Annotated in this window: 47 protein-coding genes and 1 other RNA gene (2 of these 48 running past the window's edge); 32 read left to right on the plus strand and 16 right to left on the minus strand. The window is 36.6% G+C overall.

All coding sequences use genetic code 11. The annotated features are described in order from the left end of the window. The 4 genes from GWJ01_RS13630 to amtB form a co-directional block, all read left to right on the plus strand. A protein-coding gene (locus tag GWJ01_RS13630) for a SmdA family multidrug ABC transporter permease/ATP-binding protein (RefSeq protein ID WP_109401300.1) crosses the window boundary here: on the plus strand, positions 1 to 1,196 show its 3' portion. Its footprint begins 550 nt before the window's first position; 1,196 of the gene's 1,746 nt are visible here — the last part of the coding sequence; its start codon lies beyond the left edge, outside the window; it ends in the stop codon at positions 1,194 to 1,196. Then, a complete protein-coding gene (locus GWJ01_RS13635) occupies positions 1,183 to 2,970 on the plus strand; it encodes a SmdB family multidrug efflux ABC transporter permease/ATP-binding protein (protein ID WP_109401299.1) in 1,788 nt (595 codons plus the stop codon). Before GWJ01_RS13630 ends, GWJ01_RS13635 begins: the two co-directional genes overlap by 14 nt. A 242-nt stretch (positions 2,971 to 3,212) precedes the next feature. Next, positions 3,213 to 3,551, plus strand: a complete 339-nt coding sequence (gene glnK, locus GWJ01_RS13640; protein ID WP_098941103.1) for a P-II family nitrogen regulator — start codon at positions 3,213 to 3,215, stop codon at positions 3,549 to 3,551. A 12-nt stretch (positions 3,552 to 3,563) separates the two neighbouring features. Then, positions 3,564 to 4,856: an ammonium transporter AmtB gene (gene amtB / locus GWJ01_RS13645; protein WP_098941102.1), complete on the plus strand. Its 1,293-nt coding sequence runs from the start codon at positions 3,564 to 3,566 to the stop codon at positions 4,854 to 4,856. Between the two features lie 42 nt (positions 4,857 to 4,898). On the opposite strand, the gene tesB is transcribed toward amtB, so the two are convergent. Next, positions 4,899 to 5,774, minus strand: a complete 876-nt coding sequence (tesB, locus tag GWJ01_RS13650; protein ID WP_088493671.1) for an acyl-CoA thioesterase II — start codon at positions 5,772 to 5,774, stop codon at positions 4,899 to 4,901. Between the two features lie 324 nt (positions 5,775 to 6,098). Here tesB and ffs point away from each other — a divergent pair. Then, positions 6,099 to 6,195: signal recognition particle sRNA small type (ffs, locus tag GWJ01_RS13655), an RNA gene on the plus strand. 391 nt (positions 6,196 to 6,586) lie between these two features. Here ffs and GWJ01_RS13660 read toward each other — a convergent pair. From GWJ01_RS13660 to GWJ01_RS13675, 4 genes are all read right to left on the minus strand, one after another. Further along, positions 6,587 to 6,790, minus strand: coding sequence for an HHA domain-containing protein (locus tag GWJ01_RS13660; protein WP_006535062.1), 204 nt, complete (start codon positions 6,788 to 6,790; stop codon positions 6,587 to 6,589). Positions 6,791 to 6,835: 45 nt separating this feature from the next. Further along, positions 6,836 to 7,198: an Hha toxicity modulator TomB gene (gene tomB / locus GWJ01_RS13665; RefSeq protein ID WP_109393261.1), complete on the minus strand. Its 363-nt coding sequence runs from the start codon at positions 7,196 to 7,198 to the stop codon at positions 6,836 to 6,838. A gap of 642 nt (positions 7,199 to 7,840) precedes the next feature. Next, positions 7,841 to 10,990, minus strand: a complete 3,150-nt coding sequence (locus GWJ01_RS13670; protein WP_161711198.1) for an efflux RND transporter permease subunit — start codon at positions 10,988 to 10,990, stop codon at positions 7,841 to 7,843. A gap of 14 nt (positions 10,991 to 11,004) precedes the next feature. Continuing rightward, positions 11,005 to 12,198, minus strand: coding sequence for an efflux RND transporter periplasmic adaptor subunit (locus tag GWJ01_RS13675; protein WP_109401298.1), 1,194 nt, complete (start codon positions 12,196 to 12,198; stop codon positions 11,005 to 11,007). A gap of 124 nt (positions 12,199 to 12,322) precedes the next feature. Between GWJ01_RS13675 and acrR the strand changes: the two genes are divergently transcribed. The 3 genes from acrR to mscK all read left to right on the plus strand — a co-directional run bounded on the left by acrR (position 12,323) and on the right by mscK (position 16,898). After that, positions 12,323 to 12,967, plus strand: a complete 645-nt coding sequence (acrR, locus tag GWJ01_RS13680; RefSeq protein ID WP_109393263.1) for a multidrug efflux transporter transcriptional repressor AcrR — start codon at positions 12,323 to 12,325, stop codon at positions 12,965 to 12,967. Positions 12,968 to 12,995: 28 nt separating this feature from the next. Continuing rightward, on the plus strand, positions 12,996 to 13,349 hold the full coding sequence (locus GWJ01_RS13685; RefSeq protein WP_023580846.1) for a DsrE/DsrF/TusD sulfur relay family protein: 354 nt from the start codon (positions 12,996 to 12,998) through the stop codon (positions 13,347 to 13,349). 126 nt (positions 13,350 to 13,475) lie between these two features. Continuing rightward, positions 13,476 to 16,898, plus strand: coding sequence for a mechanosensitive channel MscK (mscK, locus tag GWJ01_RS13690; protein WP_109393264.1), 3,423 nt, complete (start codon positions 13,476 to 13,478; stop codon positions 16,896 to 16,898). On the opposite strand, the gene rsmS is transcribed toward mscK, so the two are convergent. Both rsmS and priC read right to left on the minus strand, forming a co-directional pair. After that, positions 16,899 to 17,063 (minus strand): pleiotropic regulatory protein RsmS, encoded by a 165-nt coding sequence (gene rsmS, locus GWJ01_RS13695; RefSeq protein WP_109393265.1) that lies wholly within the window; start codon positions 17,061 to 17,063, stop codon positions 16,899 to 16,901. 11 nt (positions 17,064 to 17,074) lie between these two features. Then, positions 17,075 to 17,617, minus strand: coding sequence for a primosomal replication protein PriC (gene priC / locus GWJ01_RS13700; RefSeq protein WP_098941091.1), 543 nt, complete (start codon positions 17,615 to 17,617; stop codon positions 17,075 to 17,077). Between the two features lie 137 nt (positions 17,618 to 17,754). Between priC and apt the strand changes: the two genes are divergently transcribed. The 11 genes from apt to yjiA all read left to right on the plus strand — a co-directional run bounded on the left by apt (position 17,755) and on the right by yjiA (position 30,940). After that, the gene (gene apt, locus GWJ01_RS13705; protein WP_036911661.1) at positions 17,755 to 18,306 is read left to right on the plus strand and encodes an adenine phosphoribosyltransferase; all 552 of its coding nucleotides are present in this window, start codon (positions 17,755 to 17,757) and stop codon (positions 18,304 to 18,306) included. 253 nt (positions 18,307 to 18,559) lie between these two features. Beyond that, positions 18,560 to 20,533: a DNA polymerase III subunit gamma/tau gene (gene dnaX / locus GWJ01_RS13710; RefSeq protein ID WP_109401296.1), complete on the plus strand. Its 1,974-nt coding sequence runs from the start codon at positions 18,560 to 18,562 to the stop codon at positions 20,531 to 20,533. 54 nt (positions 20,534 to 20,587) lie between these two features. Beyond that, positions 20,588 to 20,917, plus strand: a complete 330-nt coding sequence (locus GWJ01_RS13715; RefSeq protein ID WP_023580840.1) for a YbaB/EbfC family nucleoid-associated protein — start codon at positions 20,588 to 20,590, stop codon at positions 20,915 to 20,917. Next, positions 20,917 to 21,522, plus strand: coding sequence for a recombination mediator RecR (recR, locus tag GWJ01_RS13720; protein ID WP_069368552.1), 606 nt, complete (start codon positions 20,917 to 20,919; stop codon positions 21,520 to 21,522). The genes GWJ01_RS13715 and recR overlap by 1 nt, the downstream gene beginning before the upstream one ends. 244 nt (positions 21,523 to 21,766) lie before the next feature. Continuing rightward, positions 21,767 to 22,435, plus strand: a complete 669-nt coding sequence (locus GWJ01_RS13725) for a vWA domain-containing protein (RefSeq protein ID WP_227336451.1) — start codon at positions 21,767 to 21,769, stop codon at positions 22,433 to 22,435. After that, positions 22,435 to 23,190: a PP2C family serine/threonine-protein phosphatase gene (locus GWJ01_RS13730; protein ID WP_161711199.1), complete on the plus strand. Its 756-nt coding sequence runs from the start codon at positions 22,435 to 22,437 to the stop codon at positions 23,188 to 23,190. Before GWJ01_RS13725 ends, GWJ01_RS13730 begins: the two co-directional genes overlap by 1 nt. 17 nt (positions 23,191 to 23,207) lie before the next feature. Then, positions 23,208 to 24,659, plus strand: coding sequence for a DNA-binding protein (locus GWJ01_RS13735; RefSeq protein WP_161711200.1), 1,452 nt, complete (start codon positions 23,208 to 23,210; stop codon positions 24,657 to 24,659). Between the two features lie 15 nt (positions 24,660 to 24,674). After that, positions 24,675 to 27,182 carry a TonB family protein gene (locus tag GWJ01_RS13740; protein ID WP_109401292.1) on the plus strand — a complete coding sequence of 836 codons (2,508 nt, stop codon included), beginning with the start codon at positions 24,675 to 24,677 and terminating at the stop codon, positions 27,180 to 27,182. A gap of 336 nt (positions 27,183 to 27,518) precedes the next feature. Beyond that, positions 27,519 to 29,669 (plus strand): carbon starvation CstA family protein, encoded by a 2,151-nt coding sequence (locus tag GWJ01_RS13745; RefSeq protein WP_109393270.1) that lies wholly within the window; start codon positions 27,519 to 27,521, stop codon positions 29,667 to 29,669. Between the two features lie 61 nt (positions 29,670 to 29,730). Beyond that, positions 29,731 to 29,937 (plus strand): YbdD/YjiX family protein, encoded by a 207-nt coding sequence (locus GWJ01_RS13750; protein ID WP_004245057.1) that lies wholly within the window; start codon positions 29,731 to 29,733, stop codon positions 29,935 to 29,937. A gap of 22 nt (positions 29,938 to 29,959) precedes the next feature. Further along, positions 29,960 to 30,940 carry a GTPase gene (gene yjiA, locus GWJ01_RS13755; RefSeq protein ID WP_109393271.1) on the plus strand — a complete coding sequence of 327 codons (981 nt, stop codon included), beginning with the start codon at positions 29,960 to 29,962 and terminating at the stop codon, positions 30,938 to 30,940. A 178-nt stretch (positions 30,941 to 31,118) separates the two neighbouring features. Here yjiA and GWJ01_RS13760 read toward each other — a convergent pair whose 3' ends face one another. From GWJ01_RS13760 to pepT, 3 genes are all read right to left on the minus strand, one after another. Further along, positions 31,119 to 32,441, minus strand: a complete 1,323-nt coding sequence (locus GWJ01_RS13760) for an L-cysteine desulfidase family protein (RefSeq protein WP_161711201.1) — start codon at positions 32,439 to 32,441, stop codon at positions 31,119 to 31,121. 672 nt (positions 32,442 to 33,113) lie between these two features. Next, positions 33,114 to 34,481 (minus strand): C4-dicarboxylate transporter DcuC, encoded by a 1,368-nt coding sequence (gene dcuC / locus GWJ01_RS13765; protein WP_109393273.1) that lies wholly within the window; start codon positions 34,479 to 34,481, stop codon positions 33,114 to 33,116. Further along, positions 34,478 to 35,731: a peptidase T gene (gene pepT / locus GWJ01_RS13770; RefSeq protein WP_099659957.1), complete on the minus strand. Its 1,254-nt coding sequence runs from the start codon at positions 35,729 to 35,731 to the stop codon at positions 34,478 to 34,480. Before pepT ends, dcuC begins: the two co-directional genes overlap by 4 nt. A 460-nt stretch (positions 35,732 to 36,191) precedes the next feature. On the opposite strand from pepT, the gene GWJ01_RS13775 reads away from it, so the two are divergent. Together GWJ01_RS13775 and GWJ01_RS13780 are read left to right on the plus strand one after the other, a co-directional pair. Next, positions 36,192 to 36,809, plus strand: a complete 618-nt coding sequence (locus tag GWJ01_RS13775; protein WP_109401291.1) for a hypothetical protein — start codon at positions 36,192 to 36,194, stop codon at positions 36,807 to 36,809. A gap of 105 nt (positions 36,810 to 36,914) precedes the next feature. After that, positions 36,915 to 37,709: a hypothetical protein gene (locus tag GWJ01_RS13780; protein WP_109401290.1), complete on the plus strand. Its 795-nt coding sequence runs from the start codon at positions 36,915 to 36,917 to the stop codon at positions 37,707 to 37,709. 39 nt (positions 37,710 to 37,748) lie between these two features. Here GWJ01_RS13780 and GWJ01_RS13785 read toward each other — a convergent pair whose 3' ends face one another. Further along, entirely contained in the window at positions 37,749 to 39,089 is a 1,341-nt protein-coding gene (locus GWJ01_RS13785) for an MATE family efflux transporter (RefSeq protein WP_109393276.1), read from the minus strand. A gap of 199 nt (positions 39,090 to 39,288) precedes the next feature. Here GWJ01_RS13785 and GWJ01_RS13790 point away from each other — a divergent pair, with 199 nt between their 5' ends. Then, positions 39,289 to 40,188, plus strand: coding sequence for a diaminopimelate dehydrogenase (locus GWJ01_RS13790; RefSeq protein WP_109393277.1), 900 nt, complete (start codon positions 39,289 to 39,291; stop codon positions 40,186 to 40,188). An 86-nt stretch (positions 40,189 to 40,274) separates the two neighbouring features. Here the strand turns inward: GWJ01_RS13790 and GWJ01_RS13795 are convergent, their stop codons facing one another. Next, on the minus strand, positions 40,275 to 41,102 hold the full coding sequence (locus GWJ01_RS13795; RefSeq protein ID WP_109401289.1) for a phosphoenolpyruvate hydrolase family protein: 828 nt from the start codon (positions 41,100 to 41,102) through the stop codon (positions 40,275 to 40,277). Positions 41,103 to 41,118: 16 nt separating this feature from the next. Beyond that, positions 41,119 to 42,330, minus strand: a complete 1,212-nt coding sequence (locus GWJ01_RS13800) for a Tm-1-like ATP-binding domain-containing protein (RefSeq protein WP_109401288.1) — start codon at positions 42,328 to 42,330, stop codon at positions 41,119 to 41,121. Between the two features lie 231 nt (positions 42,331 to 42,561). Between GWJ01_RS13800 and GWJ01_RS13805 the strand changes: the two genes are divergently transcribed. The 4 genes from GWJ01_RS13805 (at position 42,562) to GWJ01_RS13820 (ending at position 48,528) form a co-directional block, all read left to right on the plus strand. Further along, entirely contained in the window at positions 42,562 to 43,194 is a 633-nt protein-coding gene (locus GWJ01_RS13805) for a TetR/AcrR family transcriptional regulator (RefSeq protein ID WP_109393279.1), read from the plus strand. 64 nt (positions 43,195 to 43,258) lie between these two features. Beyond that, positions 43,259 to 43,891, plus strand: a complete 633-nt coding sequence (locus tag GWJ01_RS13810; RefSeq protein ID WP_075674283.1) for a helix-turn-helix transcriptional regulator — start codon at positions 43,259 to 43,261, stop codon at positions 43,889 to 43,891. Between the two features lie 215 nt (positions 43,892 to 44,106). Continuing rightward, positions 44,107 to 45,669, plus strand: a complete 1,563-nt coding sequence (locus GWJ01_RS13815; RefSeq protein ID WP_161711202.1) for a hypothetical protein — start codon at positions 44,107 to 44,109, stop codon at positions 45,667 to 45,669. Between the two features lie 51 nt (positions 45,670 to 45,720). Next, entirely contained in the window at positions 45,721 to 48,528 is a 2,808-nt protein-coding gene (locus GWJ01_RS13820; protein ID WP_161711203.1) for a hypothetical protein, read from the plus strand. A 22-nt stretch (positions 48,529 to 48,550) separates the two neighbouring features. Here GWJ01_RS13820 and GWJ01_RS13825 read toward each other — a convergent pair whose 3' ends face one another. Beyond that, on the minus strand, positions 48,551 to 48,961 hold the full coding sequence (locus tag GWJ01_RS13825) for a GNAT family N-acetyltransferase (protein WP_161711204.1): 411 nt from the start codon (positions 48,959 to 48,961) through the stop codon (positions 48,551 to 48,553). A gap of 111 nt (positions 48,962 to 49,072) precedes the next feature. Between GWJ01_RS13825 and GWJ01_RS13830 the strand changes: the two genes are divergently transcribed. Continuing rightward, positions 49,073 to 50,128, plus strand: a complete 1,056-nt coding sequence (locus GWJ01_RS13830) for an AbrB family transcriptional regulator (protein WP_161711205.1) — start codon at positions 49,073 to 49,075, stop codon at positions 50,126 to 50,128. A gap of 122 nt (positions 50,129 to 50,250) precedes the next feature. Here the strand turns inward: GWJ01_RS13830 and GWJ01_RS13835 are convergent, their stop codons facing one another. After that, positions 50,251 to 50,601 carry a YacC family pilotin-like protein gene (locus GWJ01_RS13835; RefSeq protein ID WP_161711206.1) on the minus strand — a complete coding sequence of 117 codons (351 nt, stop codon included), beginning with the start codon at positions 50,599 to 50,601 and terminating at the stop codon, positions 50,251 to 50,253. Between the two features lie 213 nt (positions 50,602 to 50,814). On the opposite strand from GWJ01_RS13835, the gene cueO reads away from it, so the two are divergent. Continuing rightward, the gene (cueO, locus tag GWJ01_RS13840) at positions 50,815 to 52,395 is read left to right on the plus strand and encodes a multicopper oxidase CueO (protein WP_161711207.1); all 1,581 of its coding nucleotides are present in this window, start codon (positions 50,815 to 50,817) and stop codon (positions 52,393 to 52,395) included. A 159-nt stretch (positions 52,396 to 52,554) separates the two neighbouring features. Next, positions 52,555 to 53,097, plus strand: a complete 543-nt coding sequence (gene hpt / locus GWJ01_RS13845) for a hypoxanthine phosphoribosyltransferase (protein ID WP_098941060.1) — start codon at positions 52,555 to 52,557, stop codon at positions 53,095 to 53,097. A gap of 71 nt (positions 53,098 to 53,168) precedes the next feature. Here the strand turns inward: hpt and can are convergent, their stop codons facing one another. Then, on the minus strand, positions 53,169 to 53,822 hold the full coding sequence (gene can, locus GWJ01_RS13850) for a carbonate dehydratase (RefSeq protein ID WP_036932822.1): 654 nt from the start codon (positions 53,820 to 53,822) through the stop codon (positions 53,169 to 53,171). A gap of 784 nt (positions 53,823 to 54,606) precedes the next feature. Here can and GWJ01_RS13855 point away from each other — a divergent pair. The 3 genes from GWJ01_RS13855 to GWJ01_RS13865 form a co-directional block, all read left to right on the plus strand. Next, positions 54,607 to 55,542, plus strand: a complete 936-nt coding sequence (locus GWJ01_RS13855; protein WP_161711208.1) for an ABC transporter ATP-binding protein — start codon at positions 54,607 to 54,609, stop codon at positions 55,540 to 55,542. Next, positions 55,539 to 56,309, plus strand: coding sequence for an ABC transporter permease (locus GWJ01_RS13860; protein ID WP_075674124.1), 771 nt, complete (start codon positions 55,539 to 55,541; stop codon positions 56,307 to 56,309). Before GWJ01_RS13855 ends, GWJ01_RS13860 begins: the two co-directional genes overlap by 4 nt. A gap of 186 nt (positions 56,310 to 56,495) precedes the next feature. Further along, positions 56,496 to 57,671 carry the 5' portion of an MFS transporter gene (locus GWJ01_RS13865; RefSeq protein WP_109393286.1) on the plus strand. The gene runs 57 nt beyond the window's last position, so the window shows 1,176 of its 1,233 coding nt (coding positions 1-1,176); it begins with the start codon at positions 56,496 to 56,498; the stop codon falls past the right edge of the window.

Consider the following 57,671-nt stretch of genomic DNA (forward strand, 5'->3'; position numbering starts at 1 on the left):
GCCGCTTTAAAACTGCACAGGCACTTTTCTCTTCACTCAATAATCAAGCACAAGAAAGCCTGAGTAGTATTCGCATGATCAAATCATTCGGACTAGAGCAACAGCATGCCTCTCGTTTTGATGATGTTGCAAAAGAAACTGGACGCCAAAATATGCGTGTTGCACGAATTGATGCGCTATTTGATCCTACTATTTTCATCGCTATTGGTTTTGCTAATTTACTCGCTGTGGCTGGAGGTAGTTATTTTGTTATTAATGGCAAAATGACATTGGGTGAACTAACTAGCTTTGTAATGTATTTGGGGCAAATGATCTGGCCAATGCTGGCATTAGCATGGATGTTCAATATTGTTGAGCGTGGTAGTGCTGCTTATAGCCGGATTAATAGTTTATTGGATGAAAAACTCGATATGGTTGATGGTGAATTATCACCAAAGCAAGGTCGAGGTGTGTTATCTGTTGATATCAAACGTTTCCAATATCCCGAACAAACAACAGAAACACTGAAAAATGTTCATTTCACATTATCACCCGGTGAAATGTTGGGTGTTTGTGGAATGACTGGAAGTGGAAAAAGTACATTACTTTCTGTTATTCAACGACTTTATGATGTGACTGAAGGTGAGATTTGTTTTCAATCTATACCTATTTATCAATTGAAACTTGATGAATGGCGAGCACGATTGGCCGTTGTTAATCAAACACCTTTCCTATTTTCAGATACCATCGCGGGAAATATTGCCTTAGGGCGTCCTGATGCGACAAAAGAAGAAATAGAGTCTGTTGCGAAACTGGCAAATATTCATGAGGATATTTTACGCTTACCGGAAGGATATCAAACACAAGTCGGTGAAAAGGGCGTGATGTTATCTGGTGGACAAAAACAGCGTATTTCTATTGCTCGAGCACTATTATTGGATGCTGAAATTTTATTATTAGATGACGCTCTATCCGCTGTTGATGGACAGACTGAATATCAAATTTTGCAAAACTTGTCGCAATGGCGAAAAGACAGAACGTTAATTATTAGCGCTCATCGCTTATCTGCATTAGTTGGTGCTACTAATATTTTAGTTTTAAAACAGGGTGAGATTATAGAGCAAGGTACACATCAGCAATTAATTTCAATACCAGGTTGGTATCAAGATATGTACCATTATCAGCAATTAGAGGCCGCGCTGGATGACGATGAATAAAAATAAATCCGTTAAAGCGCTATTACCTGCATTAAAGCGTCTTTTGACTTATGGTAAAAACTATCGCAAGCCTATGGCATGGGGTGTCATTATGTTGTGGGCAGCTGCCATTGCAGAAGTGGGAGGCCCATTAATTGTTGGTTATTTTATTGATGCAAAAGTTGCCACAAATAATGTGGAGTTAATGTCATCATTAGGCCTGGCGTTAGCTTTCATCCTTTTACAGGTGATCGCTGCCACACTTCACTATTACCAAGCTATTGTGTTTAATCATGCGGCAGTTGGGGTTGTACAACAATTACGCACTGATGTAATGAGTGCGGCACTAAAACAGCCATTAAGTGCTTTTGATAATCAGCCTGTAGGGCAATTAATTTCTCGTGTAACAAATGACACTGAGACGATTAAAGATTTGTTTGTGAACGTGTTACCAACATTATTCCGAGCGGTTGCTTTAGTGGTTGTAATGCTGATCGCCATGTTCTTATTAGAATGGCAAATGGCATTAATCGCGATGACAATCTTCCCTGCAGTTATTGGTGTAATGATGCTTTATCAGCGACTTAGTACGCCGATAGTTCGTAATGTGCGTCATTTTCTCGCCAATATAAATGATGGTTTCCATGAAGTCATCAATGGCATGTCAGTTATTCAGCAATTTAGGCAACAAGCTCGATTTGGTGAAAGAATGTCAGATGACAGCTGGCAACATTACCAAGCACGTATGAAAGCGTTAAAACTTGATGGCCTGTTATTACGTCCTTTACTAAGTATGCTCTCTGCGTTGGTTCTGTGTGGTTTATTAATGCTGTTTGGGTATCAAGGCAGTGCTGTTATTGGTGTTGGGGTTATTTATGCATTTATTAGTTATTTAGGTCGATTAAATGAACCCTTGATCACCCTTACATCTCAGCAGTCGATTTTACAACAGGCAGTTGTCTCTGGTGAACGTGTTTTTGAACTAATGGATGCTCCTTTGCAGCGCTACGGTTCATCATCACACACCATCACCCAAGGTAATATTGACGTTAGCTCTCTTTGGTTTGCGTATCGTGATGAGCAATGGGTATTAAAAGATATCAATTTAACTATTCCTGCTCGTCATTTTGTCGCATTTGTTGGGCACACAGGAAGTGGAAAGAGTACTTTAGCTAGTTTATTAATGGGAAATTACCCTTGGCAAAAAGGGAGTATCTTTTTAGATAATCAACCGTTAGAAGCGTACTCTCACGCCGCATTGCGCAGTGGTATTGCGATGGTGCAGCAAGATCCTGTTTTATTGTCAGGTTCACTGCATGACAATATTACATTAGGGCGTGAATGTGATGAGTCACATTTATGGCATGTTCTAGAGACAGTACAACTTGATCAGTGGGCTAAAGCATTACCTGAAGGGCTACAAACAGAACTTGGTGAGCAAGGTAGCCGCTTATCTGCTGGGCAAAAGCAGTTACTTGCATTGGCTCGTGTACTATTAATACCTCCTCGTATTCTTATTCTGGATGAGGCAACAGCAAATATTGACTCAGGAACAGAACAAGCCATACAGAAAGCGTTAAAAGTGGTTAGAGAAAAAACGACACTGATTATTATTGCTCATCGACTCTCCACTATTATTGAAGCCAATGAAATTGTGGTGCTTCATCGTGGTGCAATTGTCGAGCAGGGCGATCATGCTAAGTTACTCTCACAAAAAGGCAGATACTATAATATGTATCAATTACAGCAAGTCAGAGAGTCTTTACAAGAACAAGATCCTATTGAAGTAGAATAATAACCTTAAATAAAAAATATAATTTTAAAGGGCACATCATTTTTATGTATGTGCCCTTTTTTATTTCCCGATTATCTTGCTTTGAGCAAAATAGCCGTCATCTTTTTGCACCAATTCGGTGAATCTTTTCACTTTAATTGTTTTAAATATTTATTTTTTTATAAATATCAATCAATTAAATAGTGGCATATCTTTTGCTTTGCTATATAGACTTTGCTCTTTCAAATATCGACGAGGTTTATATGAAATATATCATCGCCATTATTAAGCCATTTAAATTAGAAGAAGTACGAGAGTCACTTTCTGAGTTAGGCATAAAGGGAATGACAATCAGTGAAGTAAAGGGATATGGGCGACAGAAAGGACATGCAGAGCTATATAGAGGAGCAGAATACGAAGTTAATTTTCTGCCCAAAGTAAAAATAGAACTCGCTATTTGTGATGAACAACTTGAGCCTGTTATGCAAGTGATTATGCAAGCGACAGATACAGGAAAAGTAGGAGATGGAAAAATTTTTGTTTTGGAATTATTGCAGGCAGTCCGTATTCGTACCGGTGAATCTGGTGATGAAGCACTTTAAAGGAGATATTCGATGAAACGCTTACTTTCTTTGCTATTAATGTTAGTGCTTACACACTTTTCTTCATCTGTATTTGCGACTGAAACAGTGACTGTTGATAAAGCCGATAATGGTTTTATGTTGATATGTACTGCTTTGGTTTTCTTTATGACTATACCCGGTATCGCCTTGTTTTATGGAGGATTACTAAGAAGTAAAAACGTACTTTCTTTGATCACACAAGTGATGATGATCTTTAGTGTTGTGGTCATTCTTTGGATAACTTTTGGCTATAGTTTGGCTTTTACTGTGGGCAATAAAGTCTGGGGTGGGTGGTCACTTACTTTTTTGAATAACGTATCACTGGATTCACTCTCTGGTTCAATTAATCAGTATGTGCATGTTGCTTTTCAAGGATCGTTTGCTGTTATCACTGTTGCATTAATTGTTGGAGCATTAGGAGAGCGCATTCGTTTTTCTGCATTGCTTATTTTTACGATTATTTGGTTCACTTTTTCTTATATCCCTATTGCTCATATGGTATGGGGAGAAGGTGGCTGGTTAATCGATGATGGTGCATTAGATTTTGCTGGGGGAACCGTCGTACATATTAATGCTGCTATTGCAGCTCTTGTTGGTGCTTACTTACTTGGAAAACGACGTGATAGTCAGCATACAGCGCTTAAACCTCATAATTTGCCCATGGTTTTTACAGGTACGGCTGTACTTTATATCGGTTGGTTCGGTTTTAATGCAGGCTCTGCTGGCAGTGCAAATGCGATTGCAGCTTTAGCGTTTTTAAATACGGTAGTTGCAACAGCGGGAGCCGTACTTTCTTGGACTGCATCAGAATGGATAACCAGAGGTAAGCCCTCTATGTTAGGTGGTTGTTCAGGTTGTATTGCAGGGTTAGTGGCGATTACGCCTGCTGCTGGCACAGTTGGAGTGATGGGCGCTTTATTTATTGGTGTAATGGGAGGGATTATTGGGCTTTGGGGGGTTGTTGTTTTGAAGCGTTGGTTAAAAGCCGATGATGTTTGTGATGTTTTTGGTATTCATGGTACTTGCGGTATTGCAGGTTGCCTATTAACAGGGATATTTACAGCTTCATTTTTAGGTGGTGTAGGGTATAGCGATGGTATGACACTGAGTAAACAGGTTTTAATTCAATTAATGAGTGTTGTGATTACAGTAATTTGGTCTGGTGCTGTTGCTTATATCAGTTTTAAAATCGCAGATAAGCTGGTGGGGTTACGCGTTTCTGAAGAGGAAGAGCATGATGGATTAGATTTAACAACTCATGGTGAAAGAGCTTATCAGCAGTAATTGTCTATTCCCCCTCTTTTGAGGGGGGAATATGCCAAAATATTATTTTGAATGTTTAGTACGTTTTTGGCGAATAACTCCTTCCTGAACAGAAGATGCTACTAGCTGACCGTTTGTATTAAAGAATTTACCTCTCACAAATCCTCTACCACCTGATGCTGAAGGACTTTCAATCACATAAAGCAACCAATCATCCACACGGAATGGACGATGAAACCACATCGAATGGTCAATTGTAGCAACTTGCAGGCTTGTATCCATAAAGCCTAAACCATAAGGTTGGAGAGCGGTTGGTAAAAAGTCAAAATCAGAGACATAGCCAAGCAAGTATTGATGCAAGAAAGGATCAGATGGCATTTCACCACGACTACGATACCAAACATAACGTTCAGCAGGCGCTTTAGAGTAGCCAAAAGGGCTAAAATATTGCACTGGACGCGCCTCAAAAGGCGTTTCTCGTAGTGCTAAAGATTTAATCGGTTCAGGTAATTTAGGCGCTAATTTCTTTAAAATCTCATGTTGTGAAATAAGTTCATTTGGAAAAGGAACATCTGGCATTGCATCTTGATGTTCAAAACCTTCTTCAAATTCTTGAAAAGAAACCGTCATATAGAAAATAGGCTTACCGTGCTGGATCGCACTGACTCTACGAGTGCTAAATGAGCCACCATCACGGATAAATTCTACATCATAAACGATAGGCTTATGGCTATCACCAGGACGTAAAAAGTAGCTATGAAATGAGTTGATATAACGGTTATCAGCAATTGTCTGTTTTGCAGCGTATAGTGCTTGTCCTACTACTTGCCCACCAAAAACTTGAGGTAATCCTAAATCTTCGCTTTGACCTCTAAATAGACCTTCTTCTATTTTTTCAAGTGCCATCAAATTGATGAGATCTTTCAATGCTTGACTCATAGTGTACCTGTATCATTAGATCTGGTTATTTTTTATAAAGTTGATTATATACAATCCTAAGAAGATAAAAAATAATCTCCCTTTTTTCTCTTAGATCGCAACCTAATGATAAATGCACAGAGTTGATGGAGATTATTATTTATCAGCTTATTGAATACCCTCTGATGAATTTATGAGAGGAAAAAAGAGCGTTAAAGGCAATTGAATAATCAGTGAGTACATATTTGGATAATTAATCATCACTTAGGCTTGCTTTCCTTGCTATTTAAGTCAGTTTAAAACATAATGCGTGTCGTCTTAGCAATAAGACAATCTATGGGGTCTTGTTGGTTCTCCCGCAACGCTAACTTGTTAACTCGGTCAGGTCCGGAAGGAAGCAGCCATGGCAGGTGTCGCGTGTGCCGGGATGTCGCTGGCAAGGCCCCACCCAATTTCTAGTCCTTCATAATTTCTAATCTCTCATAATTATTATCTCCTAAGGTTATTTATTTCCCTTTATATTTTAACTTACTATACGTGTTTTTGAGCGCTGTTTTCTTTAGGTTTAAGAGTCAATATTATTGAATAGAAAATAGTATGCTCAATGTATCAATTTATTATTGGAAAATTTACGGTAGTGTTTATAAATGGAAGGAATATTCGGGTAAAGCAATGCAGTCATGCCGTAATAAGTCAACGGCATGATGGTGTGTAATCATTCTACTGATAAGAAAACGTGAATAAAACGATATCTAAATTAAGCAATAATAACCCTACTACTATAAAAAATAAAAATAGCAAAAATAAAGCTAAGGTAATTAAATAGAACTAGATTATCTTACAAATTTCCAAACAGACGCTGGGATTTTATCATATAGCTTATTCATTGTGAGTTCGGCTAAACGGTGGTCTGCGGCTGAATAAAACAGCTCCAGTTCATCATCAGATAATTCATATTTGTTTTTTTCAATCACACGCTCTAATGTTTCGATTGAAGTACATTTTCTTAAACGCATTAGATAGTCTGTCTTAGTCATGTTGTCTTTTCTCTATTATTAAAATAAAACTAAAGATAATTAAATTTACTTAATATAACTTTTTGGGTTTTTGGCAATGAGAGTTAAAAGTGACAAGTTTAACTCTTTCCAATTATTGATATCTGAGTAAGAAATTGATGTATTACCAAATAAACGATAAGTCTCTTCAAGGTACTCATCTATAAGCGTATTAATGGCATGTTTATCTGGGTATTTAATCTTAAATTTCCAACTAAAGTCCATAATGTGTTCAATTAGGACATTAAGGTCAACGCTTTTTGTGCTACTCAGATCGTTGTGCCAAACTGTGCTACCTTTATCTAATGAGCCTAAAGCTTGCTGCAATAGCTCTTCACATAAAAATGACAATTCAGCTAAATCTACTTTTTCTGGTGAATATTCGTCCATAACATATCGTAATTGAATTAATAGAAAATATTCATTAATAATGATAAATACTTAAAATTGAACTTATTAACGAGAGACATCACATAATTCATTAATGGATTAATAAAAAAACATAAACTTGAAAATGGGTGTTTATATTTACTCATATGCTAAAAGAGTTTAATAGTTATATTTATTATTTCTAACAAAGTAATAGCATATCAAAAGATAATACTAAGCACTCAATTGCACTCTAATGAGTTTAAAATTTATACAATAAGTATTTCTTTGCTTAATATAGCACTATTATTGCATAAGTCACTATCTGAACAACAGAATTTTGTCTATTTTCGTAAAAATCAATAAATCTCAATTAAAGAGTGTTTTTCTTAACGTAATGATTGTCTTTGTTTTTATTATGATTTGAATGTTTAAGCGTGCAATAGAGGCATAATTATCGCTGTTATTTATAAATAACAGAACTGTTTAATTTTGACAAAAAGTCACATATAAGAAAAAAAATAAAATAAATTTATTGATTAAAGAGATATTTCCTAAAAATAATATAATGAGATAAGTTTTCATTTAAAACAAGACATCAATAGATAAAGAAAAAGGTCGCTTTCGCGACCTTTTTGGCATTCTCACTCAAATTCATTCAAATTAGTGTGAATGATTTGGATGCTCTAAATCTTCATTTTTCTTCGCGAATCGTCTACGGATCACGACGAAGAAAATAGGAACGAAGTAGATAGCAAGGGAAGTTGCGGCAATCATACCACCAAATACACCTGTACCTACGGAGTTCTGAGCACCAGAACCTGCGCCGTTACTTAATACCAGAGGAATAACCCCTAACATAAAGGCCAATGAAGTCATTAGAATTGGACGTAGACGCATTCTTACGGAGTCTAACGTTGCTTCTATGAGTCCTTTGCCTTCTTTCTCCATCAGATCTTTGGCGAATTCAACAATTAATATTGCGTTTTTCGCCGATAACCCAATGGTTGTTAAGAGCCCAACCTTAAAGTAAACGTCGTTTTCAAGACCTCTGAGTGATGTTAATGCAAGCGCACCGATAACACCCAGTGGAACGACTAACATAACTGAGAACGGTACTGACCAGCTTTCATAAAGAGCAGCAAGGCAAAGGAATACGACTATCAAGGAAATGGTATACAGCGCTGGAGCCTGGTTACCTGATAAACGTTCTTGATATGACATTCCTGTCCATTCATAGCCGATACCGCTTGGTAATTTACTGGCGAGATCTTCCATCATCAGCATTGCGTCACCACTACTTTGACCTGGTGTTGCACTACCTTGAATTTGAACTGCTGGTAAACCGTTATAACGCTCTAAACGAGGAGAACCGTATAACCAAGGATCTTTACTTGTATCAATGAATGATGAGAATGGAACCATCTGACCGACATTGTTACGAACATAAAGATTACCAATATCTTGTGGCAACATGCGGAATTGTGATTCAGCTTGAACGTAAACTTTCTTAACACGACCACGGTCGATAAAGTCGTTAACGTAACTACCACCAAACATGGTACCTAATGTTGAATAGATATCGCTAATTGCAACACCTTGAGCTTGTGCTTTCTCTAGGTCAATATATAGACGATACTGTGATGTATCTTCCTGACCATTAGGACGCACACCCATTAACATTTCAGGCTGTTGCGCTGCCATTCCGAGTAATTGATTTCGAGCTTCCATGAGTTTATCGTGACCGAGGTTGGCTTTATCCACTAACTCGAATTCGAAACCACCCGCAGAACCTAACTCAACAATTGCTGGAATATTAAATGAGTAAACAAAGGCTTCCTTAATTTGGGATAATGCCATATTGGCACGCCCTACAATTGCCGGAACTTTGTCTTCATCTGCTTTACGCTCACTCCAATCATTCAATACAACGAAGACTAGGCCCATATTTTGCCCTTGACCACCGAAGCCGAAGCCACTTACGATAAAGACAGATTTAACGAGCTCTTTTTCATCGGTATTGAAGTAGTCATTTACTCTTTCCAGAACGTCTTGTGTTTGTTCTTGTGTTGAACCCGCAGGTAACTGAACCATTGTCAGTAATACCCCTTGGTCTTCTTCGGGTAAGAACGATGCAGGTAAGCGAATAAACATTAACGCCATACCAGCCACTAATAAAACGTAAATTAATAAGTAACGACCAGTACCACGAAGTGTACGGGATACGCTGTCAGTATAGTGATGACTACTCTTTTCAAAGGTACGGTTAAACCAACCAAAGAAACCAGTTTGCACACCATGACTACCTTTCGGTACAGGTTTTAACATCGTTGCACAAAGTGCAGGTGTTAAAATCAAGGCAACGAAAACAGACAGCACCATTGCTGATACGATAGTGATAGAGAACTGGCGATAAATCGCACCAGTTGAACCACCAAAGAATGCCATTGGAATAAATACCGCTGAAAGCACTAGGGCGATACCGACCAGAGCACTTTGGATTTGTCCCATAGATTTACGTGTTGCTTCTTTAGGTGATAAACCTTCTTCTTGCATAACACGTTCGACGTTTTCTACCACAACGATGGCGTCATCCACCAGAAGCCCGATGGCAAGCACCATCGCAAACATCGTCAAGGTATTTATCGAATAACCAAACGCCGAGAGTATGGCGAAAGTACCTAACAATACAACAGGTACTGCAATTGTTGGGATTAACGTAGCACGGAAGTTCTGTAAGAACAGATACATAACTACGAATACCAGCATGATGGCTTCAATAAGCGTTTTTACCACTTCGAAAATAGAGATCTTAACGAATGGCGTTGTATCATAAGGATAAACGACCTCTAATCCCGCAGGGAAGAACGGTTCCATTTCAGCTAATGCAGCACGTACAGCTGTCGCGGTATCTAATGCGTTAGCTCCTGTTGCTAACTTAATACCAATACCAGAAGCAGGTAGGCCATTAAAGCGAGCAATAGTGCTGTAGTTTTCAGCCCCCATTTCAACAATACCCAGATCTTTTAGCTTAACCTGCGAACCGTCAGTGTTGACTTTCATCAGGATGTCGCCAAATTGCTCTGCGGTATTAAGTCGAGTTTGAGCAATAATAGATACGTTTAAACGCTGACCAGGAACAGGAGGTGTGCCCCCTAATTGACCCGCAGCCACTTGGTTATTTTGCGCTCTAATTGCACCAATAACGTCAAGTGTTGTCATGTTATATTTCACCAATTTATCTGGATCTAACCAAATACGCATTGCGTATTGGGTACCAAATAACTGGGTTTCACCCACACCGGTTACACGGCTTAACGGGTCTTTAATCGTTGCACCCACATAGTCTGCAATATCATCTTGTGACATTGAACCGTCACTTGAGATGAATCCTGCAACCATCAAGAATGAACTTGAGGATTTATCAACACTAATCCCTTGTTGTTGCACTTCCTGAGGTAATAACGGCATGGCAAGTTGCAGTTTATTCTGCACCTGTACTTGCGCGATATCAGGGTCAGTACCTGCTTCAAAGGTCAGAGTGATATTCATCATACCTGCTGAGTCACTGGTCGCAGACATATACACCATGTTATCGATACCATTCATATTCTGTTCGATAACTTGGGTAACGGTGTTCTGCACGGTGGTGGCGTCAGCACCAGGATAAACCGCAGAGATAGAAATCGCTGGCGGCGCAATCGTTGGATACTGGGCAACAGGCAGTTTGATGAGTGCCAGAAGACCTGCGAGCATGGTAATTATCGCAATTACCCACGCAAATATCGGTCTATCTATAAAAAACTTAGGCATGGATCACCGACTCCTTATTGAGGATTCTTAGCTGGCTCAGTTTGTTCAGGTGATGGCTTTGCATCTAAATTCTCTTCTTGAGGCGTTACTGTCATTTTTGGTTTTGCTTTTTGCAATCCAGAAACGATAACGCGATCACCAGCCTGAACACCATTATTAACGAGCCATTTATTACCAACAGCTTGTGACACTTCGATGGTACGAACTTCAACAACGTTGTCTTTATTAACAATCATTGCTGTTGCATCACCACGGGCTGTACGAATCACAGCTTGTTGTGGGATCAAAACTGCATTTTGGCGAATACCATTTTCTAACTTAGTACGAACAAACATACCTGGTAATAATTCCCCATTTGGGTTAGGTACGATAGCACGCATAGTAATTGAGCCTGTTGTCTCATCAACAGTCACATCAGAAAATTCTAAATGACCTTTCTGTGCGTAAGCTTGCCCATTAGTCAGTGTTAAATGAACAACAGGTTTGCCTTGCTCTTGACGAATAACGCCACTTTCAATTTCATTTTTGAGTTTCAGGTAATCTTCACTCGACTGTGTCACATTGACGTAAATCGGATCGATTTGCTGAACAGTTGTCAGCGCGACTTGTTGACCTGGAGCGACAAGGGCGCCTTCAGTCACCGTTGATTTACCCGAACGACCTGAAATTGGAGCCGTTACTTTCGTATATTCAAGATTAATCTTTGCCGTTGTGACAGCTGCTTCGCCCGCTCTAACAGCAGCGACAGCTTGTGCATACTGAGAAGTTGCGGTATCAAAATCTTGTTTACTGACATAGTTTGTACCCAGCAGAGGCTTATAACGCTCCACAGTGAGACGAGCTATTTCAGCATTAGCTTTAGCTTTCGCTAGTTCAGCTTGCGCACTATTTAAAGTTGCTTCAAACATAGCTGGGTCGATTTGGTACAAAGATGTACCTGCTTCTACATAGCTACCTTCGGTGTAATTGCGTTTTAAAATAATGCCGCCAACTTGAGGACGAACTTCAGCAATACGGAAGGCTGATGTACGACCAGGTAAATCAGTTGTGATTGTCAGAGCTTGCGCCCCTAAAGTCACAACACCGACAGCCGGTGCAGGAGGTGGACCCCCAGCAGACTGTTTAGCTTTGTCGTCACATCCAGCAAGAACCAAGCTGCCTGATAGCACTAACAGAGCCAGAGGCAAAACCCCTCTGTTTTTTCGCATAAGAAAACCTCTATTCAAACGTTGTTTCCCGGGATAAAAATAATTAAGTTGATGATTGGTTGCGATGTATAGTACAAACATACATGAATGTATGTAAATTAACTTCAGTCAAAATCGAGGATTAATGGCACGAAAAACTAAACGGCAGGCACAAGAAACAAAACAGCAGATTATTGATGCTGCACTTAGGTTGTTTACTGTGCAAGGCGTTTCTGCCACATCACTTTCAGATATTGCATCCGCGGCAGGTGTTACCCGTGGCGCAATATATTGGCACTTTAAAAATAAAGTGGATTTATTTACTGAAGCGTGCGAACTCACCGACTTAAAAATAGAATCTTTAGAAATAGAGTATCAAACAAAATACCCAGATGATCCACTATTTGTATTAAGAGAATTGCTTATTTACATATTGACATCAATTGTAGAAGATCCCAAACATAATGCACTTTTAGAAATATATTTCCATAAATGCGAATTTGTCGGTGAAATGACACCAATTGTTGAAATTCGCAGAGAATTGTGTGCAGCCGATTACTCCAGAATAGAACAGTCTTTATCTCGTTGTATTGAAAAAAAACAACTTCCTGCCGACCTTAACTTAAGAAGATCCGCCATCATGTTAAGAGCAATGATGACAGGTCTTGCCGAAAACTGGTTATTTTCACCAGAAAGTTTTTCTATCAAAGATGAATGTCAATATTTGGTTGATAGCTTTATTGATATGATAAAGCACAGCGCAAATATGAGAATATCAGTGCCATCTTAATTTATTATTAAATTTGAGGAAGATGTTTATGAGTAAAGTATTAGTTATTGCTAACGGTGCAGCTTATGGTAATGAATCATTATTTAATGCACTGCGTTTATCAATAACATTAAAAGAACAGCATCCAGAAACTGAATTAAATATTTTTTTAATGTCAGACGCTGTGACTGGGGCTTTAGCTCGTCAACAACCTAAAGAAGGTTATAACTTACAGCAAATGTTGGAAATTCTAACTGCCCAGAACGTTCCAGTTAAACTCTGTAAAACATGTACAGATACTCGTGGTATCAGTGATTTACCACTTGTTGATGGTGCAGAATTAGGCACATTAGTAGATTTAGCTCAGTGGACATTAGACGCTGATAAAATACTGACTTTCTGATCACCATTTCGTTTTCTCAGGCGAGAAACAAATCAAGCAACTTGTGCTGTTTACACTGCCAATTTGAAGCAATTGGATTATAATAATAAACAGTTTTTCAATATTAATTGAACAAGTTGCTTAACCATGCGTACTCAAACTTTTTTTTCTCAGTTCAATAATCGAATAATGACGATTATCTTCGCCACGATTATTATGTTTATTTTTTTGAGTTTCTCAACCACCTCTGTTTTAGCTGCGACACCTAGTAATTTACCTACCCAAGAAAGTATTCAAAATCAGCTTAATTTATTAAACAAACGTAGTGAGTTAAGTGCTGAAGATAAATTAACGATTGCTGACTTTGAACAATCGCTCTTATTACTTGATAACATTCAACAGTTAGAAAAAAAATTAGCAAGTTATGATAAAAACGTAGAGCAATTACCTGAAAAACTGCGTAATGCACAATATCAACTTAATCAGTTAAAACAGAAAGTCGCTAATAAAGAAGCGGAAGACTATCAAAAATCACTAGAAGCATTACCGTTAGCAACGTTAGAGTCACAATTAGAGACTGTCTTACAATCATTACAAAAAGCGCAAGATGATTTAGCAAATTACAGCAATGAACTTATTGTGTTACAAACACAACCAGAAAGGGCGCAATCTGTTTTATTTAATAACTCAGAAAGACTGCAACAAATAAGAACATTATTGAATAAAAGCAGTGCAGATAAAGCGCAAATGCGACCTTCTGCAGTACAATTATTACAATTAGAACAATATTACCTTCAACAACAGAATAATTATCAAAAACGTACCTTACAATCTAATGTACAGTTGCAAAGTTTATTACAGCTTCAACGTGATTATAGTTCTGCTTACATTGATCTTTCCCAAGAACATGCTCAACTCATTCAAGATGAGATTAGTGATAAGCGTTTAGACAGTTCAGAAGAAACGGCGAAAGAAGCGCAAAGTACAGGACTTGAAAATCAAGCGATTAATAGTAATCCTTTTTATTTAGCGCAAACAGAAATTAATAAACGTCTTAGTGATAAGCTGATTGTTACAACGCAAAATAATAATGAGTTAAACAGCCATAGTCTAATGGTCAAAAATCGTTTAGACAGAGCTATTCAATCTGAACGAAATTTAAAAGAACAAATTGATGTGCTTAAAGGAAGCTTATTGCTTTCTCGTATTTTATTTGAAGAGCAGGTCGATTTACCTGATGGTATTTTCATTAATAATCTGCCGGATAAAATTGCAGACTTACGTTTAGAGCAGTTTGAAATAAACAAACAACGCGATCAGATAATACAGCCAAGTATTTATATTGACCAGTTGATGCATGAATACCAAGCTACTCATCCTGAAGTAACAGATCCCAATGCACAAAAAGAGCTGCGTAGTGCGTTAGAATTACTTGTTGATGCTCGACGTGAATTGCTTGATAAGCTCAATAATCAATTGGGTAATCAAATCTCGGGTTCGATTAACCTACAAATGGATCAACAGCAATTACGCAGTGTGGTGAGTTCTCTTGAAAATACATTGGCTCAGCAAATTTTCTGGGTAAGCAGTAATAAGCCAATTAATCTCAATTGGTTCTCAACATTTCCTGCTCAGGCAGTTGCTGAGTTTCAAGGTTTTAAACTTAATTGGTCAAATGAAAATCTGCTGATCGGGGCTAAGAAATCACTTCCTGTTCTTATCGCACTAATTTTGTTCGGTTCAATACTGATTTGGCAACGTAAGAAACTCGATACCCAGTTTGAAAAACTCAATGGGGATATTAATAAACTCAATAAAGATTCCCAGTTACATACCCCACTCGCGCTGGGAATTGTCTTTCTAAAAACATTACCGTTATCTTGTTTCGTCTTAGCAATAGGATATTGGCTAATCAATAGCTTTAATGTGCAACAAGAATTTATCTGGTCTTTCGCTTGGCAATTTGCGGTATTTTGGTTGATGTTTGAATGGTCTTATCGCTTAATGTCTGACGATGGTGTTGCTGTAAAACATTTCAAAATTCCTATGGAACGAGTCCAACAAAACCGTAAGCGTTTATTGCGACTCTCTCTTCCTATGTTGCCTATTATTTTGCTTTCTGCTTATGGGATTAATAATCCATTATTGCTGGTGGGCGATGTTATTGGGCAGTTGATTGCAATTATTTCACTATTTGGTATTAGCTTATGCGCACTGCCATTTTGCCGTGAAATGTGGCAAGAGAAAGGCAATCATGTTGTTAGAACCGTTGTGATTACCTTATTAACGTTTTCGCCTTTAATTTTAATGGGGCTGGTTATTTTTGGTTATTACTATACGGCGTTACGTTTGGCAAATCGTTGGATCGACAGTTTATATCTGCTTATGTTGTGGTTTATTGCTTACCACGCCAGTTTACGTGGATTAACCGTTGCCGCTAGAAGGCTTGCTTATCGCCGAGCTCTTGAACGTAGACAAGCTATGTTAAAAGAGAAAAAAGAAGGTGAAGATAATAGCCTTGAACCTATTCAAGAACCACCAATGGATATGGAGCAAATCAATCAGCAATCATTAAGACTAACAACGATGATCTTATTTATCATCTTTGCTTCTAGTTTCTATGGAATTTGGTCTGATTTTATTACTGTCTTTACCTATTTAGATGGAATAACGCTCTGGAGTTACAATTTACCAACAGAACTAGGTAATGTTGTTAAGGCAGTTACTGTTGCTGATCTATTATTGTCTGTTTCTATTATGGCAATTTCTTGGTTTATGACGAGAAACTTACCGGGGTTATTAGAAGTATTAATTTTATCTCGCATAAAACTGCAACAAGGTGCTTCTTACGCAATCACAACTATTTTGACCTACATTATTATTGCTATCGGAACCATCGTATCACTGGGAATATTAGGTGTAGCATGGGAAAAATTGCAATGGTTAGCCGCAGCTTTAACGGTTGGTTTAGGGTTCGGTTTACAAGAGATATTTGCAAACTTTGTGTCTGGCTTAATTATCTTATTCGAAAGGCCTGTCAGAATTGGTGATACTGTTACTATTGGTACTTATTCCGGTACAGTTAGCCGAATTCGTATTAGGGCAACGACAGTGACTGACTTTGATCGAAAAGAAGTGATTATTCCAAATAAAGCGTTTGTAACCGAGCGACTTATTAACTGGACATTATCTGATACGGTGACACGTATTATTATTCAAGTGGGCGTTGCTTATGGATCTGATCTTGATAAGGTCAAAGAGATCTTAATGAAAGCCGCTAAAGATAATGTCAGAGTGATGACTGAACCAGAACCTGTGGTGCTATTTACTGAATTTGGGGCAAGTACCCTAAATCATGATTTGCGTTTTTATGTCAGAACATTAGGTGATAGAAGTATTGCAATAGATGAGGTTAACCGTGCTATTGATAAGCTATGTAATGAAAATAATATCAATATCGCGTTTAACCAACTTGATGTCTATTTGCATAATAAACAAGGTGATGAAGTACAAGAGATAAAACGTCCTCTGGATGGCTCAACACCTGAAGCCAATACGCCTTTCGCTTAATTAAATAGATGAATGGGGAGATTGTGTCGCCAATTTTTTTTCATAATCTTGGCGCACAATCTCAAGCGCTTCCAGTGCTGTTTTAGGATCAATATGGTGGCTTTCAAGTAAATAGATAAGATCGACAGCCAATTGAACAGACTCAGGTGCTTCTTTTAAACTCATTGTCACTTCCCCTAAAATTTATCTTCTTGTTTCTCAATGCTCTTTTCGATAGAAAACAAGGCGTTTTTACAGCGTGCAAGGCGATTTTCAAGCGCAGCAATCTCTTTTTGTAACTCTTGTTGCTTTATAAAGCTTTGTGCTTGCGTTAATGAAAGTTCTCTATCTTGGATCATGGATTGTAATCGACGTTCATAATCCTGATGTTGGGCAAGCTTTTGGTATAAATCGACACTTTTTTTTCGTTGAGTAAGCTGGTTCTCTTGCTTTCTTAGTGTTTGTGTCGATAATTCACGAGTTAATGCTTCAATTTGTTGTAGGATTTGTGTGGCCAGAAATTTAACCTGCTGGCTTCGTTGTGCTTCAACACAAGCGATTAACTGGGTAAAATTATCGCGGATCTGTTGCATATAGCCACCAAGGGAATCACTTCGGCGGTGGAACAGTGCTGTGTCGAAGCAAGGTGCTGCAATTTTTTTGTTTGCAATAGGCGCCACTGTTTCGGCAAGATTGTCTATCTGTTTTTTAAACAAGCTTAAAGGATCGGGTTTATTCATCTGGTTCTTGTCCCTGTTTTGATAAAAACATGAATTGACTTAAAGCAACAAAAAAGAGTTGTTAACTGGCTTTCTGTTGCATTTTAACGGCATATTGCATAGATTCTATCGTTTCGTTTTTTATTATGGCACTGATTATGACTGCTAACGCGCAACAACTGCAATTTATTAAAGACAGTATTGAAACCATTCCTGATTATCCAAAAGAAGGGATATTATTCCGTGATATCACTACGTTATTGGATAATCCTGCTGCATATCAGGCAACCATTGATTTATTGGTAGAACACTATCAAGGTCAGGGTATCACTAAAGTTGTGGGTACCGAAGCGCGTGGCTTCTTATTTGGTGCTCCTGTTGCCTTACGCCTAGGTGTTGGTTTTGTTCCTGTTCGTAAAAAAGGTAAATTGCCTCGCGAAACGCTCAGTGAAACTTATGATCTGGAATACGGCACAGATACTTTAGAGATCCACAAAGATAGCATTACGGATCAAGACAAAGTGTTAATGGTTGATGATTTACTGGCAACGGGGGGCACTATTGAAGCAACTGCTCGTCTTATCCGCCGTTTAGGTGGTACTGTGACAGAAGCCGCTTTCATTATCTGCTTACCTGATTTAGGCGGTATCGAACGCTTAGAAAAACAAGGTGTTCACAGCTTTACACTGGTTGATTTTCCAGGACATTAATATCTTCACTGTTTAGAGAAGGGCTTATGAGCTCTTATCGTAAGCACAAGTAAAAGTGCGGGTGTTTATATATCGTTTATAAGTTTTTCTATTTTTATAAATGTATATTGCCCGCACAATTGTTACTTTTTATTTTATCTTCAATTTCTGCTGGTTCTTTCATCAATATCTCATTTGTTTCTTACAAATCTCGCTCAATAGGTCGTCCCTGTGTTAGCATAGAGATAAATCTTGTTCAAATTTAGCGGAATCAATGAGCTATCAGGTACTTGCCCGTAAGTGGCGCCCACAAACTTTTAACGATGTTGTTGGTCAACGTCATGTGTTGACGGCTTTAGCTAATGGTCTTGATCATCAGCGACTTCATCACGCCTATCTTTTTTCTGGCACAAGAGGTGTTGGAAAAACCACTATTGCCCGATTATTTGCCAAAGGGCTTAATTGTGAAACTGGCATTACGAGTAAACCTTGTGGTCAATGTGCAAATTGTCTTGAAATAGAACAAGGGCGTTTTGTCGATTTAATTGAAATCGATGCCGCATCTCGTACTAAGGTAGAAGACACCCGTGAATTGCTTGATAATGTTCAATATGCGCCTGCTCGTGGACGTTTTAAGGTCTACCTAATCGACGAAGTTCACATGCTTTCTCGTCACAGTTTTAATGCGCTATTAAAAACATTAGAAGAACCGCCAGAGCACGTTAAATTCTTATTAGCGACGACCGATCCACAAAAATTACCTGTCACGATTTTATCGCGTTGCTTACAATTTCATCTGCGTGCATTAGATATTGACCAGATTGCAACACAACTCGAAAAAGTGCTTGCAGCTGAGCATATTGAAAATGATGTAAGAGCGCGTCAACTTATTGCGCGTGCCGCTGATGGCAGTATGCGAGATGCATTAAGCTTAACAGACCAAGCTATTGCAAGTGGCGAAGGTGTTGTCAGTGCAGAAGTGGTTAGCCAAATGCTTGGCACGATTGATGATGCTCAGCCTTTAGCATTGATTGAAGCGCTGGCAAAAGCCGATGGTCAACAGGTTATGTCGCTGGTTAATGAAGTTGCTTCAAGAGGTACTGACTGGGAAAATCTCTTGGTTGAAACACTCTCATTACTACATCAAATTGCAATGTTGCAATTATTGCCAAGTGAAGAGGATCCTCAAGCACAATTTACTCAAGAGCGCTTACGTTTATTGGCTAAATCTGTTTCTCCACAAGATTTACAACTCTATTATCAAACCTTATTAGTAGGGCGAAAAGAGCTGGCTTATGCGCCAGATAGACGTATGGGCGTTGAAATGACGCTACTACGTGCGCTTGCTTTTCATCCTAAAACAGTGATTGACGAAATACCTTCTGCGCCATTAGCACAAACGTTACCTTCGGCATCACTGCCTGCGAATAGAATGTCTGAACATTACGCCCCGCAAGTGGCGCAAACGCATTCGTCTCAAATGGCTCACAAACCATCTTCACCAACAGAAAATAGTGCTTCATTAGGCAATAGCCCTGCAGCACAACTTTTAAGAGCAAGGCAGGCAATAAAGGGGACGGAACAACAAACCCCGCCAAAAAAGTCTGAACCGGCGACGCCTAATCGGGCTAAGCCGGCTGCTAGTGCATTAGAGCGGCTAGCAGCCGTGAGTGAAAAACGCCAGCAAGTTGCTAAGCGTCAGACTAATGCGCCTGAAAAAAAGAAAAAAGAAGAGTATCAGTGGCGTCCACAAAACCCTGAATTAATGTCAACGCAAGAGGTTGTTTCTTCACCAAAAGAGCTCAAAGAAGTTCTCGAATATGAAAAAACACCTGAATTAGCAGCAAAAATTGCTAAAGAGTCGCAAGAAAGAGATGCTTGGGCCGCTGAAATTGACAAAATGCCACTGCCTAAATTAGTACAACAACTGGCATTAAATGCGTATAAAGAGACAGTAAGTGAAGAAAACGTTATTTTGCATTTACGAACTAAACAGAAACATTTAAATTCAGCAAATGCGTTACGCACGCTCACTAATGCGTTAAGTGAATTGCATGGAAAAGCAATTTCACTCACAATTATAGAAGATGATGATCCAGCGGTAAAAACACCGTTGGAGTGGCGACAAGCCATTTATGATGAAAAATTGGCGTTATCGCGTCAATCGATTATTACGGATAAAACGATTCAAACATTACAGCAATATTTTGATGCTGAACTGGATGAAGAAAGTATCCGACCTGTTTAATCGCAACATGTTGTATGACTTCATACTGTGTGGCTTTTACAAAGAGAGACAATTATGTTCGGAAAAGGTGGTTTGGGTAATCTGATGAAGCAAGCCCAACAAATGCAAGAAAAAATGCAACAAATGCAAGAAGAGATCGCAAACTTAGAAGTGACCGGTGAATCTGGCGCTGGCTTAGTTAAGATTACTATCAATGGTGCTCATAATTGCCGTCGCGTTGAAATCGATCCTAGCCTGCTAGAAGATGACAAAGAGATGCTGGAAGATCTGATTGCTGCTGCCTTTAATGATGCTGCGCGTCGTATTGATGAAACACAAAAAGAAAGAATGGCCTCTGTTTCTAACGGTATGCAATTACCACCAGGCTTTAAGATGCCATTCTAATGCAAACCAGCCCACTTCTTGAATCATTAATGGAAGCGTTGCGTTGTTTACCCGGTGTCGGGCCTAAATCAGCGCAACGAATGGCTTTCCAACTGCTTCAACGTGATAGAAGCGGTGGTATGCGACTTGCACAAGCACTCACGCGTGCAATGTCTGAAATTGGTCATTGTTGTGATTGCCGAACCTTTACTGAAGAAGAGCGTTGCACCATCTGTGCCAATGTTCGCCGTCAGCAAAATGGGCAAATTTGTGTTGTCGAAAGTCCTGCGGATATTCATGCTATCGAGCAGACAGGGCAGTTTGCGGGGCGATACTTTGTTTTAATGGGGCATTTATCCCCTTTAGATGGTATTGGGCCTATGGATATTGGTTTAGATAGACTTGAAGAACGCTTAAGCCAAGAGACTATTTCAGAAGTGATCTTGGCTACAAACCCGACCGTTGAAGGTGAAGCTACAGCCAATTATATTGCTGAAATTTGTGCTCAGTATGATATTGCTGCTAGCCGAATTGCTCATGGAGTTCCCGTGGGCGGTGAGCTTGAAATGGTCGATGGTACAACGCTTTCGCACTCTATCGCTGGACGCCAAAAAATCCACTATTAACATCATAAATAGTTTATTAAAAAGCACCTTTTTACTTTATGTAATGAGGTGTTTTTTTTCATCTAAAAGCTCGAAAAGTATCTCAGATTTAGCCAAAAACTAGCTTAATGAGCTTTAAGGCAAGATTTTTATTAGATATATCTTTATCTTCAATTTATTGCTTTTTTCTTTCTGATGAATTTCTTGTCTTTATGTTACATTAATCATTATCATGAAAAATAATAACTGAATGATGGAGCATCTTATGATCCCTGACGTAGCCTTGGTTGATAATAGTGAACAAAGAACCCCACTGATCTTAGTATTAGATAGCTCTGGTAGTATGTATGGACAGCCTATTCAACAACTAAATGAAGGCCTTAAGCTACTAGAACAAGAACTAAAAAATGATGTTATTGCGGCAAAACGTGTGCGTATTTTAGTGATTGAATATGGCGGGTATGACCAATGTACAGTTCATGGTGATTGGAAAGATGCAATGGACTTTACGGCACCTGTTTTAGAAGCAAATGGTACAACGCCTATGGGGCAAGCCATTACGCTAGCGCTTGAAGAGATTGAAGCTGAAAAACAGCGCTTTAAACAAGCAGGTGTTGCTTATACTCGTCCTTGGCTGTTTTTAATGTCTGATGGTGTTCCGACAGACCAATGGGAGCAGGCTGCACAGCTTTGCCGCCAAGCCGAAGAAAGTCAAAAAACAGCGGTATTTCCTATAATGGTTGATGGTGCATCAGCGGAAGTCATGGGGAGCTTTAGCCGTAATGGTGTTAATGGTGTGAAAATGCTTAAAGGATTGCAATTTAAAGAATTGTTCTTATGGCTAAGTGCTAGTATGCAGGTGGTTTCTCAATCTACACCGGGTGGCACAGCACAATTACCTTCAACTGATTCTTGGGCGAGTGTACCTGTTTGATGAATGATTGGTTAGCTTATGGGGCATCAGTGACAGGCATAGCCCATCAAGAACGTCAAATTCCCTGTCAGGATGCTTATTTTATTCGTCGCAAAGGTGAATATCTTATTGCTGCGGTTTGTGATGGTGCGGGCTCTTCTCGCTATAGTGAACAAGGTGCTCAGCTTGTTGCTCGGTTATTTACGCTACGAATTACAGAGTGGCCAAATATTGATTTGTTAACTGAAAAACAGATAGCACAAGGGGCTAAGCAACTTATTGAAGATATTCGCCTCCAGCTTGCCGAATATGCAGAAATAAAACAGTGTGCGCTTAATGAATATGCATCAACACTGGTTGCATGTTGGGTTGGTGATGATAGTGGCTATTTGTTCCATCTGGGTGATGGTATTGCTGTGGTGGAATACTGCGATGGTACAAGTTATGTATCACAGCCAGAAAACGGAGAATATGCGAATCAAACTTGGTTTGTGACATCAGATAATTGGGAAGCACACTTACGCGTTATTCCCCTAAATAAACCAGTAAAACAAGTTATTCTGATGTCTGATGGTGTACAGCCTTTTGCTATGAATAAAGCGTGTGATGCCCTTTATGAACCGTTTATTACCCCCGTGATCCGTTATTTAAAAACAGTTTCAGAAGATAGCGGAAGTGAGGCGTTGGCAGGGACTTTAGCTGATCCTCGAACACATTCAATCACAGGTGATGATAAAACCTTAGTTATTTGCATCAGGGATGAAGAGTTGTGGTAAAAGCGAGAAAAAAAGGGATGGCTCAGCCAGTATCTACGCAACTACAAGATGAAAACGGCAAGATTTATCAAATAGGTAATTTGATAAAAAGCGGTGGTGCAGGTAGCGTTAGCCATATTAATAACGCACCTTTCCAAGTTTCAAAAGTTTATCATGACAAAATTGATAAAGCTTATTATCTGAAAAAGATCTCGGCGATGCAGAAATTAGAACCTGCATTAAAGCCTGTCTCTGTTAACAATACTCCTATTATCCAACTCGCATGGCCCCAAGCTCGTTTATACAATAGTCAAAAACAATTTGTTGGCTTTGTGATGCCTGAACTTGATGTCAAAAATACTATTGAATTGGAATACATTCTTCAAGAACGCCAAGCCAAAGCACATGGGTTACCTACGGGAATGGGGGCAAAAGTTAGTCTCGCATATAACCTTTGTTCATTGATTGATGCTTTACATCAACAAGGGCATCGCATTATTGATATGAAACCGCTGAATTTGCGGTTTTATAAATCAAGTTTGTATATGTCTCTTCTAGATTGTGATGGATTTAGTATTCAAGGTGAGAATACACGTTATCCCGCAGGACAATTTACCGTCGAATATTTAGCGCCAGAATTTCAAGCCAAGCAAACTATTCCTGAAGCAGAGGAAGAGTGGCAAGACCGATTTGCCTTAGCGGTAATTATTTTCCAGTTGCTTAATTTTGGTATTCATCCTTTTAGTGGTCGCCCTAAAAACGACACTGTACCTACGGATATTCCAAGGCGTATTGCTGGGCGTTTTTACGGTTATGGTATAAAAGCGCATAATTTAATTACACCTAGTGTGGCGAGTGGACATAAACAATTACCCGATACATTAAGAACACTCTTTGATAAAGCGTTTTCTGGTGCGCCTTCATTAAGACCAAGCGCCAAAACATGGTCTACAGCGCTTTATGAATATGCACAACCTGAAAAGCAGCAAATGTTGGTTTGTCAGAAAGATAAAAACCACCAGCATTTTGCGGGTAAAGCCTGTGCTGCATGTGCAAGACAAGCTCAATTACAACAAGTTGCAACGACTCAAAAACAAAATGAAACGCAACGAGAGCAGGTAGGTAAAACCAGAGTACAAAATGCTACAGTTAGACAAGCGACAAGACGCACAGCTCCGCCTAAACCGCGACAGCCTCCTGCGATTTTTATTGCTATAAAACAAGCAATAAGTAAAGTCCCTAGGGTTATTTTACATACCGCAATTGCCATGTTGGTTCCTGTGATATTTGGATTATTGCTGATGAATTTTATTCCGCAGGGTATAAGTAGTGGGTTAGGCCCCAATTGGGTCTCGGATTTAATCAAAGCGGATTATATTGAACAAATACTAATAACAATGTTGAGTGTGATGTTTTTAATGGTTTCAGCCATTATCTTGTTAGTTATTTTTGTTTTCCCTTCAATGCATATTTTGAAAAGAAAGCCATAGTTTAGGGAAAATAATATGAAAAAAAGAATAAAGCTGATCCTCATTATTATTGGCGTTATAACGTTACTGTTCCCTTTTTGGTTGCCAGCCTTCCTAGTTTCAACCTTTAGCTTGATTGATGGTTTTAATAGTAAAATTCTCCCCGCATCAGTTCGCTTTGATGAGCGTAATTTCTTACTGGGATTATGGCTAGGCTCTCTCATTATGACGATTGTTATGTTATTGCAATCGTGGAGAGCTAAAAATATTTACTATTTATTTGGCGGAGGGCTAGTGCTTTTAATGGCGCTAGGTGTGTCATTTTCGGTGATCCCAAAGAATGAATTAGAAGATCGTCGTCGTTTTGTTTTACAAAATATCGAACAATCTGAATGGCAAAATTTTCATTATTTTGTTGTTAATAGTGAAGATGATATTCGTAAAATTATTCGGTCTAATCAAGCTAAAGCATTGGCATCTATTAACGCTATTGAAAAAGCACGAATAGCTTTACCAGGATTAGATTATTTTAGTGATGATGTGACTGCTGCGACAAAAGCGAAAGAAGCTTATTTAATTCATACAAAAGGAACACCAGAACGTGCGGACGCTTTAAAAACACTCAATTTTTATGGCGACTGGCTATTAAATCAACCTGAGATTATGGTTGCTCAGGCATTAGCTTCCCTTTCAAATAGTCATGATGCTCAATTAACGCAATCAGGTATTAATGTTATTGCTGTTGCCCCCTTATCACCTGAGGCATGGCAAGTTTTAGCATTGACTTATATTGCTCATCGTTCCCCCGATGCTCAGATTGAAAAAGCGATGTTAGCTTTAATGGTAGCCGATACGTTGAAACAGGCTAAGCAAGGGCATAATGATATTTCAGCACAACAATTATTGAAAAAAGCAATTTCAGAGCTTACTGAAAATCAACGGCAGATTTATCAAATATTGCAAGCGCGTGTTATCGAAGATCGTTTTTATCGACAAAACAGTACACCACCAGAAGAAGTCACTAAGCTTGCTAATCAGCGATTACCAGTGAGTAATGCAATTAATAATGATTTAACCACTTATCTTGAAATGCAATCAATGATGGGAAAAGAGTATCCTGGAGAAGTGATTGTTGAATCACCTAATGAAGTGAAAAACTTAACTGAGATCCGTTATCCAACCATCAGAAGATATATCCCCCGCGCAGAGGTTATTTTATCCGTTGATGTTGATCCTCAAGGGCGTATTTCAGGGCTTTGGGTGCAAAACAGTAGTGGTGTTGATGCTTTCGATGATCAAGCTGTGAGTGCTGCTCGTTATTGGCGTTTTATGCCAAATAAAGACGGATATCGCCAACGTGTAACAGTGCGTTTTGAAAGCACTCTCCTTGGTTGGAAAGAGTATGCTGTTAAGCTGCAATCAACATTGATAAAACTGGTTAAAGCTTACGCAAGACAAGAAGCTAAAGGGATAACACTTACCGAAAATGTTTATTCAGAATTGAAAAAACAAGCGCCAGAATTAAACGATGAAAGAGAAGTAACTCGCTCTAGCTATGATCCTTATGCTTCTTATTACCCTAGACTATCGCAAAAACAGCAAGAAAAGCGTGCAACGTTACAAGCAATCTTAAAAGAGTTGCAGACATTGCCTAATGGCGAGAATAATCATGAAAATTGGGATAACAGTATTCGCTTTTTAAATGAAAAACTCGTTATGAATCAAGATAACGATGATGTTGTTAGAATGGTTGCGCGTTTTGAGTTGCAGTATTACAACGTGGGAACTAACAACTTAGCCAGATCACCTAATATTTATCCGCAAGATAAAGAATATTGGCAAACTTTATTATTGAAAGCGCGTACTCATTTTGAACAAGCTATTGCATTAGATCCTGAGCGTGAAGATGTCTGGTTAGGTTGGGGAATAACATGGCTTGATGAAGATCCAGAAATTGCCGCAGGTGCATTTGCGAAAGCTGCACAGCAAAAATCGAAAGAGAGTATTAGTTCTTTAATGCAAATGCTAGAAATGAGAATGGTGATAAATACACTTGAGGGTGCTCGTTTAGAGCGCTATCAAACCTTACGAGCAAGAATGGATATGCGTTATTTACCTGAAGGTGTTGAAGTTAAGCCTTCTGATGATTATCTCAGTGATGACTTAACACAAATTCAGTTAGCTCAACGTGCAATACCGGCATCAGATCCGAATAGCAAAGTTGTTCGTTCATTTTTGAATACCGATAAAATTGAGCAATCAAATCGGACATTTAGTGTTGATTTCTCATCAGCGAATATCAAAGGTAGTAATCAGCCACTACCAAAAGTGAATGCGCCTGACTCCGCACCTAAAACAGGAGATATGATCTTACAACTTGATGTTGATCCTCAAGGTGTTCCTACTGTGGTGTTATTGAAATCTAGTAGTGGAGATATGAGCATAGACGATGCTGTTATTGATGCTGCATATCAATGGCGTTTTAATGGTTCACCTACTCGAAAAGGTAATGTACTTTTGATATCAGTTCAATTTAGCCAATAATTACCATTTAATTAAATAATGTTATAAAAAACCTCCTTTTTTGTTAGAAAAAAGGAGGTTTTCTTCTATTTGGAGATTTTCTAACTTATTGAAAGTCATAAAATTGTTATCTAGATCACAAAAAAATCACCATTTAAAAATAACAGAACCACTTAACTGAGAAAACAGACCGCTTAATTCGTTATACAACCGCTAAGAGATTTAGTCACATCATTCCCGTGTAAGAATTCTTATTATGTATCTGCGGGCAGTTATTTCTCAGATTCGCTCAAATTATTCTCTGCTGTCCCGCATTACTCTTTGGCTGTTCGGTCTTGCCTGAAAAAAAGGTGTCTCATGAACAAAAATGCATTTTTAAAGCACATACCTTGGGTTATTCTCGGGATTATTGGTGCTTTTTGTCTTTCAGTAGTTGCACTTCGCCGTGGTGAACACGTTAGTGCATTATGGATAGTTGTTGCTTCTGTTGCTGTCTATTTAGTTGCTTATCGTTACTATAGTCTTTACATTGCTCAAAAAGTGATGAAATTAGATCCAACAAGAGCGACTCCTTCTGTTGTTAACAATGACGGTTTGAACTATGTTCCTACTAACCGTTATGTTTTATTTGGTCACCACTTTGCAGCGATTGCAGGTGCTGGTCCTTTAGTTGGCCCCGTTCTTGCCGCACAAATGGGGTACTTGCCAGGTACACTTTGGCTATTAGCTGGGGTTGTGCTTGCTGGTGCTGTACAAGACTTTATGGTGCTGTTTATTTCAACACGCCGTAATGGTAATTCACTTGGTGAGATGATAAAGAAAGAGATGGGTCCTATTCCGGGTACTATCGCTTTATTCGGCTGTTTCCTTATCATGATCATCATTCTTGCAGTGCTTGCACTTATCGTTGTTAAAGCATTAGCAGAAAGCCCATGGGGTGTGTTCACTGTTTGTTCAACAGTACCTATTGCCCTGTTTATGGGTATTTACATGCGTTATATTCGCCCAGGTCGTGTTGGCGAAGTGTCTGTTATCGGTATTGTATTACTGATTGCCGCGATTTGGTTTGGTGGTGTTATTGCTAGCGATCCGTACTGGGGACCTGCGTTAACCTTTAAAGATACGACAATTACATTTGGTCTTATTGGTTATGCCTTCATTTCCGCATTACTGCCTGTTTGGTTGATCCTTGCACCTCGTGACTATTTAGCCACTTTCTTAAAAATTGGGGTTATTGTCGGTTTAGCGGTTGGTATTGTTATTCTGAACCCTGAACTGAAAATGCCAGCGATGACTCAATATATCGATGGTACAGGTCCATTATGGAAAGGGGCTTTATTCCCATTCTTATTCATTACTATTGCTTGTGGTGCTGTATCTGGTTTCCACGCACTGATAGCATCGGGTACAACACCTAAACTTATTGCCAATGAGATGGACGCACGTTTCATCGGTTATGGTGCAATGTTAATGGAATCATTCGTTGCAATCATGGCGTTAGTTGCGGCTTCTATTATTGAACCAGGCCTCTATTTTGCAATGAATACTCCACCAGCAGGTTTAGGTATTACTATGCCAAACCTTCATGAGTTAGGTGGTGAGAATACAGCAGTTATAATGGAACAGCTAAAAGATGTTACCGTACATGCTGCTGCAACGGTTAGTTCATGGGGCTTTGTTATTTCGCCTGATGAAATCTTACAAACAGCAAAAGATATTGGTGAGCCTTCTGTATTAAACCGTGCTGGTGGTGCGCCTACCTTAGCTGTTGGTATTGCGATGGTATTCCATAAAATCATTCCTGCTGCGGATATGGGCTTTTGGTATCACTTTGGTATCTTGTTCGAAGCGCTCTTTATTTTAACGGCGTTAGATGCAGGTACACGTTCTGGTCGTTTTATGTTCCAAGACTTGTTAGGTAACTTTATCCCTTATCTGAAGAAAACAGACTCGTTCATTCCAGGTGTTATTGGTACAGCGGGTTGTGTAGGTTTATGGGGATATTTATTATACCAAGGTGTAGTTGACCCATTAGGCGGTGTTAAGAGCTTATGGCCACTGTTTGGGATCTCGAACCAAATGTTAGCAGCGGTTGCTCTGGTGTTAGGTACTGTTATCTTAATTAAGATGAAACGTACTAAGTATATCTGGGTAACGGTTATTCCAGCAGCATGGTTATTAATTTGTACAACATGGGCATTAGGTCTGAAATTACTGAGTGATGACCCACAAATGGAAGGTTTCTTCTATCTAGCAAATGAATACAAAGCGAAGATTTTAGCGGGTGGTGCTGACTTAACAGCTGCAGAAATTACCAATATGAATCATATTGTAATTAATAACTACACTAATGCGGGCTTAAGTATTCTATTCTTAGTGGTTGTTTACAGTATCATTTTCTACGGTTTCCGTACCGCAATGAAAGCACGTAAAAACCCAGAAGCAACTGCACAAGAAACACCTTATGTGCCTATGCCAAAAGATGTAAAAGTGTCCTCAGGTCACTAACTTCAGGTTGATAGGTTAAATCCCCGTACTGGTTTGCCAGTACGGGGCTTAGGAGAAACTTATGTTTGGTAATTTAGGACAAGCTGGAAAATATCTAGGACAAGCAGCACGTATGCTAATAGGTATTCCTGATTACGATAATTATGTGCAACACATGAAAGATAACCATCCAGATAAGCCTGTTATGACCTATAACGAGTTTTTCCGTGAGCGTCAGGAAGCCCGTTATGGCGGTGGTGATGGTAAAGGCGGTTTTCGCTGTTGCTAATGATCCGTAAAGGAGATAAATGATGGAACCTATTGCAGTGACAATACTGACCGGTTTTTTAGGATCAGGAAAGACAACACTTTTACGTCATATGCTTAATGAAGAGCACGGCTATAAAATTGCTGTTATTGAAAATGAATTTGGTGAAGTACCGATTGATGATGAAATCATTGGTGATAGAGCCACCCAAATAAAAACACTAACCAATGGTTGTATTTGTTGTAGCAAATCGAATGAATTAGAAGACACACTATTAGACTTATGTGACAGTTTGGATCGCGGTGAAATCGAGTTTGATAGATTAGTGATTGAATGTACAGGCATGGCTGACCCCGGCCCTATTAGCCAAACATTCTTTTCTCATGAAATTATCTGCCAGCGCTACTTGTTAGATGGCATTATCACGCTTGTTGATAATGTTCACGCTCAGCAACAACTGGATCAATTTACGATTGCACAATCACAAATTGGTTATGCAGATCGCATCTTATTAACGAAAACAGATGTTGCGCCAGCCTCTCCTGAACTAATGGCACGACTAAGACGTATTAATGCCAGAGCACCTGTGCATACCGTTATTCATGGACAAATTGATTTAGGATTACTGTTTAACGTAAAAGGTTTTATGTTGAACGATAATCTCGATGTAAAACAGCCTCTGTTCCGTTATCAGGCTGATAATCAAGATGACATCAATTCGATTGTACTAAAATTTGATTATCCCGTTGAACTGCAAGAAGTTTCAGATGTAATGGAAAAATTACTATTAAGTTTCGCTGATAATCTTTTGCGTTATAAAGGGATATTAAATATTAAAGACCAACCTAATCGTTTGTTATTTCAAGGCGTACAACGCCTTTATAGTGCTGATTGGGATAGACCGTGGCATGAAGATGAAACTCGTCAAAGCACATTGGTTTTTATTGGTATTCAATTACCAGAACAAGAGATAAGAGCCAGTTTTGATGCATTGATGCCTAGTACAAAAGAAAAGGCTTATTAACCGAATACCCTGTAGTGAGTGTTAGAAAGTAGTAAGAAGTAGAGTAGTAACCGTAGTAGTTGTAAATAGCAGTAACGAATATTGATAAGCTCCTGACTTGAGGAGGATCCTGTTCCTAGGATCTTATATTTCACCCCATAATGACTAACATTATGGGGTGCTTTTTTAAACGCTTAAATTAGCCATTGGCAACGGCTTTATATTCCATTATCTCAATAATTTGAACATCGGTATGTTGCATTGCACGGCTTGCTAATGCACACAGATTTTCAATTGTAGAATCAACGTCATGAGCGACAATACCGTCATTACCTGTCACATAAGTGTTATCTAGCGCCATTAATACAGCTTTATAAGCTGCACTTGCTCCAGTTGAGACTTTCATTGCACAGCTATTAGATGCGCCATCACAAATCACACCGCTGATATCACCAATCATGCTACTAATTGCCATAGCCATAGATTCATAACGTTCATCCATTAGCCATGCAATTGCGCCAGCAGCGCCCATTGATGCTGTTGTTGCTGCACATAACGCAGATAGTGCCGGAAACTTATGGTGAATATAGATTGCCAGTAAATGGGAAAGCATTAATGCTCTTGCCATTTTTTCTTCGCCAACTTGCAAATATTCAGCAACCACTACGACCGGCATCGTTGCGGCAATACCTTGGTTACCTGAGCCTGAGTTACTCATCGCCGGTAAAACGGCGCCACCCATACGTGCATCAGATGCCGCAGAAGTACGGATCATGATTTCTGATAATAAATCTTTTGCTAATAAGCCACGCTGTTGTTGGCGTTGTAAAGTTTGCCCAATATGTAAACCATAAGTATTGTTCAAACCTTCTTTTGATAATGCATCATTTAAGTGTGCTGACTCAAGGATAAAAGAAATTTCTTCTACTGGTGTTTGAGTCACAAATTGGTAAATTTCTTGGGTATTGGTTTGAGTTAACATTTCTTTAATTTCACAAGGTGATGCAGACTGTTCTGCGTCATAGCAAGTGTTATCAAGAACAACATGACCGTTATGAATAATTTTGACGATATTAGTGTGATTACCAGCAATAATCACTGTTGCGCTATTTTCACCATCTTCAACAGTCACTTCACTATAAAGAACTTCTTGGCACGCTTTTTTAATTGAAACGTTTACAATGCCAGCAGCTAATAGCGCTTTACTTTGCTCAACATGATCAGGAGTCGCATTCTTTAATACTTCAAGGCCAGCTTTACAATCACCACCAACGGCACCTAGGCTTGCGGCGATGGATAATCCCACCATGCCTGTACCCGGTACAGTTACACCCATACCGTTTTTCATTAAATTGGGAGAAACTTCTGCACTAATACGGGTAATAGCGTGTTGTAAGTAACTTGCTGCTGTTGCAGCCGCTAATGCAAGCGAGATAGGTTCTGTACAACCTAAAGCGGGTTTAACTTGTTGCTTAACTGCCGCTATCAATATTTTCCAACGAGAAGATAATTGTTCTTTCATTGCATACATCCAATAAACAGTATGAGAATTCAAAGGGTTATTCTATTTCTAATATCATCATCATACTGAATTTATTGGAGAAAGTTTTTTCTGAATTTACTAACATTGTTCAAATTTTGAGAAAATATTACCCTTTATAGCTTCTGTATTAGTAATTTTTTCCACATAAAATAAAAAAATGTTTTGACTCTTTAATGTAATTTATGAGTGCTAAAGAAGGGAGGCTTTGTATCTAATGTATAAATTAAGGAGGATAAAAATGAAGGTAAATAAGATAATTTAAAAAATAACGATGAGATTAAATAAAAAGGCAATAGAACGAATACACAATTCTATTGCTAGTATAATTATCATACTTAATGTGGGCTAACTCAGAATCGTTAAAATAAAAATAATGAATGAATATTTTCAATATCACATTTTTATTTTAACAAAGCAGATAATAGGCTCATTGTTTTTCAGTGTATAAGAATAATGCTTTATTCTTTTGTTAATATTTTCATAATGATAGCTTTGATGTTTGTTTTAGAATAAGTAATTAAATAAATTTTTAAAAAAATAAACAATTAGTTATTGTTTATAAAAATAACAATAAAATATCTTTGACTATTTTTAATATGTTTATTATTTGAAAATAACCTGAAGCAACAAATATTGCTTCAGGTATATTTATCAATAATAGAAGATAGCAATAATAGCGCTGTGGAATACAAAACCTACCATAAGCGGTATTGCAGTCCTTTTTACAACATCAAATGGTTGTAATTTCGCGCCACTAGATACTGCAATGATAACCCCAGCCACAGGAGACATACCTCGTCCCATATGTGATGCTTGTTGCATTGGTAAAATCATCGCAATTGGGTTTACACCCATGCTATGGGCAATTTGTGGAATAAGTTCAACGAACGCAAGGAAAGGCGCATTACCTGAACCCATAATAATTGCTGCTGCTAATGTTACGATAGCGAAGACCAATGCCATTGCAAATGGTGGTAAACCAACAGATTCCGCCATCACGATCAGGCTATCAATTGCACCACTGACTTTAATACCATGAGCAAAAACACCTGCTGCGACTAATAATCCCACAACGTTACTAAATGCAGAACCCATACCTTTTAAGAAATGCTGGAAGCCTGCACACACTGATTTAAAATCACGCAAGCGTAATGTTTCAATCAGCATACAAATTGCCATTGAAATTAATACGATCGTGACTACATCAAGGTGAATACCTTCAACAAAGAGGCTTGATGAACCGACTGCCATTATGATTGGTAACATTGGCAGTAAGGCATAAAAGCCGGGTACGTTTTTATCACTCTTTGCTTCTTCAGACACTTTACCTAACTGAGGTACAAATCCGGCTTTACGGTCACAATGGCGCTGCCAGAAGATATGTGTAATACCAACAGCTAATACGGTTGCAATCGCCGCAGGGCCTTGGTAATAAAGCACATATTCAACAACCCCTAAATCAACCGCTTTTGCACCACGAATGGCATCAATGGCAGTTGGGGTATAAGCAACACCCAATGAAGTTGCAATTACACCCGCAGCTGAAGCTGGAGATAAGCCAAGTCCTATCATAATCGGGAACATCGTACCCATTAATAGAACGGCCAATCCAGTTGCTGAAGGAATAGCAAGTTGCAAAATACTAGCGAGTAAAAACGAGAAAAATAGCAATACATAAGGTGAGCGCATATTTTTCAATGGGCGAGTTGCAACACGAACAACGGCCTCATTGGCGCCAATATGATCCATATAATGTGCAAATCCCATCAGTGCCATGATCATTAAACCAAGATCAGCCGCACGACTACTAAAGAGATCACGCATTACTTCAAAAGGATCTAACCAACCGATACCTGTTGTTTTGACATTTTTAGGAAGAATATCTCCCCAACCAAACATCATTGTTAGCGCCATTAAGGCTAAACCAGCAACTAACAAAACAGGTTCTGCTTTATATCCTTTCAAGATCATTCTAGCGACAATAACAACGACAATTAAGACCGCAAGAATTTGGATCATGCTTTAGCTCCAGGTGCAAAACGCTCTGCTGTGATCTTAACGACAGATTTTAAGACATCACTGGCAGCATAAAGCGATTTAACGGGTAGATATTCATAAATAGAGTGGAAGTTATGAGCGCCAGTAAAGATATTAGGACAAGGTAGGCCATTTTGAGAGAGTGCTGCGCCATCATAACCACCACGCATTGGAATTGGGCGAGGTGTAATACCATTCGCTTCATAAGCAGCCACAGCAATATCGATAGGATAACGATTATCACCTTGCAGGCTATTAAAGACGTTGGCATAACGGTCAGCAAGTTTACAAGCTACTGAACCTTCACCCCATAAACCTTCACAATAATCGGAAAGTTGTTTTAAAAATGCCATACGTTGTGCATAACCTTTTTCGGTGAAATCACGCACATCCATTTTTAATACAGTACGGGCACTATTACCTGCTAATTGTTTGACCCAATAATAACCTTCACGGCCTTCGGTATATTCAGGTGCTTCACCGCCCGGTAACATGGCAACAAATTTGTGCGCCATTAACAGTGAATTTTTTAATTTACCTTTTGCTGACATTGGGTGAGCAGATGCACCTGTAAAAGTGATTTCAACATCACCAGCATTCCAGTTTTCATACACTAATTCACCAATACCACAGCAATCTAAAGTATAGGCGAAATCAGCACCAAACTCTTTAGTATCAAAGACTTTAGCACCACGTAAACCCTGTTCTTCATCGGGAACAAAACCGATTTTAACGGTACCGTGTTTAACTTCAGGGTGTTGTTTAAAGTATTGCAACATATCCATAATAGAAGCGATAGCAGCTTTGTCGTCAGCGCCTAATAAGCTAGTACCATCGGTTACGATAATATCGTCACCAATATAATTTTCTAATTCAGGAAACTCGCTTTGACGTAAAAAGATCTCAAGTTCTTTATTTAAGCAAAGATCGCCACCTTTATAAGGTAGAATTTGCGCTTTGGTATCATTAGTTTGTTCAGCACTGGTATCTAAATGGCCAAAAAAAGCAACGGTTGGAACTTCATAGTCAAGATTAGAAGGCAGTGTTGCGGTAACAATCGCAGTATCACGAATTTTGATATCTTCAACACCTAAAGTTTTTAACTCTTCGACTAATTGTAGAGCTAGGACTCGCTGACCTTCCGAAGAAGGCATAATACCAGCTGCGCCATTTTCCCTATTTGTGGTGGTGTTAACTTTTGTATAAGAAATAAACCGTTCAACGAGATTCATGACAATACTCCATTGTGTTTTTAATTGTATTCTTTGTATTAATACTTACTTATTTCATTTATTAGAAAAGACTAACACTTACTTGTATCATAAAAAAAACAATAGGGAATTATAGAAAAATTATTATTTTTAAAATAATAATTTAATGTTAATTATTATTTAATTTTTGGTTTTCTCTTTATTAGAAAAAATAGTGTTTTTTGTAGGTTAGGTTCTTGTATTTAACTTATGGGAACGTTTTTCTGTGATCTTAATCATGGAAAAAGCACTGTAAACATTAAATGTTTTAAAAATATAAAAATAATCATTACTTATTTTAATGTTTTATTTTATTAAATAATTATATTTTATTGACTTTTTTATGAATCTTTTAGCAAATAATGATTAAAAAAACATAACTTATTGATAGAAGTTAATTATGATATACGTTTTAATTCTCCTAAAACGATTAGGAGGATATATGTATATAAATAATATTGTTAGAAATACATTTTCAGCAATAAAAAATGTTGAAAATAAAAGCAGAGAAATTAAAAATATTTTAAATGGAATAATATTAAGTTGTTATAATACAATTATCAGTTTTATAAAACCAAGCATTAACATAAAAAATGATTTTTTAGGATTGAGAAAAAATATTTCTAATGTTGAAAATAAGAACAATCAGAGTGAAAGCACTCCTGTAAAATTAGATAACAAGGAAAAAACAGATAAAAAAGAAAACGATGAAGTTTTTGATAAACCATTGTCCGAAGCCCAAAGAAAAATAAAAAGTGATGAAATAAAATCGAGCATTATTAATGATATTATCTCTTTCTTGAAGGAAATACCTGAATTAGAGAAAGAAAAAATTACAGAGTTTAAGAAAGAATTAGAATTTCATTCTAAATGGATTTTATTTTCTGGTAATAAAATATCTTTAGATAATTCTAAAAATAATTTTTTAGAATCAATAGCAGATAGCCTATTAAATTCAGACGATAAAATAAAATCTAGTTTTGGAAGTATTGATAGCTATAAATTCTTTTTAAAAGAAAGTATTGATAATACTGTGGAAAATATTCTTTATAAGAATTAATTTAATATATTATAAAAATCAATTATATAGATGGTGGATAAATGAAAGAAGAAGAGAAAACAAAATATAAAATAGTGCCTATAATAAACTAATGGGATGATAATAATGATTATCGAAAGTATAGGTAGGCTAGAACAAAAAAGTTCATTAAATGTATTAAATCAATCATCAAGTGCTGATTTTAACATTAAACTTAACTCAGTATTATTAGTAGAAAATTCAGTAAATGAATTTTTTGATGTTAACTCTTTAAATGAGAACGATCTAACGGAAGATGAACCCATTTATATGGAAATGGGTAAGAGTTTAGATAATGTTACCAATTCTTATGACGTTAATTATGATAATAATTCCGATACTTATCTTTTTGATAAAAGTTTATCCATTAATAATAAAAAATTTAATTTTTTTGTTGATTTAAGTAAGAAAGAAATAGAGCTAATATTTAGTTACTTAAAAAATAAAAACTATGATGTTAATAAATTGAAAAATATAAATTCATTAGTTTATTCTATTGATAATTTAATGAAAGATTTTGTTGAAGAAAGTATTTATGAAACAATGAATAATGATTATTCTTTAAGTGAAAAATTAGATTTAATTGATGCTTTATCTGAAATTGTTTCTGAAAATAAAAAAATAAAAGGAAGTTTTAAAGATAATCTAATCCGAAGATTAAGTGATGTCTCATTAAATGAGTTATTTTCTTTATGTGATAAGTATGAAGAGCAATATGAAATAGAAGGATCTTTCTTAATTAGTAGATTTATTTTTCGATTTATAGATGATTTTAATAAATTAAATAAAAATCAAATAAAATTAAATGAAGATTTAAAAAGAGGCTTAAATTCTATTATTCTTTTAAAAAGCCTAAAATTAAAAGACAATAATATTATTTAACAAATTTCCCCCGATCAAAATATCGGGGGAATTTGATAGTTATATATCCAAGCGCTTAGCTTGCCATCTGCGAGAGCGCCAACGCCATGCGTTAGTTAATCCGCGTAGCCACTCATCACAAAGGAAGCCAATCCAGATACCAATTAGACCCATTTCCATCTTAATACCGAGGAAATAGCCAACAGGAATAGCAACACCCCACATAAAGCAAATTGCTGTCATCAGCGGGAATTTAGCATCGCCTGCCGCACGTAAAGCATTTACCATTATGATATTAAAAGTACGGCCCGGTTCTAAAAAGACCGATAAAATAAATAATGGGATCAATTGGTCAATAATGCGTTGATCTTCTGTAATGGAATACAAAATAGGATCACGCATAAACCAATAAACAATAACAACACCAATCGTAAATATCACACCTGTTTTTAAACTTTTCCAGCCTCGAGTAAAAGCATCATCAAAGCGTTTTGCACCGACTAAGTGGCCTACTAATATTTCATTACCAATGCTAATCGCAATCCCAAAGAGCATTAAAAATAATGACAGTTGGAAATAGAGAGTTTGTGCTGCAAGAGGGACTTCACCCATTAATCCAATAAAGGCAGATGCAGTCATATAATGTAAAATCCAAACTAGGTTTTCTCCCGCTGCGGGCAAACCAATATGTAGGATCTTCCCTAACATATTTTTAGACCATACCACGAGTTGTTTGGCTTCGAATTTAATACGTAAACCGTAGAACAGTAATCCACACAGTAAAATAACTGCAATAATACGACCGATAACTGTAGACCAAGCAACGCCCACTAATCCGTATTGTGGTAAACCAAAGAAGCCGTAAAGTACAATCATATTACCAATAACGGTAACAATGTTGGCTATCAATGTGACATACATGGCTGCTTTAGATTTGCCATAAACTCTCAGACAAGCTGCAAGAATAATCGAGATTGCCTCAGGAATAAGGCAAATACCAATAATATGTAGATAGTTATAGCCATCTTGCACTAAGTGCTCTGGCGTATTCATGATATGCAGAATATTGTAGCCAAAGAAAAGAATGATCAAAGCGCTACTGATACCGAGCAAAGAGTTAAAAGCGATAGAAATATGGATGGCTTGGCTGGCTTTTTCTTTTTTACCAGCTCCTAAGTATTGGGCAATAACAACGCTACATCCCACACTAATAAAACTAAAAATAGTAATGAAAAGGTCAAAAACTTGGTTACCGACGCCCATAGCAGCTAAGTAAGCTGTGGAAACGTGGCTTACCATGTAAGTATTAATTAATAGTGTGGCTAGATGTAGGAATATATCTATAAATATCGGCCAACTAAGAGAGAAAAGCGAGCGATCCGCTACATCAGATTGATGCATTGAAAACCTTCTTAAAAACAGAGTGAAATCGATTTATTAATATAACGTGTAGGAAGATAGGGGATTCTACAAGGTTTATTTATAAGGTAATAGAGCAAATAATGTTTATCTGGCAAAAAAGATATTTATATGGTTTATTCATTGATAACTAATCACTATTATCATTAAGAGATGATTAACGTTAAAGTCAGGGGAATTAATGAATACTAAAATAAAAGTGGCCATTGTAGGTTATGGCAATATTGGTCGATTTGCATTAGAGGCTGTTCAAGCTGCTCAAGATTTTGAATTAATAGGTGTTGTTCGTCGTGATATCAATAATATTCCAGAAGAACTGCATAATATTACCGTGACTAACGATATCAAAACATTAGGTAATGTTGATGTTGCACTCTTATGTTCACCGACACGCGCGATTAAAGAGTTAGCAAAATCTATTTTAAGCTTAGGGATTAATACTGTAGATAGTTTTGATGTTCATAGTGAAATTGTGTCATTAAAAACAGAATTAGATGAAGTTGCGAAAAAGCATGACCGTGTAGCGGTAATTTCTGCGGGATGGGATCCTGGCTCCGATTCTATAGTTCGTACTTTAATGTTAGCTATGGCGCCAAAAGGGATCACTTATACTAACTTTGGGCCTGGAATGAGTATGGGGCACAGCGTTGCGGCTAAGGCCATTGAGGGTGTAAAAGATGCGCTTTCAATGACTATTCCATTAGGTACAGGGGTTCATCGTCGTATGGTTTACGTCGAATTGGAAGCAGGGGCGAATTTTAATCAAGTAGAGCAAGCTATTAAAGCTGATAGCTATTTTTCTTCTGATGAAACCCATATTAAGCAAGTTGATTGTGTCGATAGTTTAAAAGATGTTGGGCATGGCGTTCATATGACCCATAAAGGGGTATCAGGTAAAACTCATAATCAATTATTTGAATATTCAATGCGTATTAACAATCCTGCATTGACCTCTCAATTTATGGTATCTGCCGCAAGAGCCAGTATGAAACAACGTGCAGGTGCTTATACCGTTATTGAAATTCCACCCGTTGATTTCTTAGCTGGTGATTTAAATACATTAATTGCAAAATTGGTCTAATTTTAATTGAGACTCTCTGCATAAAATATTGCCCACATAAAGTGGGCAATATGGATTAACGCTTAGGCAAACTTGATGATTTTGAATTAGCGTTTAATACTTTTAAATTCTTTAGTTGTTGCGGTTAATGCCACTTCTGTTGGTAAGCGTTCCATTGAACTTGCACCATAGAAACCATGGCAGTCAGGGCAATTATCTAAGATATATTGGGCATCTTCTGGCGTTGCAATTGGGCCACCATGACAAAGCACAATGACATCAGAACGCACAGCTTTAGCGGCTTTTGCCCAGTCATTAATTAAAGGAACACAGTCCGCTAATGTTAATGCTGTTTCAGCACCAATATTACCGCCAGTTGTTAATCCCATATGAGGCACAATAATATCTGCGCCCGCCTCAGTCATTGCAATCGCATCTTCACGGCTAAAGACATAAGGTGTGGTTAATAAATCTTTCTCATGGGCTTTGCGGATCATCTCCACTTCAAGTCCATAACCCATACCTGTTTCTTCTAAATTAGCGCGGAAATTACCATCAATTAGACCTACTGTTGGGAAATTTTGTACGCCAGCAAACCCTGTTGCTTTAACTTCATCTAAGAATTTATCAAAGTTGCAGAAAGGATCTGTACCGTTAACACCAGCAAGCACAGGTGTATGTTTAACAACGGGTAATACTTCTTTTGCCATATCCATAACGATTTCATTAGCGTTACCATAAGCTAATAAACCCGCTAAAGAGCCACGGCCAGCCATACGATAACGACCAGAGTTATAAATAACAATAAGATCAATACCACCGGCTTCTTCACACTTAGCTGAAAGACCTGTACCTGCGCCACCTCCAATAATGGGTTCATGGCGTGCAATCATTTCATTGAATTTTTTTAGTAACGTTTCACGTGAATGAGTCATTCTTCTTTCTCCGTGGTTAACAAATAAGTTCCTGGTGTAAATCATAAATTTGCTGAGTAAACTCAGCGGAGTTTATGTGATAAGGACTGATGACTAACTGACGAGTCTCTGTCTCTTTAAATGTTGTTATAAATGCATCAAAAAAAGCTTGATTCGCTTGAGGATCCCAGAAAGGGGCTCCTTCAATATCCAGAGCTGAAAAACCGCCCTGTGGTAATACAAACCGCAATAGACCTTCACACTGATTGAGTTTCTCAGCGATCCAGACACCTAATTGGCGGTTTTCCTCTGGTGTTGTACGCATTAAGGTGACTTGTGCATTGTGATGATAAAATTGACGTCCTTTATATTTCTCAGGAACACTTGATGGGCGACCGAAGTTCACCATATCTAATGCACCACAAGAACCTATATAAGGAGTTTGGGTACGGGCGATTGCGCCAAAACGGTCTTCATCACAAGCAAGCACACCGTCAAACAAGTAATCACACACTTCTGTTGTTGTTAGATCGAGCACGCTATGAAGTAAGTGACTGTCTGCCAGTTTTTCCATGGCTTTACCGCCACTTCCTGTTGCATGAAAAACAAGGCAGTCATAATTATTTTCAAGTTTTTGTGTGAGTTGTTGTACACAAGGTGTGGTGACACCAAACATAGTCAGTGCTACCGCGGGCTTATCAACAACATGCTCTTCTTGGTAAAAATAAACAGCGCCAGCTATTTGATTTGCCGCATTTCTTAATACTTTGCGAGAGATACGATTTAAGCCGGATACATCTGTGACGGAGTACATCATTGAGATATCACTTGCACCGATATAGCCTGAAATATCACCAGACGCCATCGTTGATACCATCAATTTAGGTACACCAATTGGCAGAGATTGCATTGCTGGTGTAATCAGTGCCGTTCCCCCTGATCCGCCTAGTCCAAGAATGGCCAAGACATCATCACAGTGAGTTAAATAGTGTTCAAATGCGATAGACATCGCTTCTATTGCTTTCCCTCTATCGCCACAAAATACAGCTTCTTCGCCATTTGGGTGAAAGCGTGCAACTTCTGTTGCGGTGACATCAGCTTCTCGAGCTAATGCCGTGGGTTTGGTTGTCAAGTCAACGGTTTTAACAGGGAGGCCTGCTTTTTTAATTAAATCACTGACATAAAAAATCTCAGCACTTTTAGTATCAAGCGTTGTGGCAATATAAATAGAACCAGCATACTGTTTCATAAGCCTTCCCATACCTTTTATGATTATCGACGAATAGATTATAATCATAATGAGACTCGAGTTTCATTTATCATAGCATCGTTTTGAGACTCTTGTCTCATTATTTTTATTTTTTGTACATTAAAGGTCGATAAGGTTCGATTAATCACCTAAAGTAAACGTTAAATGTTGTAAGTATTTAGCTTAAGATAAGCCCAGATATAAAAGTGTAGGAATAACGAAGGATTTTCTATGAGTTACAGTGATGAAACGGATGCCATGTCCGGTACACGAAAAAGAACCTATCAATTATTGGTAACAACTGCGTTGGGGCTTTTTGAGCAAGGAATGTTACCGACAGTATCAGAATTAGCTGCACATGCAGGTGTTTCGAGGGCAACCGCATATCGTTATTTTCCCACACAAAGTGATTTAATTAGTGCCACGGTTGATGCAAGTTTAGCACCGATCATTGCATGGACACCCACTCCCGAAGATAATACGCAACAACGCATTACTGAGTTGCTCAATCTTGCCTATCCACAAATGTTTAAACATGAAGGCGCACTGCGTGGTGCTTTGCAAATTTCATTACAGCAATGGGCAAAAGAGAGACAATCGAGAGAATATGCAGAAAAACGATTTATTCGTGGTCACCGTAAGGAGATTTTACTCAAAGTTATTGAACCTTTAAAAGCACACTACCCTCAAGAAATGTGGGACAAGGTGATTAAATCGTTCTCTTTAATTTATGGGTCAGAAGTCTTTTTGGTAATGAAAGATATCTGGAAAATGGATGATCAACAGGTCATTGATATGACTCAATGGATGGCAAAAGCTATCCTAAATCAGGCAAAATCTGATTATCCCGCAGATAACGATTAATTATTTGAATAAATCGGTTAAAATTGTATAAATCATTTACGTTTTAGCTATTGCAGGGATCGTTATGTCACACAAAACAGAAGACCAAGAGTGGCTGGTAGAACAACTACAATTTATTGCACAAGGCATTGGTAAAACATTATCGCCTTTTTGTGAAGTTGTACTTCATGATCTAACCGATAGTGAAAATACCATTATGGTCATTGAAAATAACCTATCAGGTAGAAAAGTGGGGGATAGAGCAACTGAGTTGGGAATGGCGCGTATTGAATCGTCAAATTTCCCTCAAATAGTGGCGAATTACCCAAATCAGTTCCCTGATGGTAGGACAGCAAAAAGTACCTCTATCGGTATTAAGGATAAGCAAGGCAATTACGTTGCTGCGTTATGTTTAAATATTGATATTTCAATGATCAAAGGATTACAAATGGTACTTAATCAATTTGCAACCCTTGAAGAAGGTAATGACATTATTGAAACCTTTAGTTCAGTGACTGAAGACTCGCTGAAAAAACGTATCGATGAATTTTCTGCGACTTATTCAGTAACACCAAGAGCATTAAAACCCCATCAACGACGTGAATTGCTATTGTGTCTACAGGATGAAGGTTATCTTTCATTGCGTAAGGCAATGGAAATTACCGCACAATATCTTGGTGTTTCAAGAGCGACTGTGTATAACGATTTAAAAGAGTAGTAATTTTTCATTATTAGCTATTGCTAAAAAATAAATAAACTTAAAAAAAGATATCACTTGTTGATATCTTTTTTTTACTTCTATTTATTGAGTTTTATAATATGTCGTATTTTTATTGAAAATGATTAATTGATTATTATTGTGTGATTTTTATAAACTTTAAAAAATAAGAGGAATAGACTATTTATTATTATTTTTAAAGAAGGTGTTAAAAAATGAGCATTACTGAAATATTAAGTAAATTTAATGAATTTAGCAGCAATATAAATGATAAAGTCAATAAAACATATGGTTTTTCAGAAAGCATTAAATCTACTGTAAATACAAATTCAAAATTTAATATAGAAAGAATGAGTAATAACAGTGTTCAGAGTGCAGATGAAAAGGTTAAGGCTGTATTCAATGAAACCGTTAATGAAATTTCAAACAAACCCTTTAATTCAAACTTGAAACTTGATGATTTGAATAACTTAATCGATAATCTGAAAGATATATCTAACAATATTATTGTTTCAAGTGAAGATTCTAATAAAGTTATAAAGAATCAACGTCTTGAAAAAAAAGAAAATATAGAAAAACTTCCTGACTGGATCACTAGCTCAGGAAAAAAAGAGTTAAATACAAATCAAAAACTTTATTTTTCAACAGAAAAGAAAAGAAGTTTTAAAAATCTATTAAAACCCATAATTTCGCCATTTAAGTTTATAAACAGATCATTATTATCTATAAAAATAAATTATGAAAATTTAAATATAAACAAAGGTGTGGATACATTTAAATTTGATAATATATCAAGTAATAAGGGTGCTTTTATTAAATTTTCAAATAAATTACATCAACTAAATGAAACCTTTACTGAAAATATTAATGAGGTAATATCTAAAAAAATAAAAAACAGAAAAAAAATAGATATTGCGATCAAGTATCATACATTAGAAAGAATGCTAGTATGTAAGTTTGTTCATGAGATTAAACAGCTACAAGATGAATTAAAAGCTGACTTAGCTAAAAATAAATTTCAAGAGGGTTATTTTGACTTACCTGATGAGATAGTAAATAAATTAAATACTAATATTAATTTAAATATAGATGATCTATTTTCTTCTAAAACAATAGATGATTTGAAAAATTTAATAAAAGAAAAAGTAAATAATCAGGATAAGAATGTAAAAATTGGAACTTTTATTGATAATGTTTTTGATGAGAAAAACAAGTTAGTAATGGTTGAAAATTTTAAGGATGATTTAAATGGGGCTAAAGAAGAGCTGTCTTTAAATTTGACAAAGGAATTATTTAAATGCTTATCAAAAGATGATGAATTTATTGGTGAAAAAGCATCTATTTCTAAGATAGATAATTTAATAAGAATGGTAAATAAAGATGTTTATCAAAGAATGGGAGGGGTAACGGATGAATTAATAAACTCACTTTGTAAAGGTTTCTATGAAAATATAAAACAAAATGATCATAGAGATAATTTAATTATTAGATTATTTAGAAATTCAAGTAATAATATTAATTACAAATGGGCGGGGGATTCTATTGCTTTATTGGCTTTTTATGGTTATTTTGAAAATAAAAATTATGAATATTCTAATTACTTTAGTGGAGGTAAGGCGATCGAAGGCGGTGAAGGCTCTTCTTATGAAAAAAATACAAAAATAGAAAATGAGCTAATAAAAATTTCTAATCGACTAGGATTAAATTTTAATAATTTAGATGAATTAATAGAAGAGATTATTAGAAAAATTATCGCTAATTATTCTAAGCCAATTTGATGGTGTAATAATTTTTAATGGTTTATTCAATATATTAACTAGGTATTTATTATGAGTGAAAATAATATAAATATTAATCCTAAGTTTTCTTTTTGTAAAGTTACTCATCGATACCCTAAAAAAGAAGAGTATGTTATTTCAAAAAAAATAAAAGTAATAGAGAACACACCAGTATCACCTTCATTTTTAAAGAAAATACTTCATGCCACTTCCTATATTTTTCATAAGATTAATATGATTTTTCTTATTAGAAGCATTAATAATAATAAAGGATTGGGTTCTTTTGGATACTTTGAAAATATAGAGGTTAGTTATGAAAATCATAAGAATAGTAAGAATTATAATGATAATGTAAAAAAATCAAGTATGATACAACAACTTATTAATAATGTTAATTCTAAATTTGATTTTCATAGTTTTTGCAATTATTTAACAGAAGTTAAGATGGCTAAAAATTATTTTTCATTATCTAATCATCATGATTGTATCAACCCTAATGATCAGGATCTAAGTATTATCTTTAATGATATAATTCATACTAGACTTAAAAGGTTAAATGATGATGATTTTAAAAATATCTATAATCTTATTATTAAGAGATATAACTATGAAAAAATACATTTAAATAAAAAAAATAGTTTTATAAGTAATTTTTCAAGTGTTAAAAAAAGAGATGAGCTTATAAGTTTTATTAATTTACTGATTATTGCTGTAAATGAAATAGATATATTAAGTAAATTTGATAGAAAGATTCGTGATAAAATAAAGAATGATTTATCAATAATAATGAAGGAATGCTTAGGAAGTGAATATCAAGAATATATGACTTTTGAAGAATTATCGATGGCTTGGATGAATACGCATGTTTATAGATATAAGCAAGGAGAATGTATAGAGATAGATAAAGGGAAGATTGATGTAATTGAAAATCAATTGGCAGAGGTTAAAGGAGAGGTTAACGAAGAAGTTGGTGAAGAGATTACTAACGAGGTTAAGGAAGAGGTTAACGAAGAAGTTGGCGAAGAGATTAATAAAGAGGTTAAGGAAGATATAGACACTAACACAGACATTAATATAGAGGAAAATCCAGAGGTTGATGAATGTAATGTGATAATTAATATAAATCATTGGTTTAATTATTGTGATGATGAGCTAACAGAGATTCTTGGGGAAAAAGAGTTATTTCCAGAAGAAAATATTGAAAAAGAAAATATTAATATTGACTTTGATGATACAGAATATAAAAAAATCATGGATGATATTAAACTTTTGTTATCTCAGAATGTGACTGATGAATTTGATAATATACTCTTATTGTTAAAAAATGAATTACATGAAATTAATCAGTATTTAAATAAAGAGGAAATTAAAAGTATATATGATGAGTTGTATTCCAAATTTAAATCTTATTTAAATAACATGAATAATATAAAAGATAAGCTTGGTAGTATTTCTGAAGAGTTAAATAAAATATCTCTGGAAGAGGATGATATTTTAAACGATATAAAATCAAGTGGTAATTTCTATTATGATATTGATTTATACAAAAATGAAATAAAACAAATTGTTAAGGAAATCGATGAAATATTAGATAGTAAAAATAAAAGTGACTCAAATAGTATGAAAGATACTTTAAATTATGATTTTGAAAAATTAAAAAGTAGTTTAAATGATATTTTGAGTGATATACAAGTTTCTAATATTGAAGATAAGAAAACTATCTTTAATGGTTTGATTAAAGACTTTGATAAAATAATATTAAATTCAAAAAATGATTACTTAGATAATGAAATTAATAGGCTGAATGATATTTTTAAACAAAAAACAAGAGAACATAATATTGTAGTTAAGCCTTTATCGGTTAATAATGAAATCACACCATTGGTTAAAGATATAGATGTTGATAATACATCATTGTTATATCAAAATAATACTGATGAGGTAGATGTTGATGAATTATTGTCATCTTTAGATAGTCGTATAAATAAAATGGGAGTTGGTGTTTCTGATGTTATTGATAAGTTTAAAAATTTATCACGTAATACTGAAAATAACATGATAACGAACTCTACTTTAAATAAGGTGCAAGAGTTAAAAAATAAGTATACTAATAAAAAACAAATGTTTGTTGGTCATGATGTTAAAGTTCCGCATGAAGATGATCTTTATGATAAATATCAGGAAAGTGCTAAAAAATCAAAAGCGTTACAGGAAGAAATAAGTGTACTGAAAGGAAAATTGATAGAGTCAAAAGAACGTCGTAGTAGAGAAAATAAAAATTATATGAATGATTTAAATAAAACCAGAGAAGCTGAAGAATATAGAGAAAAAGTAAAGGATAGTAGCAGTAGTAGTAGTAGTAGTAGTAAAAATGTTGTAAATTTTATTAAAGAGGAAATTATATTAGATAAATCAAAACAAAAACCAAAATCAAAACAAAAAATAGCACCAAAACTATATGATTTAAATAATAAAAAAAATATAAATGATGATGATTTTCATGGTGAATTAAGAACAATGCATTCAATTAGTATCAATACGGTTAATAATATTGAAATAAAAGATGAAAATATCATTTTGATTAAAGATTATAAAAATGAAAATAAAAACATTGAAAATTTAAGCTTTAATGTGAATGAAGATAGAGTGACCTATTTAAGAGTGGATTATGATAATAAGAAAGTGGCTAAGAGTTTTGAATATACTATTAGCGATGAAACAATAAAAGAAAAAATGAAAGAAATAAAAGGAAAAAAAGGAAAAAAAGGAAAAAAAGAAGAAGAGAGAATCATAAAGGAAAAAGTTAAAGGTGATATAATAAATATTATCAATAAAATAAATGAGGTATACAAAAAATAAGTATTAAAGGATAAAACTTGCGTTAAAGTTTTTTTCTCAAGTAGTACTTCTTATCACTTATTGGATAATTTTCTAACGTGCCAAATATCTCAAATCCCTGCTTTTGGTAAAAAGGCAGGGCTTGAAAGCTAAAGGTATCGACCTCAGCATATTTGGCGCCTTTCTCTTTTGCTGTGTTTTCCATTGTTTGCAGTAATTCTGTACCTATGTTTTGTCCACGATAGGCTTTATCTACCCATAAATAGCGGATCCGTAGCCAATTTCCTAAAATATCCCCCGTGATCCCACCTATTTTTTTACCGTTCTCTTCTTTAAAAACGGCAAGTGGAGTGTATTGCTCCATCTGAATATAATGAAGATTGTGGGTTAGCAATCCTTCATAAATTTCATTGATCTCATTCGGTGTTGGGTTTGTGGTAATTTTTAACGACATAATTGGCTCTTAATATTAATAAAAATAATAATTACATTATCACTATTTGGTTATTAAATATTTATATAAATGCTAGGATAAAACAATAATTAAAAAACTGGATAACACAACATGTCGTTTTTAAAAACTCTGCCTGGTATTCTATTTTGTGCATTAATAGGCGGTGTTCTTACCCTTTCAGGTTTACCCATGGCACTGATGTTTGGGCCAATTATTGTCGTTATTATCGCTTATCGCTTTAAATGGGAGCTTGCGGTTCCTAAGCATACATTAACCTTTATTCAGCTTACTTTAGGAACCTCGGTTGGTTTAATGTTTAACCAAGTTCATTTAGGTAGTGCTGATAATTTAATGATTTTATTACTCACTCTTGTTGTTTGTTTAGCTATTCAGTTTTTTGTGAGTTATTTTTGGTTCTATCGTCATATTGGTTGGACGAAAGAAGAGTCAATGCTTGGTGCTGTGCCCGGCGCGATGGCTGCTATTCTAGCATTAACTGATCATACGAAAACACCTCCTCAAAAAATCGTTATTTCTCACACCATCCGTTTAATGGTGCTGATTATTATGGCGGGTTTTATTGTTGGAGCAGATAAAGCCAATATGCCAGAGCTTGCTATACCCGAAATGACGTTGACTTCATTGTTGTGGTTATTATTGATTGTTGCTTTGGGACTAGGTTCAGGGCTTTTATTGCAGAAAATCCGATTTCCAGCTCCTTTTATGTTGACTTCATTAGGCAGTGCGATACTAGTTCAATCGTTTGTCAGCGAACCTATTGCTTTTCCTATGTTACTTAATGAGTTGAGCATGGTTTTAATTGGTATGAATATTGGTGCTCACTTTGTTGTTTTTCCACTTTCATCACTAATTAAAAATGCTTTTTCTTCTGTTCAAGTAGTTATTATTAATGTGATTTTAACGGTGATTGTTGCGTGGGGCGCTGCTTATTTAACCGGTGTTCCTTGGGCTACATTAGTACTAGCATGGGCGCCGGGAAGTATGGAAGCGATGACATTCGCTGCGATAACGATGAATGTAGATGCCGCTTTTGTTATGTCGAATCATATTTTTAGAATGTTGATTATTCAAAGTATTCCATCAGTAGCTCTATATTGGAATGAATATAAACAGAAGAAAAATAATCAGAACAAAAAAGAAGAATAAAATACAAAAGGGATAATGTTGTTTTTTTGATAACCTCTATTTAGTTGCCTATGTTGAAAACAAGCATGCTATTTCAAGAGGTTATCTTATTCTATCAATCTAATTGTGACTTAATAGAGGCATTAATAGTTTAATAAACTGAGAGATTTATTAGCTAGCAATTGGCATTTTTTATTGTGTGATACTTCAATACCTTTTAGATCATTGTAGCTATCTTCATTTAATTGGCTCATTGGCAATGTCGAGTAATTACTAACATCCCATTGTTGTGAGCGAGAAAAGACCATTAAGGCTCTTTCAATTTTAGATTTTGATATCTGCTCATAACCACAATCTTTATTTAAAAAAAGGTAGATGGCGGTTAAATCTGCCAAGTCTTCTGCTTGTGTATAAGTTAACGCTTTTGTACTCGAAGAAAAGAGCAGAGTAAAAGAAAGCGTTAGTGTGCAGAACAAGGCGAACATTTTTTTCATTAGGTGTGCTGTTCCTTTATGTGATGATTTAGCTAGTTTTGTTATTTGGCTTAATGTAGTTAAAAGTTTTGCAAAGACCCGAGGTTTTGTTGGGTTTTAAATTGACCTTCCAGTAAGGGGAAACTTTAGCATTGGTAATAGTTTACAAGACTTCTTTATTCATCTTATTTCGATAAATACAAAATAATTTGTTTTTATTCAAAGGAATATATTATGCAACGTCGCGAATTTTTAAAATTAGGCGCCACATTAAGTGCTGTAACATTATTACCAAGTTGGAGTCGCTTTGCGTTTGCCCAAAGTAACACGCCTTCATTGGCTATTCCACCTCAAATTACCCCCGATGCCCAACAAAAGATTGTTCTGAATATTCAACAAGGTATTTCTAAATTTATACCTACCGCGAATACCACTACATGGGGCTATAACGGTAGTTTATTAGGCCCAGCATTGAAACTTAAACGTGGTCAACCCGTTACAATTAATATCAATAACCAATTACCAGAAACAACAACGGTTCACTGGCATGGGCTTGAAATCAGCGGTGAAGAAGATGGCGGTCCACAAGCAATGATTGAACCTGGAAAATCTCGTACTGTCACTTTTACACCAAATCAAGCTGAATCAACGTGTTGGTTCCATCCTCATACTCATGGTGTTACCGGACAACAGGTTGCTATGGGATTAGGTGGGTTAGTGATTATTGAAGATGATGAAACCGCAAGCCGTAAATTGCCTAATCGTTGGGGGGTTGATGATTTACCCGTTATTTTACAAGACAAGCGTTTAGATAGTGATGGACAAATCGATTATCAACTCGACGTAATGAGCGCTGCAATTGGTTGGTTTGGCGATATGATGTTAACCAATGGCGCTATTCAACCACAGCATATTGTGCCAAAAGGTTGGGTTAGATTACGTTTCTTAAATGGCTGTAATGCACGTAGTTTAAATCTTGCGACAAGTGATGGCAGACCAATGTATGTCATTGCAAGTGATGGTGGATTACTCGCAGAGCCTGTAAAAGTGACTGAATTACCGATTTTAATGGGAGAGCGCTTTGAAGTTTTAGTCGATACCTCTGATGGTCGTGATTTTGATATTGTTACTTTACCTGTACGCCAAATGGGAATGGTTTTAGCGCCATTTGATAATGTATTGTCTGTATTACGCTTGCTACCATCCGCAGAAAAAGGACAAGGTCTTTTACCTGAGCAATTAGCGCTTATTCCTGCATTACCAACATTAAGCAATCTTTCAACACGCACATTACATTTACGTATGGATATGCGTTTAGATATGCAAGGTATGATGCTATTAACAGAGCGTTACGGCGATAAAGCACTAGCGGGTATTCATCATGGAATGAGTCATATGCGTCAAGGTAACGGCAGTGGCATGATGGGCGGTGGAATGAATTGCGGTCATGGCAATGGTGATTTAGATATCTATAATGCCAATAGTATCAATGGTATTCCATTCTCAATGACTGAACCTGCATTTGATGTGAAACAAGGCGTTTATGAGCGTTGGGTTGTTTCTGGTCGTGGTGACATGATGCTACATCCATTCCATGTTCATGGTACACAATTTCGTATTTTATCTGAAAATGGTAGAGCACCAGAGAAGCATCGCCAAGGTTGGAAAGATATCGTGAAAGTTGAAGGGCAATTTAGCGAAATTTTAGTGAAGTTTGACCATTTGGCCACAAAAGCACATCCATTTATGGCACACTGTCATTTATTAGAACATGAAGATACCGGAATGATGGCGGGTTTTACTGTTAGTAAATAATCAATCACTGTAAAAACCATCAATATCAGTAAGATAAATTAATAAAGGGCATGAAATTGATATTTTGTGCCTTTATTTTCATTAAATCAGATCATCGCATGATGAAGGAAGTTCTGGTACAATCGTTTGCTTTCTCCGTTAACCCAATCGAAATTAATCATGAAACATATTGTTGATGTCATGATCTCTGAAGAAGAGATCAAACAGCGTATTGCTGAGCTAGGTCGTGAAATCACAGAACATTACCGCCCACGTCAAGATCAACATGCTCTTGTCTTAATCGGCTTGTTAAAAGGTTCTTTTATTTTTATGGCAGATTTATGCCGTGAAATTGACGTGGATCATGAGGTCGATTTTATGACAGTATCAAGTTACGGTAATGGGATGACGTCAACACGAGACGTTAAAATCATTAAAGATCTCGATGAAGATATTCGTGGTAAAGATGTTCTGATTGTTGAAGATATTATCGACTCAGGTAACACCTTAAATCGTGTTAAAGAGATTTTAAGCTTACGTGAGCCCGCTTCTATTTCTATCTGTACTTTATTGGATAAACCCTCTCGTCGTGAAGTAGATGTCCCTGTTGAGTGGATTGGTTATTCTATCGAAGATAAATTTGTTATTGGTTACGGCATTGATTACGCACAGCGTTATCGCCACCTGCCTTATATTGGGCATGTAACATTATTAGATGAGTAATTTATTTACTTAAATTAGCAGTTAAAAACCCGCTTTAGGCGGGTTTTTGTTATTTAATCGAACGTATCTTATTAGCGTGGATGACTCAATTTTGCCATTGCTTGACGATAAGAAAGTTCAAGTTTCTCACGGCTATCAGAGGTGACATCAAGATCGTGTAGTTCACCGTTATTTAAGCCATAAACCCAACCGTGGATCATCACTTTTTGTCCGCGTTTCCATGCTGCTTGCATAATTGTCGAGTGACCAAGGTTGTACACTTGTTCAATAACGTTCAGTTCACAAAGTAGGTTTAATCTATCTTGTGGGGCAAGTTCGCCTAACATGGAACTGTGTTTGTACCAGATATCGCGGATGTGCAGTAACCAGTTATTGATAAGTCCTAATTCAGTACCTTCAATAGCGGCTTCAATACCACCACAACCATAGTGACCACAGACAATAATGTGTTCAACTTGTAATACATCAACCGCATACTGGATCACAGAAAGGCAGTTTAAGTCAGTGTGAATGACTAAGTTTGCCACATTACGGTGAACAAATAAGTCACCTGGTGCTGCGTTGATTAATTTTTCTGCTGGAACGCGGCTGTCAGAGCAACCAATCCATAAAAAGTGAGGTTTTTGACCTTTACAGAGATCTTTAAAAAACTGAGGATTTTCTTCAGTAACAGATTCTGACCATTGCTTGTTATTGGCTAACAGCTCTTCAATTTTTCTCATCATGACGTGACTGCCTGTAAATTCGGTTTCCCACCATTTGCGCTGACAGTACGCCAACACGAAATAGCTCTAGTGTTATTGTTGGATGCGAGAGATCCATTAAGAAAGGGTATTTTTATACCATTACTTTTGAATTAATCAGAGGGCTTTTTAAAGCCAAGTGACAGATAATTTCTTGTAATTTTTCGCTTTCAAATAAGATAGATCTTTTTATAGCATTTGTTTAATTAATTTATCAATACATTCTTTGATGTAAATCAAATGTGTAAAAAGATAACCGTTTGTTAAGCCAGCCATTGTGTTATTCAAAAATAGAACCCCATAAAAAATTTATAAATAAATCTTATATTTATGGTTACTCACTTTATTATTACACTGAAAATAAATTTGATAAAAAAGAATGAGTATCATTGATTGATATAGTAAATGACGAGATAATATCCATCAGTAAACTTGAGAAACAAAGGCAATTATTTTATTGGTATCAATTAGGCTAAATGATTGCACCGAGAGATAAATTTATTAAAACATCAGAATATTCGTAAGAAATAAAAGAACCAGGGCCTTGATAGTTAATTTTCTTTCTCTCCATCTCTTATTCTTTATTATTGTAATAGTTAAAAAATATTTATTTATTCGTTTGTGTCATAAGCTCTAAAACGGTTTATTTGGCACCGAATATTCTCTAGAATAACTTATTCCATTTTATTCTTTAAACTAAGCTTATTTTCTGATTTCAGCTCAGTTAATGCTGAATAATGCAGTTGATAAAAGGTAATTCCCACATATGACGTATGCATTGGAGTTAACGGAGTTAACGAAAACTTATCACAATGGCGTAAAAGCGCTAAAAGGAATTGATCTCACCGTTGAGGCTGGCGATTTTTATGCTTTATTGGGCCCTAATGGCGCAGGCAAATCGACCACGATTGGTATTATTAGCTCTTTAGTTAATAAGAGTAGCGGTAAAGTCAAAGTATTTGGTTATGACACCGATACCGATATGGTCAATGCAAAACGTCAATTAGGATTAGTGCCACAAGAATTCAATTTCAACCCTTTTGAAACCGTATTACAAATTGTACTCAATCAAGCCGGTTATTATGGGGTACCTCGTAAATTGGCATTAGAACGTGCCGAAATTTATTTAACCCAGTTAGATTTATGGGAAAAGCGTGAAGATAGAGCACGTTTTTTATCTGGGGGAATGAAGCGCCGTTTAATGATTGCGCGTGCATTAATGCACCAACCTAAATTACTTATTCTTGATGAGCCTACCGCTGGCGTTGATATTGAATTGCGTCGCTCAATGTGGACGTTTTTAAAACAATTAAATGCTGAAGGCACTACCATTATCCTAACCACACACTACTTGGAAGAAGCTGAAATGCTGTGTCGGAATATTGGTATTATTCAACGGGGCGAGCTGGTTGAGAATACCAGTATGAAAGGGCTATTAAGTAAATTAGAGTCTGAAACCTTTATTTTAGATCTTGCGCCAAAAAGCCCATTACCTGAATTACAAAATTATCAATATCGCTTGGTTGATACATCAACATTAGAAGTTGATATTAAAAGAGAGCAAGGACTAAATAGTGTTTTTGCTCAGCTTAATGCACAAGGTATTCAAGTGTTAAGTATGAGAAATAAAGCCAACCGTCTTGAAGAATTATTTGTTCACTTAGTTAATGAAAAGCATACAGTAGAAGGAGAGGGGGAATGATTCAGCTGTATTGGGTAGCCCTCAAAACCATTTGGATTAAAGAAGTCACCCGTTTTGGCCGTATTTGGGTACAGACATTAATTCCACCCGTGATAACCATGTCTCTCTATTTCGTTATTTTCGGCAACCTGATTGGTAAACGAATTGGCGATATGGGCGGTGTAGATTATATGCAGTTTATTGTTCCTGGCCTGATTATGATGGCAGTAATAACAAACTCTTATGCGAACGTTTCTTCTTCTTTCTTTGGTGCGAAATTTCAACGTAGCATTGAAGAATTATTAGTTTCACCAGTACCAACGCATGTTGTTATTGCCGGTTTTGTTGGTGGTGGTGTGGCTCGTGGTATTTGTGTTGGTATATTAGTGACCTTAATTTCACTATTTTTTGTGCCTTTAGAAATACATTCTTGGACAATGGTCGTAGTGACATTACTGATGACCTCAATTGTGTTTTCTCTCGCTGGATTATTAAATGCGATTTTTGCGAAGACCTTTGATGATATTAGTATTATTCCAACCTTTGTTTTAACACCATTAACCTATTTAGGTGGTGTATTCTACTCACTTTCGTTACTACCTGAGTTTTGGCAAGGTGTATCCAAGCTTAACCCAATTGTTTATATGATTAGTGGTTTTCGCTACGGTTTTCTGGGCATTACGGATGTCTCTTTAACCGTAACGATTAGTGTTTTGTGTCTTTTCATTGCCGTGTTTTACGTTATTGCATGGTATTTAATTGAAAAAGGCCGAGGTTTAAGAAGCTAATCAAAAAAGCAAAATAGAAAGTTATAAAAGTTGAAATCGGTATCTTATTTAGAGATACCGATTTTTTTTAGCCATTTTTTTAGCATGAATGTTAATTTTTCTTTAAATGATGACTTTGCTATTAACAAAGTGATTTTTCTTGTTTAGTATACTAAACACTTTGGCAGAGGATAAAAAGGAAATGTAATGACAACGGCAAGCCAAACAGGTAAAGCACCTGAGGCAATTTCTCGTAATAAGCTTTTATGTATTGCAGGTATGGGATGGACTTTTGATGCAATGGATGTGGGATTACTCGCATTCTTACTCACGGCATTAAAAGAAGATTGGGGATTAACGGCATCACAATTGGGTTGGATTGGAAGTGTAAATTCAATCGGAATGGCTGTTGGCGCTTTTGTGTTTGGCATTATGGCTGATAGAAAAGGGCGTAAACCCGTATTTATCTTTACTTTGTTACTGTTTAGCTTAGGTTGTGGGTTAACGGCATTAGCAAGCTCTTTGATGGTGGTACTTGTTTTACGTTTCTTTATTGGAATGGGATTAGGTGGCGAATTACCCGTTGCCTCAACGCTTGTTAGTGAAAGTGTTGAAACCCATGAACGAGGCAGAATTGTTGTTTTATTAGAGAGTTTTTGGGCTGTCGGTTGGTTAATTGCAGCGTTGATTGCTTACTTTATTATTCCTGATTATGGCTGGCGTATGGCGATGCTATTAAGTGCATTACCTGCGGTATATGCTCTCTATTTACGTTCAAAATTACCTGAGCCTACTTCATCGCATATTTCACAGAAAAAAACACGTCTATCGATTCGACAATCAATGGCATTAATTTGGTCACCACAATATCGTCGTTCAACACTAATGTTGTGGATCTTATGGTTTTGTGTCGTTTTCTCTTATTACGGTATTTTCTTGTGGTTACCCAGTGTTGCCATGTTAAAAGGCTTTAGCTTAATTAAGAGCTTTCAATATGTGCTTATTATGACATTAGCGCAGTTACCTGGTTATTTTACCGCGGCTTGGTTAATTGAACGCTATGGGAGAAAGTTTGTTTTAGTGACTTATTTAGCCGGAACAGCCATCAGTGCTTATTATTTCAGTGTGGCTGATTCTACTACGACACTGCTTATTTTCGGTATGTTGTTATCGTTCTTTAACTTGGGCGCTTGGGGAGCTTTATACGCTTATACGCCAGAACAATACCCCGATGGAATTCGGACAACAGGAGCTGGAACAGCAACAGCAATAGGACGTATTGGCGGAATATTAGGACCTTTAATGGTGGGATATTTGGTTCAATATCAATTTGAAATAAGCTCAATATTTCTGATTTTCAGTTTTTCAATTGTGATTGGAATA

It is taken from the genome of Proteus sp. G2618, assembly GCF_009915995.1.
GTDB classification, from domain to species: Bacteria; Pseudomonadota; Gammaproteobacteria; order Enterobacterales; family Enterobacteriaceae; genus Proteus; species Proteus terrae.

What these genes read in the sequence shown, in the direction of transcription:
- GWJ01_RS13635 (WP_109401299.1), top strand. Translation starts at nt 1,183, where the DNA reads ATGACGATGAATAAAAATAAATCCGTTAAAGCGCTATTACCTGCATTA.
- glnK (WP_098941103.1), top strand. Translation starts at nt 3,213, where the DNA reads ATGAAATATATCATCGCCATTATTAAGCCATTTAAATTAGAAGAAGTA.
- amtB (WP_098941102.1), top strand. Translation starts at nt 3,564, where the DNA reads ATGAAACGCTTACTTTCTTTGCTATTAATGTTAGTGCTTACACACTTT.
- tesB (WP_088493671.1), bottom strand. Translation starts at nt 5,774, where the DNA reads ATGAGTCAAGCATTGAAAGATCTCATCAATTTGATGGCACTTGAAAAA.
- GWJ01_RS13660 (WP_006535062.1), bottom strand. Translation starts at nt 6,790, where the DNA reads ATGACTAAGACAGACTATCTAATGCGTTTAAGAAAATGTACTTCAATC.
- tomB (WP_109393261.1), bottom strand. Translation starts at nt 7,198, where the DNA reads ATGGACGAATATTCACCAGAAAAAGTAGATTTAGCTGAATTGTCATTT.
- GWJ01_RS13670 (WP_161711198.1), bottom strand. Translation starts at nt 10,990, where the DNA reads ATGCCTAAGTTTTTTATAGATAGACCGATATTTGCGTGGGTAATTGCG.
- GWJ01_RS13675 (WP_109401298.1), bottom strand. Translation starts at nt 12,198, where the DNA reads ATGCGAAAAAACAGAGGGGTTTTGCCTCTGGCTCTGTTAGTGCTATCA.
- acrR (WP_109393263.1), top strand. Translation starts at nt 12,323, where the DNA reads ATGGCACGAAAAACTAAACGGCAGGCACAAGAAACAAAACAGCAGATT.
- GWJ01_RS13685 (WP_023580846.1), top strand. Translation starts at nt 12,996, where the DNA reads ATGAGTAAAGTATTAGTTATTGCTAACGGTGCAGCTTATGGTAATGAA.
- mscK (WP_109393264.1), top strand. Translation starts at nt 13,476, where the DNA reads ATGCGTACTCAAACTTTTTTTTCTCAGTTCAATAATCGAATAATGACG.
- rsmS (WP_109393265.1), bottom strand. Translation starts at nt 17,063, where the DNA reads ATGAGTTTAAAAGAAGCACCTGAGTCTGTTCAATTGGCTGTCGATCTT.
- priC (WP_098941091.1), bottom strand. Translation starts at nt 17,617, where the DNA reads ATGAATAAACCCGATCCTTTAAGCTTGTTTAAAAAACAGATAGACAAT.
- apt (WP_036911661.1), top strand. Translation starts at nt 17,755, where the DNA reads ATGACTGCTAACGCGCAACAACTGCAATTTATTAAAGACAGTATTGAA.
- dnaX (WP_109401296.1), top strand. Translation starts at nt 18,560, where the DNA reads ATGAGCTATCAGGTACTTGCCCGTAAGTGGCGCCCACAAACTTTTAAC.
- GWJ01_RS13715 (WP_023580840.1), top strand. Translation starts at nt 20,588, where the DNA reads ATGTTCGGAAAAGGTGGTTTGGGTAATCTGATGAAGCAAGCCCAACAA.
- recR (WP_069368552.1), top strand. Translation starts at nt 20,917, where the DNA reads ATGCAAACCAGCCCACTTCTTGAATCATTAATGGAAGCGTTGCGTTGT.
- GWJ01_RS13725 (WP_227336451.1), top strand. Translation starts at nt 21,767, where the DNA reads ATGATCCCTGACGTAGCCTTGGTTGATAATAGTGAACAAAGAACCCCA.
- GWJ01_RS13730 (WP_161711199.1), top strand. Translation starts at nt 22,435, where the DNA reads ATGAATGATTGGTTAGCTTATGGGGCATCAGTGACAGGCATAGCCCAT.
- GWJ01_RS13735 (WP_161711200.1), top strand. Translation starts at nt 23,208, where the DNA reads ATGGCTCAGCCAGTATCTACGCAACTACAAGATGAAAACGGCAAGATT.
- GWJ01_RS13740 (WP_109401292.1), top strand. Translation starts at nt 24,675, where the DNA reads ATGAAAAAAAGAATAAAGCTGATCCTCATTATTATTGGCGTTATAACG.
- GWJ01_RS13745 (WP_109393270.1), top strand. Translation starts at nt 27,519, where the DNA reads ATGAACAAAAATGCATTTTTAAAGCACATACCTTGGGTTATTCTCGGG.
- GWJ01_RS13750 (WP_004245057.1), top strand. Translation starts at nt 29,731, where the DNA reads ATGTTTGGTAATTTAGGACAAGCTGGAAAATATCTAGGACAAGCAGCA.
- yjiA (WP_109393271.1), top strand. Translation starts at nt 29,960, where the DNA reads ATGGAACCTATTGCAGTGACAATACTGACCGGTTTTTTAGGATCAGGA.
- GWJ01_RS13760 (WP_161711201.1), bottom strand. Translation starts at nt 32,441, where the DNA reads ATGAAAGAACAATTATCTTCTCGTTGGAAAATATTGATAGCGGCAGTT.
- dcuC (WP_109393273.1), bottom strand. Translation starts at nt 34,481, where the DNA reads ATGATCCAAATTCTTGCGGTCTTAATTGTCGTTGTTATTGTCGCTAGA.
- pepT (WP_099659957.1), bottom strand. Translation starts at nt 35,731, where the DNA reads ATGAATCTCGTTGAACGGTTTATTTCTTATACAAAAGTTAACACCACC.
- GWJ01_RS13775 (WP_109401291.1), top strand. Translation starts at nt 36,192, where the DNA reads ATGTATATAAATAATATTGTTAGAAATACATTTTCAGCAATAAAAAAT.
- GWJ01_RS13780 (WP_109401290.1), top strand. Translation starts at nt 36,915, where the DNA reads ATGATTATCGAAAGTATAGGTAGGCTAGAACAAAAAAGTTCATTAAAT.
- GWJ01_RS13785 (WP_109393276.1), bottom strand. Translation starts at nt 39,089, where the DNA reads ATGCATCAATCTGATGTAGCGGATCGCTCGCTTTTCTCTCTTAGTTGG.
- GWJ01_RS13790 (WP_109393277.1), top strand. Translation starts at nt 39,289, where the DNA reads ATGAATACTAAAATAAAAGTGGCCATTGTAGGTTATGGCAATATTGGT.
- GWJ01_RS13795 (WP_109401289.1), bottom strand. Translation starts at nt 41,102, where the DNA reads ATGACTCATTCACGTGAAACGTTACTAAAAAAATTCAATGAAATGATT.
- GWJ01_RS13800 (WP_109401288.1), bottom strand. Translation starts at nt 42,330, where the DNA reads ATGAAACAGTATGCTGGTTCTATTTATATTGCCACAACGCTTGATACT.
- GWJ01_RS13805 (WP_109393279.1), top strand. Translation starts at nt 42,562, where the DNA reads ATGAGTTACAGTGATGAAACGGATGCCATGTCCGGTACACGAAAAAGA.
- GWJ01_RS13810 (WP_075674283.1), top strand. Translation starts at nt 43,259, where the DNA reads ATGTCACACAAAACAGAAGACCAAGAGTGGCTGGTAGAACAACTACAA.
- GWJ01_RS13815 (WP_161711202.1), top strand. Translation starts at nt 44,107, where the DNA reads ATGAGCATTACTGAAATATTAAGTAAATTTAATGAATTTAGCAGCAAT.
- GWJ01_RS13820 (WP_161711203.1), top strand. Translation starts at nt 45,721, where the DNA reads ATGAGTGAAAATAATATAAATATTAATCCTAAGTTTTCTTTTTGTAAA.
- GWJ01_RS13825 (WP_161711204.1), bottom strand. Translation starts at nt 48,961, where the DNA reads ATGTCGTTAAAAATTACCACAAACCCAACACCGAATGAGATCAATGAA.
- GWJ01_RS13830 (WP_161711205.1), top strand. Translation starts at nt 49,073, where the DNA reads ATGTCGTTTTTAAAAACTCTGCCTGGTATTCTATTTTGTGCATTAATA.
- GWJ01_RS13835 (WP_161711206.1), bottom strand. Translation starts at nt 50,601, where the DNA reads ATGAAAAAAATGTTCGCCTTGTTCTGCACACTAACGCTTTCTTTTACT.
- cueO (WP_161711207.1), top strand. Translation starts at nt 50,815, where the DNA reads ATGCAACGTCGCGAATTTTTAAAATTAGGCGCCACATTAAGTGCTGTA.
- hpt (WP_098941060.1), top strand. Translation starts at nt 52,555, where the DNA reads ATGAAACATATTGTTGATGTCATGATCTCTGAAGAAGAGATCAAACAG.
- can (WP_036932822.1), bottom strand. Translation starts at nt 53,822, where the DNA reads ATGATGAGAAAAATTGAAGAGCTGTTAGCCAATAACAAGCAATGGTCA.
- GWJ01_RS13855 (WP_161711208.1), top strand. Translation starts at nt 54,607, where the DNA reads ATGACGTATGCATTGGAGTTAACGGAGTTAACGAAAACTTATCACAAT.
- GWJ01_RS13860 (WP_075674124.1), top strand. Translation starts at nt 55,539, where the DNA reads ATGATTCAGCTGTATTGGGTAGCCCTCAAAACCATTTGGATTAAAGAA.